The sequence below is a fragment of the Microbacterium sp. SCN 69-37 genome (genome assembly GCF_001724435.1).
Lineage (GTDB): Bacteria > Actinomycetota > Actinomycetes > Actinomycetales > Microbacteriaceae > Microbacterium > Microbacterium laevaniformans.
Map to the genome: position 1 here is coordinate 1 of NZ_MEEL01000001.1, position 57671 is coordinate 57671.

The 57671-nt window shown below is 66.2% G+C and carries 54 protein-coding genes (1 of these 54 running past the window's edge); 16 read left to right on the plus strand and 38 right to left on the minus strand.

All coding sequences use genetic code 11. From position 1 onward, the window contains the following. Positions 1-80 precede the first annotated feature (80 nt). From ABS64_RS00005 to ABS64_RS00015, 3 genes are all read right to left on the minus strand, one after another. Positions 81-1118 carry a site-specific DNA-methyltransferase gene (locus ABS64_RS00005; RefSeq protein WP_292679878.1) on the minus strand — a complete coding sequence of 346 codons (1038 nt, stop codon included), beginning with the start codon at positions 1116-1118 and terminating at the stop codon, positions 81-83. Next, positions 1118-4234, minus strand: a complete 3117-nt coding sequence (locus ABS64_RS00010; protein ID WP_292679880.1) for a BPTD_3080 family restriction endonuclease — start codon at positions 4232-4234, stop codon at positions 1118-1120. Before ABS64_RS00010 ends, ABS64_RS00005 begins: the two co-directional genes overlap by 1 nt. 368 nt (positions 4235-4602) lie before the next feature. After that, positions 4603-4947, minus strand: coding sequence for a hypothetical protein (locus tag ABS64_RS00015; protein WP_292679882.1), 345 nt, complete (start codon positions 4945-4947; stop codon positions 4603-4605). Positions 4948-5137: 190 nt separating this feature from the next. Here ABS64_RS00015 and ABS64_RS00020 point away from each other — a divergent pair, with 190 nt between their 5' ends. Continuing rightward, on the plus strand, positions 5138-8185 hold the full coding sequence (locus tag ABS64_RS00020; RefSeq protein WP_292679883.1) for an AAA family ATPase: 3048 nt from the start codon (positions 5138-5140) through the stop codon (positions 8183-8185). Positions 8186-8394: 209 nt separating this feature from the next. After that, the gene (locus ABS64_RS00025; protein WP_292679885.1) at positions 8395-9441 is read left to right on the plus strand and encodes a DUF2510 domain-containing protein; all 1047 of its coding nucleotides are present in this window, start codon (positions 8395-8397) and stop codon (positions 9439-9441) included. 16 nt (positions 9442-9457) lie between these two features. Here ABS64_RS00025 and ABS64_RS00030 read toward each other — a convergent pair whose 3' ends face one another. Beyond that, positions 9458-10447 (minus strand): TM2 domain-containing protein, encoded by a 990-nt coding sequence (locus ABS64_RS00030; RefSeq protein ID WP_292679887.1) that lies wholly within the window; start codon positions 10445-10447, stop codon positions 9458-9460. Positions 10448-10730: 283 nt separating this feature from the next. Then, positions 10731-10991, minus strand: coding sequence for a hypothetical protein (locus ABS64_RS00035; RefSeq protein WP_292679889.1), 261 nt, complete (start codon positions 10989-10991; stop codon positions 10731-10733). A 76-nt stretch (positions 10992-11067) separates the two neighbouring features. Between ABS64_RS00035 and ABS64_RS00040 the strand changes: the two genes are divergently transcribed. After that, positions 11068-11391: a hypothetical protein gene (locus ABS64_RS00040; RefSeq protein ID WP_292679891.1), complete on the plus strand. Its 324-nt coding sequence runs from the start codon at positions 11068-11070 to the stop codon at positions 11389-11391. Between the two features lie 46 nt (positions 11392-11437). Beyond that, a protein-coding gene (locus tag ABS64_RS00045; protein WP_156145919.1) for an IS5 family transposase occupies positions 11438-12332 on the plus strand; the annotation gives its coding sequence in 2 pieces (ribosomal slippage) (positions 11438-11788 and positions 11790-12332; 894 coding nt in all). A 213-nt stretch (positions 12333-12545) separates the two neighbouring features. On the opposite strand, the gene ABS64_RS00050 is transcribed toward ABS64_RS00045, so the two are convergent. The 6 genes from ABS64_RS00050 to ABS64_RS00075 all read right to left on the minus strand — a co-directional run bounded on the left by ABS64_RS00050 (position 12546) and on the right by ABS64_RS00075 (position 17364). Further along, a complete protein-coding gene (locus tag ABS64_RS00050; RefSeq protein ID WP_042540859.1) occupies positions 12546-12965 on the minus strand; it encodes a heme-binding protein in 420 nt (139 codons plus the stop codon). A 133-nt stretch (positions 12966-13098) separates the two neighbouring features. Beyond that, positions 13099-13818, minus strand: coding sequence for an MIP/aquaporin family protein (locus tag ABS64_RS00055; RefSeq protein WP_042540857.1), 720 nt, complete (start codon positions 13816-13818; stop codon positions 13099-13101). 191 nt (positions 13819-14009) lie between these two features. Beyond that, positions 14010-15005 (minus strand): dihydroxyacetone kinase subunit DhaK, encoded by a 996-nt coding sequence (gene dhaK, locus ABS64_RS00060; protein ID WP_068751136.1) that lies wholly within the window; start codon positions 15003-15005, stop codon positions 14010-14012. A gap of 50 nt (positions 15006-15055) precedes the next feature. Continuing rightward, complete coding sequence (gene dhaL / locus ABS64_RS00065) at positions 15056-15697, minus strand: dihydroxyacetone kinase subunit DhaL (protein ID WP_042540853.1); 642 nt, start codon at positions 15695-15697, stop codon at positions 15056-15058. An 18-nt stretch (positions 15698-15715) separates the two neighbouring features. Continuing rightward, a complete protein-coding gene (locus ABS64_RS00070; RefSeq protein ID WP_292679902.1) occupies positions 15716-16489 on the minus strand; it encodes an HAD-IA family hydrolase in 774 nt (257 codons plus the stop codon). Then, positions 16486-17364, minus strand: coding sequence for a class II fructose-bisphosphate aldolase (locus ABS64_RS00075; protein ID WP_042540849.1), 879 nt, complete (start codon positions 17362-17364; stop codon positions 16486-16488). Before ABS64_RS00075 ends, ABS64_RS00070 begins: the two co-directional genes overlap by 4 nt. A 163-nt stretch (positions 17365-17527) precedes the next feature. Here ABS64_RS00075 and ABS64_RS00080 point away from each other — a divergent pair, with 163 nt between their 5' ends. Together ABS64_RS00080 and ABS64_RS00085 are read left to right on the plus strand one after the other, a co-directional pair. Continuing rightward, positions 17528-18256 (plus strand): GntR family transcriptional regulator, encoded by a 729-nt coding sequence (locus ABS64_RS00080; protein ID WP_292679905.1) that lies wholly within the window; start codon positions 17528-17530, stop codon positions 18254-18256. Positions 18257-18408: 152 nt separating this feature from the next. Then, positions 18409-19410, plus strand: coding sequence for an IS481 family transposase (locus ABS64_RS00085; protein WP_292679906.1), 1002 nt, complete (start codon positions 18409-18411; stop codon positions 19408-19410). Here ABS64_RS00085 and ABS64_RS00090 read toward each other — a convergent pair. From ABS64_RS00090 to ABS64_RS00100, 3 genes are read right to left on the minus strand one after another with little or no spacing between them, the layout of a single operon-like run. Then, positions 19407-20345 (minus strand): transketolase C-terminal domain-containing protein, encoded by a 939-nt coding sequence (locus ABS64_RS00090; RefSeq protein ID WP_042540843.1) that lies wholly within the window; start codon positions 20343-20345, stop codon positions 19407-19409. The two genes, ABS64_RS00085 and ABS64_RS00090, sit on opposite strands and share 4 nt — an antisense overlap. Further along, on the minus strand, positions 20335-21186 hold the full coding sequence (locus ABS64_RS00095; RefSeq protein ID WP_042540841.1) for a transketolase: 852 nt from the start codon (positions 21184-21186) through the stop codon (positions 20335-20337). Before ABS64_RS00095 ends, ABS64_RS00090 begins: the two co-directional genes overlap by 11 nt. Next, on the minus strand, positions 21183-21629 hold the full coding sequence (locus ABS64_RS00100) for an RpiB/LacA/LacB family sugar-phosphate isomerase (protein WP_042540839.1): 447 nt from the start codon (positions 21627-21629) through the stop codon (positions 21183-21185). The genes ABS64_RS00095 and ABS64_RS00100 overlap by 4 nt, the downstream gene beginning before the upstream one ends. On the opposite strand from ABS64_RS00100, the gene ABS64_RS00105 reads away from it, so the two are divergent. Next, positions 21628-22764 (plus strand): HAD-IIA family hydrolase, encoded by a 1137-nt coding sequence (locus ABS64_RS00105; protein WP_231567546.1) that lies wholly within the window; start codon positions 21628-21630, stop codon positions 22762-22764. The two genes, ABS64_RS00100 and ABS64_RS00105, sit on opposite strands and share 2 nt — an antisense overlap. 339 nt (positions 22765-23103) lie before the next feature. Here the strand turns inward: ABS64_RS00105 and ABS64_RS00110 are convergent. From ABS64_RS00110 to ABS64_RS00165, 12 genes are all read right to left on the minus strand, one after another. Next, positions 23104-23998 (minus strand): IS5 family transposase gene (locus tag ABS64_RS00110; protein ID WP_292679910.1). Its coding sequence is split into 2 segments (ribosomal slippage): positions 23104-23646 and positions 23648-23998, totalling 894 coding nucleotides; the frame shifts between segments, so codons are not numbered across the junction. 46 nt (positions 23999-24044) lie between these two features. Further along, a complete protein-coding gene (locus tag ABS64_RS00115) occupies positions 24045-25883 on the minus strand; it encodes a hypothetical protein (protein WP_292679911.1) in 1839 nt (612 codons plus the stop codon). A 108-nt stretch (positions 25884-25991) separates the two neighbouring features. After that, positions 25992-26444: a single-stranded DNA-binding protein gene (locus tag ABS64_RS00120; RefSeq protein WP_292679913.1), complete on the minus strand. Its 453-nt coding sequence runs from the start codon at positions 26442-26444 to the stop codon at positions 25992-25994. Then, on the minus strand, positions 26441-26947 hold the full coding sequence (locus tag ABS64_RS00125; protein ID WP_292679914.1) for a hypothetical protein: 507 nt from the start codon (positions 26945-26947) through the stop codon (positions 26441-26443). Before ABS64_RS00125 ends, ABS64_RS00120 begins: the two co-directional genes overlap by 4 nt. Continuing rightward, positions 26944-27339, minus strand: coding sequence for a hypothetical protein (locus tag ABS64_RS00130; RefSeq protein ID WP_292679916.1), 396 nt, complete (start codon positions 27337-27339; stop codon positions 26944-26946). The genes ABS64_RS00125 and ABS64_RS00130 overlap by 4 nt, the downstream gene beginning before the upstream one ends. Beyond that, positions 27336-29141 carry a type IV secretory system conjugative DNA transfer family protein gene (locus ABS64_RS00135; RefSeq protein ID WP_292679918.1) on the minus strand — a complete coding sequence of 602 codons (1806 nt, stop codon included), beginning with the start codon at positions 29139-29141 and terminating at the stop codon, positions 27336-27338. The genes ABS64_RS00130 and ABS64_RS00135 overlap by 4 nt, the downstream gene beginning before the upstream one ends. After that, positions 29138-30412, minus strand: a complete 1275-nt coding sequence (locus ABS64_RS00140; RefSeq protein WP_292679920.1) for an AAA family ATPase — start codon at positions 30410-30412, stop codon at positions 29138-29140. Before ABS64_RS00140 ends, ABS64_RS00135 begins: the two co-directional genes overlap by 4 nt. Next, complete coding sequence (locus tag ABS64_RS00145; RefSeq protein ID WP_292679922.1) at positions 30409-32034, minus strand: hypothetical protein; 1626 nt, start codon at positions 32032-32034, stop codon at positions 30409-30411. The genes ABS64_RS00140 and ABS64_RS00145 overlap by 4 nt, the downstream gene beginning before the upstream one ends. Further along, positions 32034-33524, minus strand: coding sequence for an SCO6880 family protein (locus ABS64_RS00150; protein ID WP_292679923.1), 1491 nt, complete (start codon positions 33522-33524; stop codon positions 32034-32036). Before ABS64_RS00150 ends, ABS64_RS00145 begins: the two co-directional genes overlap by 1 nt. Further along, entirely contained in the window at positions 33521-35038 is a 1518-nt protein-coding gene (locus ABS64_RS00155) for a hypothetical protein (protein WP_292679924.1), read from the minus strand. The genes ABS64_RS00150 and ABS64_RS00155 overlap by 4 nt, the downstream gene beginning before the upstream one ends. A gap of 299 nt (positions 35039-35337) precedes the next feature. Further along, the gene (locus ABS64_RS00160) at positions 35338-35961 is read right to left on the minus strand and encodes a M23 family metallopeptidase (protein ID WP_292679926.1); all 624 of its coding nucleotides are present in this window, start codon (positions 35959-35961) and stop codon (positions 35338-35340) included. A 1-nt stretch (position 35962) separates the two neighbouring features. Then, positions 35963-36709 (minus strand): hypothetical protein, encoded by a 747-nt coding sequence (locus ABS64_RS00165; RefSeq protein WP_292679927.1) that lies wholly within the window; start codon positions 36707-36709, stop codon positions 35963-35965. Positions 36710-37081: 372 nt separating this feature from the next. Between ABS64_RS00165 and ABS64_RS00170 the strand changes: the two genes are divergently transcribed. Continuing rightward, complete coding sequence (locus ABS64_RS00170) at positions 37082-37351, plus strand: hypothetical protein (protein WP_292679929.1); 270 nt, start codon at positions 37082-37084, stop codon at positions 37349-37351. 295 nt (positions 37352-37646) lie between these two features. Continuing rightward, entirely contained in the window at positions 37647-38714 is a 1068-nt protein-coding gene (locus ABS64_RS00175; protein WP_292679931.1) for an IS110 family transposase, read from the plus strand. A gap of 644 nt (positions 38715-39358) precedes the next feature. On the opposite strand, the gene ABS64_RS00180 is transcribed toward ABS64_RS00175, so the two are convergent. Beyond that, positions 39359-40253 (minus strand): IS5 family transposase gene (locus ABS64_RS00180; RefSeq protein WP_292679932.1). Its coding sequence is split into 2 segments (ribosomal slippage): positions 39359-39895 and positions 39897-40253, totalling 894 coding nucleotides; the frame shifts between segments, so codons are not numbered across the junction. Positions 40254-40460: 207 nt separating this feature from the next. Here ABS64_RS00180 and ABS64_RS00185 point away from each other — a divergent pair. Then, positions 40461-40649, plus strand: a complete 189-nt coding sequence (locus ABS64_RS00185) for a hypothetical protein (protein WP_292679933.1) — start codon at positions 40461-40463, stop codon at positions 40647-40649. Between the two features lie 120 nt (positions 40650-40769). Here ABS64_RS00185 and ABS64_RS00190 read toward each other — a convergent pair whose 3' ends face one another. Next, positions 40770-41246 carry a hypothetical protein gene (locus tag ABS64_RS00190; protein ID WP_292679935.1) on the minus strand — a complete coding sequence of 159 codons (477 nt, stop codon included), beginning with the start codon at positions 41244-41246 and terminating at the stop codon, positions 40770-40772. A 34-nt stretch (positions 41247-41280) separates the two neighbouring features. Next, a complete protein-coding gene (locus ABS64_RS00195) occupies positions 41281-42978 on the minus strand; it encodes a hypothetical protein (protein WP_292679937.1) in 1698 nt (565 codons plus the stop codon). A 1380-nt stretch (positions 42979-44358) separates the two neighbouring features. Between ABS64_RS00195 and ABS64_RS00200 the strand changes: the two genes are divergently transcribed. Both ABS64_RS00200 and ABS64_RS00205 read left to right on the plus strand, forming a co-directional pair. Continuing rightward, positions 44359-44613, plus strand: a complete 255-nt coding sequence (locus ABS64_RS00200) for a hypothetical protein (RefSeq protein ID WP_292679938.1) — start codon at positions 44359-44361, stop codon at positions 44611-44613. Positions 44614-44634: 21 nt separating this feature from the next. Next, positions 44635-45090: a hypothetical protein gene (locus tag ABS64_RS00205; protein WP_292679939.1), complete on the plus strand. Its 456-nt coding sequence runs from the start codon at positions 44635-44637 to the stop codon at positions 45088-45090. 544 nt (positions 45091-45634) lie between these two features. Here ABS64_RS00205 and ABS64_RS00210 read toward each other — a convergent pair. From ABS64_RS00210 to ABS64_RS00230, 5 genes are read right to left on the minus strand one after another with little or no spacing between them, the layout of a single operon-like run. Further along, positions 45635-45832 carry a hypothetical protein gene (locus ABS64_RS00210; RefSeq protein WP_292679941.1) on the minus strand — a complete coding sequence of 66 codons (198 nt, stop codon included), beginning with the start codon at positions 45830-45832 and terminating at the stop codon, positions 45635-45637. 12 nt (positions 45833-45844) lie between these two features. Then, entirely contained in the window at positions 45845-46498 is a 654-nt protein-coding gene (locus ABS64_RS00215; RefSeq protein ID WP_292679942.1) for an HAD family hydrolase, read from the minus strand. Between the two features lies 1 nt (position 46499). After that, a complete protein-coding gene (locus ABS64_RS00220; protein WP_292679944.1) occupies positions 46500-47360 on the minus strand; it encodes a carbohydrate ABC transporter permease in 861 nt (286 codons plus the stop codon). Further along, a complete protein-coding gene (locus tag ABS64_RS00225; RefSeq protein WP_292679945.1) occupies positions 47354-48325 on the minus strand; it encodes a sugar ABC transporter permease in 972 nt (323 codons plus the stop codon). The genes ABS64_RS00220 and ABS64_RS00225 overlap by 7 nt, the downstream gene beginning before the upstream one ends. A gap of 13 nt (positions 48326-48338) precedes the next feature. Continuing rightward, positions 48339-49658, minus strand: coding sequence for an extracellular solute-binding protein (locus ABS64_RS00230; RefSeq protein ID WP_292679946.1), 1320 nt, complete (start codon positions 49656-49658; stop codon positions 48339-48341). A 289-nt stretch (positions 49659-49947) separates the two neighbouring features. On the opposite strand from ABS64_RS00230, the gene ABS64_RS00235 reads away from it, so the two are divergent. From ABS64_RS00235 to ABS64_RS00245, 3 genes are all read left to right on the plus strand, one after another. Beyond that, positions 49948-50961 (plus strand): SIS domain-containing protein, encoded by a 1014-nt coding sequence (locus tag ABS64_RS00235; protein WP_292679948.1) that lies wholly within the window; start codon positions 49948-49950, stop codon positions 50959-50961. A 2-nt stretch (positions 50962-50963) separates the two neighbouring features. After that, positions 50964-51761, plus strand: coding sequence for a PfkB family carbohydrate kinase (locus ABS64_RS00240; protein ID WP_292679950.1), 798 nt, complete (start codon positions 50964-50966; stop codon positions 51759-51761). 95 nt (positions 51762-51856) lie between these two features. Further along, on the plus strand, positions 51857-52600 hold the full coding sequence (locus tag ABS64_RS00245; RefSeq protein ID WP_292679952.1) for a GntR family transcriptional regulator: 744 nt from the start codon (positions 51857-51859) through the stop codon (positions 52598-52600). Here ABS64_RS00245 and ABS64_RS00250 read toward each other — a convergent pair. The 4 genes from ABS64_RS00250 to ABS64_RS00265 form a co-directional block, all read right to left on the minus strand. After that, a complete protein-coding gene (locus ABS64_RS00250; protein ID WP_292679953.1) occupies positions 52578-53723 on the minus strand; it encodes a LacI family DNA-binding transcriptional regulator in 1146 nt (381 codons plus the stop codon). The genes ABS64_RS00245 and ABS64_RS00250 overlap by 23 nt on opposite strands. Before the next feature lie 9 nt (positions 53724-53732). Next, positions 53733-54650: a PfkB family carbohydrate kinase gene (locus ABS64_RS00255; RefSeq protein WP_292679954.1), complete on the minus strand. Its 918-nt coding sequence runs from the start codon at positions 54648-54650 to the stop codon at positions 53733-53735. A gap of 11 nt (positions 54651-54661) precedes the next feature. Then, positions 54662-55654: an SIS domain-containing protein gene (locus ABS64_RS00260; protein ID WP_292679955.1), complete on the minus strand. Its 993-nt coding sequence runs from the start codon at positions 55652-55654 to the stop codon at positions 54662-54664. Positions 55655-55733: 79 nt separating this feature from the next. Beyond that, positions 55734-56807: a LacI family DNA-binding transcriptional regulator gene (locus ABS64_RS00265; RefSeq protein WP_292679957.1), complete on the minus strand. Its 1074-nt coding sequence runs from the start codon at positions 56805-56807 to the stop codon at positions 55734-55736. A 173-nt stretch (positions 56808-56980) separates the two neighbouring features. Here ABS64_RS00265 and ABS64_RS00270 point away from each other — a divergent pair, with 173 nt between their 5' ends. Continuing rightward, positions 56981-57671: the 5' portion of a Gfo/Idh/MocA family oxidoreductase gene (locus ABS64_RS00270; protein ID WP_292679958.1), read on the plus strand. Its footprint extends 347 nt past the window's final position; the window shows 691 of its 1038 coding nt (coding positions 1-691); its start codon is at positions 56981-56983; its stop codon lies off the right edge, out of view.

Sequence of the window (57671 nt, forward strand, 5' to 3'; positions counted from 1 at the left end):
GGACGGTGAGCGTAGGAACTTCCATCCTGGAAGACCTCGACCCCTATCCCGACAGCGACGCGGCCCGGACGTCTACACCGTCAACTGCGAAGAGCCCGATATGCCCGAGCATCGGGAGGAAGGGGCGCGCGGCCACTCGATTCGTCTTTCGACATTGATCGCCGCAGGCCATCCGCCTGCTCAAGAAATCGGATATTCGGATCATCGATGTAGTCGCGGGGCACATACACCTGTCGGTACTTAACTTGAGTCTTGTCCTTCGAGAACCACAGGATCACGTCGTAGGTGTTGTCGAGGAGTTCCCCGCCCTTGCCTGTGGTCTTCCGGAAGATCACCTGGCTGACAAAGTTCTCTGCGCCAAACACCTCGTCCAGCAGGCTCCGCACGAGATGCACATTCTCATCCCCAATTTGGACGAACACGCTCCCTGACTCGGTAAGCAAGTCTCGTGCCACGATGAGCCGGTCGCGGAGGTAACTGAGGTAGGAGTGGATCCCAAGTTCCCATGTGTCGCGGAAGGCGCGGATCTGCTCAGCCTCACGGGCTGCGTCGTCGAGCCTGCCGTCCCTGACGTCCCGCTTTGACGCGCGCACCTGCCAATTGGACCCGAACTTGATTCCATACGGCGGGTCGATGTAGATCATCTGCACCTTGCCCCGGAGCGCTTCGCGCTCGGCCAGCGAGGCCATGACCTGCAGCGAGTCGCCGAGGATCATGCGGTTCTTCCAGGACTCCTCGTGCTGGTAAAACTCGACCTGACTGAGGTCGTCGAGAGTGTCGAAATCCTCGAAGTCAAAGAGGGTGGCTTCGGCAGGCTCAGCCGCCGATTGCGAACGCTTGCGGAGGTTCTGGATGAGGGCCTGCGGTGCGATCTTCTCTTGGATGTAGATCGGCGGCGCGTCAACGACGAGGTCTTCGCCGTCCTGTGCGTCTTTGCCCTTCCAGACGAGCTGCGGGTCGAGGTCGGGATTGCGCGGGTAGCGCAACGGCGGGAGCGAGTCCTTGTTCTCGTCGTAGAAGGTTGCCGCGGCATCCGCGGTCGGGATGTTCGACCGGGTCTCGTCGTGGTCGTAGGCCGTGACCTGGGTCGGACCCTTGGGCTGGCGGGGGCGGGCCATCAGACTCCCTCGAAGATGAGACGGGACAGTAGATCGGGGTCGCCGACGATCGGGTGGTCGGTGATGTGCTCGGCGATCGCCCGGCGGAGCACGTGCTCGGCATCGTCAACGCCGGCTTTGCCGAGTTCGAGGTAGCCCCAGCGGCCGAAGGCGCCATGGTTGTTCACGGCGGTGCACCACATGTTGCGGGCGGTATTCGCCTTCGCCTTCGTGGGCCCGGGGCTCTTCTGGCTGCCGGATACCTCGACAATGAGCGTGCGCGAGAAGTCCTCACCATCCACAGGCGCGAGGCGCAGGAGGAAGTCGGGGAGGTACACGTGGCTGCGGCCCTGGTGCACGTAGGGAACTTCGAAGCCGAGGTGGTCGTTCTTCACATAGCTCGTCAGCAGTCCCTCGCCTACGAGCGTCTCGCACACCTGCGCGATGCGCCTTTCCCACGTGTTGCCGTCCTTGCCGTCGAGCGTGACGTGCGACACGTGCGAGTGGGTCGTCTCGAACACCTTCTTGCGGGTGTCGAACCACACGGCATCCGTGCTGTGGACGTGCTCTCCGAACGCGAAGATGGGGCGCATGAGCCCACGGCGGGCTTCATCTTCGAGGCGTGCGATCGCGTGGCCGATGGCCTCCGCGGCGAGCTGCTGCGGCTCGGCGAGAGTGAGGAACCCGACGGTGTATCCGGACTCGACGTGCACCTTCTCGCGCATCCAATCTCGGGCGAACGCAACGAGCTGCGGGAACAGCCATGGGCGCCGGTCGTCAGCGTCGGGGAACAGGAATCGGAGGGTGCGCTTCGCGATGCCGAAGGCGACCTCCTGCACACGTGCCTCCTTGATTCCTTCGATGCGCTCGGCTTGCCCAACGATGCCGGCAGCTTCGACCCAGCTGGGGACAGTGCTGCCACTGATCGTGAGATGGTCGGCGGCATCGAGGTCGAAGACGAGAGGCGCATCGGGCAGTTCGACTCGGTAGCCCGAGAGCACGGGAAAGTCGATCCGCAAGTGCGCGCGCTCGTCGAGCGCTTTCACGCGGATCGACGGCTCGGGCGGTTTCGGTGGGTCGACCGGCTTGTCCGACGGGATGAACGAGAACGGGATGCCGTAGACGTTCGCGTATTCGGCGGGGAACAGTTCCGTCTCGGGGTCGGGGGCGTAGGAGCGGCGGCGCAGCCCGCGACCAACGACCTGCTCGCACAGCAGTTGGCTGCCGAAAGCGCGCACGCCGAGGATGTGGGTGACGGTGTTGGTATCCCACCCCTCAGTGAGCATCGCGACCGACACGACGCAGCGCACGTGCTCGCCGAGCTTGCCCTTTTTGCCAACGGTGTTCATCACCTCGCGCAGCAAATCGGAGTCGTCGAGCTTGTCGGCATCCGCGCCCGGGTTGGAGGTGCGGTAAGCCTTCTTGAACGCCTCGATCTCGTCGGCTGCGGCCTTCTTGAAGTCGTCGCGCATCGACTCACCCGACTCGAGCTGCTTCGAGTCGACCACGATCGTGCGCGGGATCGCGATGTGCTGGTCGTTGTCGATGTTCGTGAACAGCGGCAGGCTGCCCTTGACCAGGCGCACGTCGTCGCCGTCGGTGACCTCGTAGCCGGAGATCCAGTCGTAGACGAGCTTGGAGACGAGCGTGTTCGGGGTCACCACGATCATCACCGGCGGCGGCTCATCGAGCGACTTGAGCCGCTGCTCCCAGTCGGCGTAGGCGGCCTCGTAGCTCTTGTAGAGCGAGAGGAGCGCGCCCTCGAGTGCTGCGGGCATGTTCCACGTGCCCGGTGCGGGCAATGCGGACAGCGACACCTTCTTCGGCCAGCCCGGGTCGTCCTTCACCTGCTCGTAGAGGTGGAGGTACGTGACCAGGTCGCCTTGTGCGTTGTCATCAACGGGCAGGCGGGGCACCTTCACGATGCCCGACTCGATGGCATCCATGAGACCGAAGTCACTGACCACCCACGGGAAGATCGACCCTTCCCCGTAGCCGGATCCCTTCAGGTAGAACGGTGTCGCAGAGAGGTCGTAGATCGTCTTGATGCCCTCCTTGCCGCGGTTGCCATACTTGCGGATGTCGACCAGGCCGCGGAACCACACGCGGGCGTCTTCGTTGGCCTCCTTCGTATCGGCATCCACCTTCTCGTCGAGGTCCTTGGGCTGGTAGCAGTGATGCGCTTCGTCGTTGAAGACGACGATCTCGCCTTTGTCGCGGCCGAGCTTGTCGAGCACGCGGGTGACGACCATCTGCGGCGTCTCGGTGAACGCGCCCTGGTCGGACTTACCAGCCAGCAGCAGCTTGCGGGTGTTCGCGCTGATGCCTTTGCCCGCCGAGGTCGTGCGTGCCATGAACTGGTGGTAGTTTACGATGTGCACGTCGGCTTGGTTGAGCTGGGCGCGGAGGTCTTGGGGGACGATGCCACGCAGATCGAAGTAGTTCACGTCGAGCGGCTCGGTCGGCTGGAGAACCTTGAGGCGGTCCTTGATCGTGATGCCAGGCGTGACGATGAGGAACCGCTTGACGAACCTCGAATCCTGCGGCTGGTTGACCTTGTTGAGGGTGTGCCAGGCGATGAGCATCGCCATCACGATGGTCTTTCCGGCGCCGGTCGCCATCTTCAGCGCCACGCGTGGGAGGCCTGCGTTGTGTTCGGCATTGGCGGCGGCGAGCGTATCGCGCCAGTCGATACCGGCGAGGCTCGATCGGTCGTACTTGCCACGCCCGACAACCTCGGCGAGGTAGATCGCGGTCTCAGCTGCCTCACGCTGGGCGAAGAGGATCCGGTCTTCGCGGCTCGGGTCAGACCAGTGCAGCAGCAGCTTGCGGCTGATAGCGGTCACGCCGGGGTAATTCTGGCGGCGCCAATCGCGCAGCGCGTCGCGGAGCTGATCGATCTTGTCGTTCTTCTCGACCCGCTCGTCGGTGAGGCTGCCGAAGTCCAGTGTCGGTGCGGGTGCGTTGCGTCCGCGACCCTTCTTCGGCTTCGGGATCGGGATGAAGAACTCACTGGGGCGTCGTGACTCGACGATGTTCCCGGTCGGGCCCTGGTCGCCCATCTCAAAGTGGCGGGTCGGTTCGTCGTACGCGGAGTTCAGCACCGGGTTTGACAGCGATGCGCTGACGTCGGACACTCAACCTCCCCTGGGCGGCACCCGGTGGACACGACGGCGCCAACCCCATCCTGGCAGAGCGCATTGCCAAGTCGCTGACCGGATGGGCGGTTCGGAAACGTCCGGATGCCGTTGATGGTGGGTGGAGTGGCGTTTCGCTGGCAGAGTGCATCAACGAAGGGGCCAACCTGGCGGCGTAGTGCGAATCGGGGCTGATTGACTCCGGATCCGGGGCTGTGCTGGCGGAGCATGCCTGAGTCGAAACTAAGGGAGTGACCAGAAGTTCTCGCGAAGATGGAGTAAGCGCACGCTGGCTCCGGCGACCATCGAGGGCCCGCGCGGGGTGCGACAGCGAAGGGGAGAGGGACTGTGGGGATCGATCCTTGCGACTACCTCCAGGCGAAGAGTATCGCCGCACAAGTCGCAGACAGCAGGACTGACCAGATCAGATGCACCCACTGCCCGGTCCAGGACATTACTTTCTGAAGGCCCTTTGAGTCGATTACTTTGCGCATCCCAACGAGTGCCGTTAGCCCGCGGAACGGGCGACTGATGTCAGCGCCGAGCGCGCCGCCGCCAGCGTTGAACACGTTCTGTCGCAGGTGGCGCGCGCCACGGCGACTCGTCAGGCTCACGAACACCGAATGCGCAACTAGCAACACGGCATAGACCAAGCCGAGGGCCGTGGCAATGTCGCCGCCAAGAGTGCCGAGGGCAACGCCCACGATTGCCATCAGAGCTGCGTAGAGGACGCTGGATCGCACTAGGCCTGCAATGACGTACATCCGCTCAAGTCCCCGGTCCGATGCATCTATTGGCTGCGCTCACAGACTGTAGCGCGAGGAGTCAGCGAATGAAGAATGCACGCAGGCACTTTCTGTGTAAGCACTCGCTACTTAGACCTAATCGGCGTACTCTGAAGCCATGCGCGGTGGCCTCGAGCGGTGGAAGCGGGGTGCCGGGTCGCAAGGGGTCCGGCAGGCGATGGCCTACGCGCTCAAGGGCAGCTGCGACTCACACCTGCGCGCGGTGACCGGTGTCGACGCGCTCGCCGGGTACAGCGGGGTGGGCGGGGGAGGCGTGCAACGGTTCACCGTCGCGGACGGTGGTGTCACCGTCGACATGCTCGACGCGGAGGAACTGCGGCGCTGGGTAGACGGTCACGACCCGATCACCGACGAACAGCGCGGCCGCGAACTCACCTTGCCGACGGCCGACCTGATCCTCGACGGGACGATCAACGCGCCCAAGTCCTACAGCATCGCCGCACTCCTGCATCCCGACCTCGCCGCGGAGTTCGAGGCGCTTCAAGACCGCCTGCGACACACCATCATCACCACCTGGCAGCGCGAGCTCAACGCGCGGCGCGGCGCCGGCGGCCGCATCCGCGAATCACTTCACCGCATCGAAGTCGTCGAGCTCCAGCACCGCCGCTCACGGGCACTCGACCCGCACATCCACCGTCACCTGTGGCTCAACGTCAAGGTCCAAGGACGCGACGGCAAGTGGTCGAACGTCGACTCCCGCGTCGCGATGAAGCTCCACACACTCATCAACGCAGAAGGCGAACTTGCCGCACGCACCGACCCGCAGTGGCTGCGCGCGCTCGCCGCGCACGGATACCGCCTCGACGACAAGGGTGAGATCGCCGAACTCGCCTCCCTCGTGCGCCCCCTGTCGCGCCGCTCAACCCAGATCGAAACGCACCGCGCCCGCCTGCTCGCCGAATGGCGCGAGACGCACCCGGGACAAGAGCCCGACCACGCGGTGCTGCAGCAGATCGACAGGCGCGCGTGGGCGACCGGGCGACCACAGAAACCGTCAGATCTCGAAGAGGGCGAGTGGGAGAAGCGGATCCGAGTCGAGATCGCCGAGGTCGCAGGCGATGTGCTCGGCGACCGAGCGCCGGCTGAGATGGCCCCGGTCCCGATCGGTGCGCTCGATCGTGACCTGTTGGCGGCGAGGGCGATCGTGGATGCCGACGCGCGATCGACCGGATGCGGCGGACGCTTCTCCGCATACGACGTGCGAGCCGGAGCCACCCGAGCCATCGCCGCGTCGGGGATCGTGAGCGACAGAGCCCACCTGCAGGAGCTCATCGAAGACGTCACCGCGCGCGCCCGGCAGCTCACCGTCGACCTACTCACCGACGACGGTGAGCGGCCGCAGCACGTCAAGGCCTACATGGCGGCATCCACCGCGGCCATCAAAGTCGACCTCGCCCAGCGCCTCGAAACGCTCACGCACGAAGGTATCCGCTTCGACAGCGACGACATCGCGAACATCGGCAACCTGCTCCTCGCGCGCGACGAGCGGCTCGACGACGGGCAGATCGAAGCCGCCGCAGCCATTGCGGGGAGTGACCGGCTGGTGTCGGTGACCGGGCCGGCCGGTACGGGAAAGACGACCCTGCTGCGCGTGGTTCGCATCGCGCTGAAGCAGCAGGGTCGCGGCATGATCGTCGTCGCGCCGACGAAGAAGGCGGCCACGGTCGCCGGCCGCGAGATCGGCGCGACCGCGATCAGCCTGCACGCACTCCTCGCCGACCACGGCTGGCGCTGGGGGCGCGACGCGGCCGGTGCCGAGACCTGGTCGCGATTGGCAGCGGGGGAGACGGATGCCAGCACCGGACGCGTCTATGCGGGTCCGCGCCTCTACCCACTGCGGCCGGGGGATCGCATCGTTGTCGACGAGGCGGGGATGGTCGATCTGCACACGGCGAACGCACTCGCTGCCCTCGCGCAGGAGTCCGGTGCCGGCATCGCCATGGTGGGGGACCACCTGCAGGCCATGCCCGTCGGCCATGCCGGAGCGATGGCCTGCCTCACGAGGCGCGCCACCGCCGTTGTCGAACTCACCGCTGTCCACCGCTTCCATGACCCCACATACGCGGAGCTCACGCTGCGTATGCGCGAACCGGCATCCGTCGACGATGCAGCCCGCGTCGCCGGCGAGTTGGAGGGCCGTGGACTCATCCAGCGCGTCGTGGATGCCGACGCGGCTCGGGCCGCGATGGTGTCGGCCTACTTCCGGTGGGCAGGCGACGGCAAACGGGTCGCGCTGGTCACGAGCACGAACGACGAGGCGACCGCTATCAACGAGCAGATCCAAGAGCGGCGCGTCCAGCGAGGACAACTCGACCCCCGGCGCGTCGCGGCCGGGCAGGGGGAGCAGCGGCTCCTCGAAGGCGACGTCGTGCAGACCCGTCTGAACGACCGCGGATTGGGAGTCGAGAACCGGGCACTCTGGACGGTGCGCCGCATCCGGCCGGACGAGGTTGAACTGGTCAGCCTCACCGACAGCGGCGACGTCCGACACGTGAGCCGTGACTACGTCGCCGAGCACGTCCACCTCGCATATGCGTCGACCGTGCACGGCATCCAAGGTGAAACGACGGATGCCGCCGTCGTCGGGCCGGGCGTGGATGCGGCCGGCCTCTACGTCGGCATGACGCGTGGCCGGCTGCGCAATGAGGCGATCGCTATCGCCCGCGACGCGGCCAGCGCCAGGGAGCAGATCGCCGACAACATGATGCGAAACCGCATGGAGGTCTCGCTCGACGATTCTCGCGGGGCCGCCCGGATCGAGCTGGGGCGAGCGGCTCGGCCCGCTCTATCGGTGGCCGCGGCCGCGTGGAGCGACCGGTCGCGTCGCCCGTTCGGCGCGCAGCCGAACATCGACATCATCGCCGCGCGGGCGGAGCGCCAGGCAACCAAGGCTGCTGAGGAGATCCGCCGACTTCGCGCCGACGGTGCGCCGTCGACGCGTGACGTGCAGGTCCGACTGCGGGAGCTGTCGGCCGACTACGCGCACCGGATCGAAGTCCGCGACGCGGCGATCGCCGAGCAGCATCTGCGCGCGGCGCTGCCTCCGGAGATCCGGGTGGGGGAGGATCGGGCCCGCGCGGCGCTGGCCGAGGTAGACCGCCCGTTCAGGGGCGCGGCGACAACGAGTGCCATCTCGCGGTTCTAGACCGTCACGCGTAGGTGTGGTGGACGTGCCAGCCGGTTTCGGACGGGCACACGTCGAAGATGAGACTCTCGCCGTCGGTATCCGCCGCTTGAAACCGCCAATTATTCAGTTCGCGTCCGGCTGTCATCGATCGTCGAGCATAGACTTCCCTCAGGGCGACTGGGGGCTGGGCTCACTCCGCGGGTTGAGGCTGGTCAAAGGAGGAGAGCATGGCGAGGAAGAGGCTGGAGGCTGAGGTTCCCGACGGCGCGCACCTCGACTTTTCCAGAGACACCGACGGGGCCTATCGCGGCACGCTTCGTGACGATAACAACAAGCTCATCGGGCACGCGGAGCTTTTCGAGGTTTCCGACGACGAAGACGAGTCCGGCGTTGGGGACGGCTCAGGCCTCGGTCTTGGTGGTGCGCTTGCGGGGCTCGCGCTCGTCGGCCTGACGGTTGCGGCGGTCTCTGCGGCAGGCGCTATCAGTGGTCGCAAGGAGCGTCGCCGCGAGGAGGAATGGCAACGCGCTGAAGCGCGTCGAAACGCTGCGGCAGCCCCGCCGCCCCGCGCTTCTGCGCCGGCGGGTTGGTATGACATCGGCGCGGGTCGACAGCAGTGGTGGGATGGGCAGGGATGGACGGAGCACGTCCAGGATGACCTGCGTCGGGCATCGGCGCCGGCTGGCTGGTATGACGACGGCTCGGGTCGTCATCGCTGGTTCGATGGCCAGGAGTGGACTGATCACTTCGCCGACAGCCGCGGGCGTGCCGCGCAGGGTGAGGCCGCGGTGTACGCAGGTGCGTCGGAGAGCGCTCCAGCGAGCTCCGTCGTGGCGGCTCATCAGCAGCCCGTTGTCAGCATGAGTAGCGCGGAGTGGCAGGAGCGTGTCCGTGCGATGCTGCTGGCCCGAGCGTTCAGCGAAGAGCAGTGGCGGCTGATTTCACGCGCACGCATCGAGGACGGCGACGATGCGCTGCTCCGGTGGCAAAGCGAGTTGGCTGCGCTCACGCCGCAGGAGTTCGCTGATCGGATCAACGCTGTCGTCGACGCGAAGGCGGCCCAGAGGACGAAAGCGATCGAGCCGGCAACAGCCGGTTGGTACGACAATGGCTCAGGACAGCATCGCTGGTGGGACGGGCACGCCTGGACTGACCGCCTCGCAGAGGAGCGGGTTCCGGTGGCCAAGGCTGCGACGCCCGCCGGGTGGTACGACGACGGATCAGGCCGCCTGCGCTGGTGGGACGGTCAGGGCTGGACGGGGCACCGCGCCTGAGCGTGTCGCGGCGGGCCTAGTCTTGTGAGTCCTCGCGCCGGATTCCGTGTGTGCCCGCTGCCTTATCGAAGTCGCGCTGCCAGCTGTCCATCTCGCCCTTCGGGCCCATCAGGCCATCGAGGGCGACTTCGAAGACGAGTCCGCGATGCGCATTCACGTCACGGATGTTTCGCAGGAGCTGTCCGTCAACCGCCGCCATTGCGTCCTCGACAGCATGGATGCGCTGGGCTGGTTCGTCCCACAGGTGGGGATTGGCGATGATGTCCAGCAAATACTCGCGGTCGAGCGCGGCGGCGAGCTTGTTGAGCTTGTCTTCGTACTCGATGCTCGCGAGGTTGCGTTGCGACTTGTCAGATTTCACGCTGAGGCGCTGGAACAACTCGTAGACGTTGGTGCTCATCGAGTCGATCTGCGCGATGATCGCGACGGCTGACTGGTTGCCGCTCGCCGCGTGGATGACATAGAGCTGACGCAGTCCGGCAAGTCGATCCACTTGGGCCTGCACGCGTGACGGAACGGGGTCGGCCTGACGCTTGCGCTTGGCAGGCTTCTTACCCTTCCGGCGTTGGCGGAGCCAGAGGATCAGGCCGGTGACGGCGGCGCCGCCGGCCAAGATGGATATTGCGAGCCACCCGAACTGCGTGGGACCGTTTCGGTCGAAAGAGGCCATCACGGCTGCAGATACCAGGCCGATCGCGAAGGCTGCGCCGTAGACCCACCCGATGACGATCCAGACCTTCTTCTTGTTCCTGTCGTAGCCCTCAAGCCGCAGCCCCCACTGGTCTCGGGCGCCGCCGCACAAGGTGATGATTAGGTCGATAAGCCACCAGTACCCGAATCCGCCCATTGTGCAGAGCTTGACGAGGGCGGAGCGTGTCTTTCCGAGATAGAAGCGATCGGCACCGAACATCCCCAGCGTCCACGAGAGGAGAAGTGCGACCACGTAGCTCTTTGTGCCCTCTGGAACCGGATGCTGACGCGGCGCGGCGGGCTGCGTGACGGCCACGCGGTACGGCGCCCCGGCGGGAGGGGGCGGTTGTATGCGCGGCGGTGGGGGCGGTGGCAGGGGCGCCTGCGGTGGCGGCGGTGGAGGCGTTCGGCGCGGCGGAGGGGGTGGCGGCATGTTGGACAAGCTGCACCCCCGAGCTTCTTGAGCCTGACGGCCGGGCATCCATCAACTCGGCCTAGAAATCAGTCTAGGCCGAGGGTCCGACGGCACCCTCGCAGCGGTCGGCGGGCTGAATGCTCGGAACACACGTGCGCAGCTCTTCCTGCTGGCGATCGGGCTCTCATGCGTAGGTGTGGTGGACGTGCCAGCCGGTTTCGGACGGGTGCACGTCGAAGATGAGGCTCTCACCGTCGGCATCCGTCGCTTGAAACCGCCAGCCGTACAGCCCGTGCGCGGGGGCAGCCGTATGGCCCCAGATGGAGTCGCGAAGCCGCGTGGGAGTGTCTGACACCCGCCACCGGCGTCCCGCGAAGTACATGCGCGAGGGCACCTCATCGACCAGCCAGATCGTGGCTTCCTGTTCGATGAGTGACGTCTTCATGAGTGAAAAGTCTAGAACATAAGTTCTAGAATCGATAGGCCAAGATCGGTGCGCAGCGGGAGCGGAGGCGACGCGGATGGGCACGAATCGCCGCTATGCGGACTCTATCGACGCGCGCATGAATGAGCGCATCCTCGACCGGATCACCCGCGACGGCCCGCTCCAAACGCTGACAGCGATTGAACTCCAGCTCGACAAGCTTGCCGTCACAACCGACCCCAACCCGGAGCGTGTTCGCGCCTGGGTGCGTTTCGGGCCAACGCCCGTTGTCGTCGACGCTGAGGCGTGCATGTGGACGGGCAATGCCGTCGCCATTCGCTTCCGTGCCGACAACAAGGAGTTCCGCTGCTGGGTCTGGCGCGGCGCCGTCGAACAAGCGCCGACGCGTAAGTCCAGTTAGGGCGTGTCTGACAAAGGTTGACGGCTCAGGCTGAGAGTCTCGACGCGTGTCTAGGTTTCGGTTGCTCTCGGATGCTCAGTGGTCGTTGATCGAGGACATGTTGCCGCGTCCGACCGGGCGGCCGGGGCGGAAGTTCTCTGACGCGAGGCTGATGGTCGAGGCGATCATCTACCGGTACCGGTGCGGGATCGCGTGGCGGGACTTACCCGAGGTGTTCGGGCCGTGGCAGACGGTGTGGACGTGGCATCACCGGATGGCCGCCGCCGGTACCTGGGACAAGGTGCAGGCGAAGCTGACCGCCGCGGCCGACGCGGCGGGGTTGATCGATTGGTCGCTGTCGGTGGACTCGACCGTCGCCCGCGCGCATCAGCACGCGACGAACACGACTCGCACCACAGGGGGCTGGGTCGAACTACACGAATCTGCTGATCGAGCCGCCTGATCATGGCATCGGCCGCTCCCGCGGCGGGCTGTCGACGAAGATCCATCAACTCGTCGACGGCAACGGGCTGCCACTGGTCACGCTGATCACGCCGGGGCAGGCCGGCGACTCCCCGATGTTCCTGCCGCTCATGGCGCAGCTGCGCGTTGACCGGGACGTTGGCCGGCCGCGAACTCGTCCGGACGCGGTCCGCGGTGACAAGGCGTACTCATCACGCGCGATCCGCGGGCACCTCCGCTCTCGCGGGATCAAGGCGGTGATCCCCGAACCCGACGATCAGAAGGGGCATCGCAAGCGTCGCGGGTCACGCGGCGGCAGGCCGGTCGGGCTTGACGCCGCCGACTACAAGAACCGCAATGTGATCGAGCGCCGCTATTGCCACACCAAGCAATGGCGCGGCCTCGCCACCCGCTTCGACAAACACGCCGTCATCTACCGCGCTGCCGTGGTCCTCAACGCCGTCATCGCCTGGACAAAGGCAATGTCAGACACGCCCTAGTCGGTGTCGATGCAGGCGCGGGGTTCGTGGGCGTGCGGGCGGCACCGTTGGAAGACGCCGTACTCCCGGCTGGCGAGCTGTGGGAGGCGACCGTCGCTACCCCGATTGACTAGCGTTGCTGGCCGTCTTGTGCTGACGGCTGGGTGGAGTTGAGGTTCTCGTGAGATCGGACACCGCTCATCAGGGATCGGCGCCAGCTCGTGCGGTCCGAAGTCAGAGTGCGGCGGCTCCGGCCTCAGCCACAGTCTGGTCTTCCTCGATGCTACCGGTGGACACTCCGATGGCTCCGACGATGACGCCGTCGCGGACCAGCGGAATGCCCCCGGGGAACACGACGATACGGCCACCGTGAGCGTCGTTGAGTCCGTACAGGTCGCCCGTCGGGCGCGTTGCCTCGGTGAGGTCCTTGGTCTGGGTCTGGAAAGCGATGGACGTGTACGCCTTGTTGATGGCGATGTGGATGCTGCCGATGTTCGCAGTATCCATCCGCACGTGTGCCTTGAGGTTGCCTCCGGCGTCCACGACGGCGATGTCCTGGGGCTGTCCGATCTCCTCAGCGCGCGCGATGGCGGCATCGATGACGCGGCGAGCGTCCTCAAGGGTGATGGTGTCCTGGATCTTGGGGTTCGACATGGTGTCTCCTCTTCATTGAAGGTCAGGTGTTGCGGGTGTTAGGCGTCGCGTGAGCGACGACTGGGGTGGAGCCTCGGCCGGCCCCGATGAAGGCCTGACAGACATGGGCCGGCCGAGGGGTTGAAAGTTCCCGTCAGGCGACGGGAAGCAGTGCGATGGAGAGCGCGGCGGCGAGCGCGCCTCCGATGAGCGGGCCGGCCACGGGCACCCAGGAGTACGCCCAGTCGGAGGTGCCCTTGCCCTTGATGGGGAGGATGGCGTGAATGATGCGAGGCCCGAGGTCGCGCGCGGGGTTGATGGCGTAACCGGTGGGGCCGCCGAGGCTGATACCGATAGCGATGACCAGGAAGGCGACGGGCAGGGCGCCGAGTTCCGCGGGGGTGCCTCCATTGGTGAAGGCGAGGATGCCGAACACGAGGACGAACGTTCCGATGACCTCCGTGACGAGGTTGGAGCCGTAGGCACGGATGGCAGGACCGGTCGAGAAGACGCCGAGCTTCGTGGCGGGGTCGGGCTCTTCGTCGAAGTGGCGCCGGTATGTGATCCAGACCAGGAGCGCTCCGAGCATGGCACCGACGAGCTGAGCGGCAATGTAGACGAGGAACTGCACGAATGTGATGTTTCCGAGGATCAGCAGGGCGATGCTGACGGCCGGGTTGAGGTGCGAGCCCGAGGAGTACGATGCCGTGACTCCAGCGAAGACGGCGAGACCCCAACCGATGCTGACCGCGAGGAATCCTGATCCGAGACCCTTGCTCTTGATGAGGGAGACGTTGGCGACGACTCCGCAACCCAGCAGAAGTAGCAGGGCCGTTCCGACCGTTTCGGAGAGGAAGATCAATCCGAGGTCCATGGTGTTTCCTTTCCGCGGACGTCTGCGTCCGCGCAGGTCAAACCACGCGCTCGGGTGCGCGTGGTCACAGATGGTGGTGCGAGGGGGCGGCGCCCGGGTAGAAGGTGGAAGGTCAATCGCGGTCTACCCGGGCGCGCTCGGTACGGGACTGTGCGGCGCAGCGCGACCTACGCCGAACAGCGGGGGGCTCCTCAGAAGGTGCGGATCGGGATCTCCGCGGGAGCCTCGAGAAGTTCGCGAATCTCGTCGTCAAGCTTGACAAGCGTGATGGACGCGCCCGCCATGTCCAGCGAGGTGCAGTACTCGCCGACATAGCTACGGGTTGGGGTGATTCCCTGGGCCGCGAGCTTCTCGTGTGCGATGCCGTACAGAAGGTACAGCTCGCTGATGGGGGTGCCACCGAGACCGTTCACCATCAGCGCGACGTCATCGCCGCTGCTGTAGGGGATGTCGCTCACGATGGGCTCCAGAAGCAGGTCGACGATCTCGTTCGCCGGGACCCACTTCTGACGTGCACGGCCGGGCTCACCGTGGATACCGATGCCGACTTCGATCTCGTCGTCGCCGATCTCGAACAGCGGCTCGCCCTTGGCGGGCGGGGTGCAGGCGGTGAGCGCCACGCCCATGGTGCGGGTGACGGCGTTGACCTTCTCGCCGATCCGGACGATCTCGTCGAGGTCCTTGCCGGCCTCAGCGGCAGCGCCGACGGCCTTAATGACGAAGAAGTTGCCGGCGACGCCGCGGCGACCGATGGTGTACAGCGAGTCCTTCACCGCGACGTCGTCGTCGATGAAGAGGGTGCGCACCTTGATGCCCTCTGCGGCAGCGAGCTCTTCTGCCATTTCGAATGCCATCTTGTCGCCGGTGTAGTTGTTCACCAGCAGCAGCACACCCTTGTCGCTCTTGACGCGGCGTGCGGCCTCGACGACGAAATCGGTGGGCGGGGCGGCGAACACGTCACCGGGGCAGGCGGCGTCCAGCATGCCCTTGCCGACAATCATCACGTGTGCGGGCTCGTGGCCGGAGCCGGAGCCCTGGATGATAGAGACCTTGTCGTTGTTGGGCGCATCGGCGCGGACGATGAGGTTGTACTTCGGGTCGTACGTGAGCGTGTCGGGGTTCGCCAGGGCCAGGCCCTTCAGCATCTCCGGGACGAACGCCTTCGGGTCGTTGATGAACTTCTTCATTGTGTTCTCACTTCTTTGTGTCGGATGGGTAATGGAGGGAGGGTAAGTCGTTACCAGGCCTCGGCGACGCGCTCGCTGAGCACCGCTATCGCGATGGCGCCGGGGTCAGGGGAGCCAATGCTGCGCTCACCTGCGTAGGACGCTCGGCCGCGGTGTGCCTCGAGCTTCGCGGTCTCTTCGGCGGCGGCGCGCGCGGCCTCAGCGGCGTGCTGAGCCACGGCCTTGCCGTCCAGACCCTTACCGAGGTCCGCCTCGATGGCGTCGGTGAGCGGGACCAGAGCGTCGAGCAGCGTCTTGTCTCCCAGGGATGCGCCACCTCGCTTCATGATGCCCTCGATGGCTGAGCGGAGCATCGCGACCACATCGGCCTGGGTGATGTCGTTCTTGTCCTTCACGGAGATCGCAGCGCGCAGGAACGCGGTGCCCCAGATCGGGCCGGACGTACCGCCGATGCGGCCGGACATCGTTGTCGCGACCTTCTGAATGAAGGTGCTGAGAACCGACCGGTCGTACTCATCCCACTCGGCGATGACGTTCTCGAACCCGCGAGCGAGCGAGTATCCGAAGTCACCGTCGCCGGCGACGGCGTCCAGGTCGCTGAAGTACTTCTCGTTGTCGACGCACGTCTGTGCGATGAGCTTGATGACGCTCTCGACGCGGGCGACGCCCGCCTGGCTGAAGGTGCTGCTCATGATGTTCCTCGGCTTCGGTTATCGGATGGTGAGGGCAGTGAGGGTGTCGAGAGTGACCTGGCCGGTCTCCTCGACGCCGCGCGGGTTGGAAAGGAAGTGTGCTGGCGTCTGCGGCTGGTCGCCCAGGCTGTCAACGACCAGTGCCGCCTCGGTGAAGTCCTCATCGGCGGTATAACTGGACACCGTCACGACGGTGGCGATCCCTGCCGCAGCCGCGGCGCGTAGCCCGTTCTGACTGTCCTCGACGACGACGGCGTCCGTTGCGTCGATTCTCAAGTCCCGCAGAGCGAGCAGGTAGATGTCCGGTGCCGGCTTCTTCGCTGGGACGACATCTCCTGCGTAGACACGGAACCAGGAGGCCGCGTCCTCGCCGACCGCATGTTCCAGCACAGCGCGCACCGATTCTTCGGCGGACGTGGATGCGACGGCGAGCAGCCATCCTGCGTCATGGGCGGCATTAACGATTCGGGCGATTCCGGGCCGCCCCGGCATCTCGCCGGCTCGAACCTTCGCCGTGTAGCGGTCAGTCTTGAACCGATGCCACTGCTTGACGAGGTCGATCTGCGCAGCCTCATCGGTGGGCAGGTTCGCCGATGCAACGAAGTCGCTGGTGAGAAGCGAGGCGAGACGCTCCTTACCGCCGCCAATTCGCACCTTCTCGGCATAGTCCTCTTCGGACCAACGCACGGGAAGATCGAAATGCGCGAAGGTGTCGTTGAACGCAGGCAGATGACCGTCGCGCTCGGTGTCTGCGAGCACTCCGTCGCAGTCGAAGATCAAGGCGCGAGTCACGGCTTGGCGGCCTTCGCCTTGGCTGCCGTGCCATCGGAGCCGAACCATTCGATGTGGTCACCGATGACGCTGGTGACAGCATCACCGATGGCAGTCACCAACTTCGGCGGATCCCAATGGTTGTTGGCGCGCGCCCAATCGAGATGCTCCGCCGATGCCTGCATGTACGCGTGCTTGACGGCTGTGGAGATGTTGATCTTGGAGACGCCATTGTCGATGAAGGCGCGGAAGTCGGCCGGCTCAAGGCCGGTTCCCCCGTGAAGAACAATTCCCTTGTCCGTGAGGTGCGCGAGTTCGCGGGCGCGCTCAGGGAGAAGGGTCGGCTTGGACGTGAACAGGCCGTGGCTCGTGCCCAACTGCGGGGCGAGCAGGTCAGCACCGGTGCGCTCCGCGATGGCTGCGAGCTGGTCGACGGTATACGCGTGGTGGGCTTCGTCGCTGCCGACTCCGTCTTCGACCCCGAGGATGTTCTCGATCTCGGATTCGACGTCGACGCCCGCTGCGTGAGCCTCCTTGACGACTTCCGTCGTCTCACGCTCTGCGTCAGCAAGATCACGGTCAGAAGCATCGAAGAGAACCGATGACCACCCGGCGGCAATGACGTCAGAGAGGACAGAACGGTCCGGGCAGTGATCCAAGTGGAGCGCGACCGGCACGGATGTGTGCCGCGTGAGCGCCTGGAAAAGGCTCGTGATGAAAGCGGTCCCCGAGGTGCGAACAGTCTTTGTCGAGATCTGGACAATCAGAGGCGAGTCCTTCTCCTCGGCTGCGGCGATGACCGCGCGCATGCTGATCTCGTCGAAGACGTTCACAGCGGGAACCGCGTATCCGTGCTTCCGCGCTCCCGTCGTGAGACGACGAGTTGATACGGCCATAGTCCGATCTCACTTCCTTGTGTCAGGCTCTGCCTCAGCGAGCTCCGGCCAGAACATCTTTCGTTCCGGTCCTTTTGGTCCAGAGTACATGGCTATACAACTCTATACAAGACGGACTAGGTAAGATCATGTGGAAAGTTTTGGAGGCATAAAGATGACGGCCGTGATTGAGCGCGACTCAGCGACACCGATCTATCAGCAGCTCGAGGACATCTTTCACGCGAAGATCGCCAGTGGTGAGTGGGCACCCGAGCAGCGCATCCCGTCGGAGAACGAGCTGAACCGGGAGTACAGCCTGAGCCGCATGACGATTCGTGGTGTGCTCAACAAACTGGCGGGTGATGGTCTGCTCATCCGCGTTGCCGGCAAGGGCACGTTCGTCGCCCCGCAAAAGATCAACGCGGTCTCTCCTGCATACAAAGGAATCCGTGAGCAGCTCGAAGTGCTCGGGTACGACATCGCGACGACGTTGATTTCTACGGAGCGCGTTCCCGCGCCGACGAGAGTGCGTGAGCACCTGAATCTGCCGGCGGGCGCCGAGGTCATCGCCATCATACGACTGCGGACGGTAGACGGGAAGCCTCTGAGCGTCCACCGCTCCTTCGTGCCAGCGAGCCTCGCGCCGGGACTGGATCAGCTGGATGTCGTCAACGAGCAGCTGTGCGTGGTTCTCGAAGACAAATTCAATCTGTCGATGAAGAGCGTCTCCGAAGATCTGGAAGTCATCGCCGTCGAAGGAACCGACGCCAAGCTGCTGGAGCTGCGCAAGGGCGACCCGGCACTGCTGTTGACGGATGTCATCACGAACCCGGCAGGGACGGCCTTTGAGTACTCGACCATCGTCTTCCGCGGCGATACGGTGCGGCTGAAGTTCGATTACAAGCGTGAGTGAACCCGCCGTGGTGGATGACTCGGGGTCCACCACAGCGGGTCCGCCTAGCTGTACTGCCCAGGGAGGTTGTTTGATCTGGCTTCCCTGATGTGACGAGAACCTCCCGGCAGAGTGGAGCTGCTACCGCATCCGCTCTGAACCAGGAGGTTCTCGTGTCTCACGCTAACGCGGCGCTCACCCCGCGCCAAAGGCTCCGTCTTGCACAGAAGATCGTCGACGAGGAGTGGACGGTCGCCGCGGCGGCGGACTACTTCCGTGTCTCCTGGCCCACCGCCGCGAAATGGGCGCGACGCTACGTAGAGCTCGGTGAAGCGGGGATGGCCGACCGGTCCTCGCGCCCGCATGCGCATCCGAACAAGACCCCGACGCACCGTGTGAAGAAGATCGTGCACCTGCGGATCCGCAAGCGCCTGGGGCCGGTCCAGATCGCCGACCGCGTCGGGATGCCGGCCTCGACCGTCCACGCGGTGCTGAAACGGTGTCGACTGAACCGGCTCTCGCATGTCGATGTGAAGACCGGGGAACCCGCCCGCCGGTACGAGCACGACAAGCCCGGCGCGCTGATCCATGTCGACGTGAAGAAGCTCGGCAACATCCCCGACGGCGGCGGCTGGCGCTACGTCGGACGGTCCCAAGGCGACCGCAACCGAGCAGTCACGGCCAAGCGCACCGGAAAGCGAGGCATCGCCGGCGACATGGTCACCGGCACCGCCTACGTCCACACCGTCATCGACGACCACTCCCGCGTCGCTTACGCCGAGATCCACGACGACGAACGCGCCGAGACCGCGATCGGCGTCCTGCAACGGGCCGTGTCCTGGTTCGCCGACCGCGGCGTCCGCGTCGAACGGGTCCTCTCGGACAACGGCCCCGCCTACCGCTCCCACGCCTGGCGACGCGTCTGCGCCGAGCTCGCCATCACACCCAAGCGCACACGTCCTTACCGTCCGCAGACGAACGGGAAGATCGAGCGATTCCATCGCACTATGGCCGACGGTTGGGCCTACGTGAAGCACTACAACAGCGAATCAGCCCGCCGCGCAGCCCTGCCCGCCTGGCTGCACTTCTACAATCACCACAGGCCCCACACTGCGATCGGGAAGCTCCCGCCCATCAGCCGGATCTCAAACAACCTGCCTGGGCAGTACACCTAGCGGACGAGCAGCCGAATGCGCTCGTCCAGTCCCGCGGCGTCAAGCGCGTATCGAGCAAGCAGTCCTGAGTACGTACCGGTGACGATGTGCTCATGCGGCAACCCGATGGCGTGCACGGGAATTCCCGAGGATGCCAGAGCCTCGCCAACGGCCGCGGAGAGACCGCCGCGGGTGTAGTGCTCCTCGACAGTGATGACTCGTCCGGTGCGATGAGCGGACGCGCGGATAAGCGCCGCGTCAACAGGTTCGACAGTTGGCATCCCGATGAGGTCCACATCGATGCCGTCGTCCGCGAGCCGTTGCACCGCGACCACGACCTCCGGGGTGATGGTCCCCGTCGTGACGACCGTTGCGCGAGACCCTTCCCGAATCATCCGCCCTTCCCCGATGGTGAACGGTGCCTGTGGGAACAGATCGGGGATCGATGGGCCCCCGATGCGCATGTACACGGGCCCGTCGTGCTCAATCATCGCCTTCGCTGCCTCCCGGATCTCTCCGGGGTCCTGGGGTGAGAGGACGACGACACCGGGAAGCATGCGGATGATTGCATAGTCTTCGAGGGAGTAGTGTGTGGGCCCGAGGTCGGAGTAAGTGATCCCTCCGTTGCGACCGACGATCTTGACGTTCTGACCCATGTACGCGATGTCATTGCGGAATGCTTCGTAGTTCCGGTTGGTGACAAACGCTGCGATGGCCGCGAAGACGGGGATCTTGCCGGTCGACGCGAGACCTGCGGCGACGCCCGTCGTTCCGTGCTCCTGAATGCCGAACTCATAGTAGCGGTCGGGGAAGCGCTCGCGGAATGAGCCGAACCCCGACGACAGCCCGCTGTCGGCGGAGAGGACGACGACACGGTCATCGTCCGCAGCGAGGTCGGTCACTGCTTGCCCGAAGGTCTTTCGCGGATCGATAAGAGTAAGCGTCTCAGCAGCCATGGTCGTTCCATTCGCGCAGGTTGTCGATGCGGGCGTGCACTTCACGTTCGGCTCGGTCGAGCTCCTCGACCGTCGGCTTCCAGTAGTGCGAGGCAAGGGTTCCCTCCAGGAAGCTGATGCCCTTCGCCTTCGTCGTGCGAGCAACGACAACGGTCGGCCGGCCCTTTTCGCCATCCGCAACGCTGACAGCGTCGAGGACGGCATCGATATCGTTCCCGTCGATGGTGACGGTATTCCACCCGAACGCCGCGAACTTGTCGGCAATCGGCTCCATGTTCATGACTTCAGCGGTCGGCCCGGAAATCTGCAGATCGTTGACATCGACGAAAGCGACGAGGTTGTCGAGTCGGTGGTGCGCAGCAATCGACGCCCCTTCCCAGTTCGCCCCCTCGGGGAGCTCACCGTCCCCAAGGATGGTGAAAACCCGTCCTCCGTTGCTCGCGGCACGGAGGCCCAGTGCCATCCCTGCAGCAATCGACAGCCCGTGACCCAGGGCACCCGTATTCGCTTCGATGCCCGGAAGCTTGTGAAGGTCGGGGTGACCGCCGAGTTTGCTGCCGACAGAGCCGTACGTGTCGAACAGCGCCTCCTCGAAGTAACCGCGACGCCCGAGAACTGCGTACTGCGCCATTGCTTTGTGGCCCGCGGACAGCAGGAACCGGTCGCGATTCGGGTCCTTCGCGGCTTGCGGGTTGACGCGCATGGTCGCGAAATACAAGGCGGTCACGATGTCGATGCACGAGAGCGCCCCGCCGAGGTGGCCAGAACCGCCTGCCCGCACCATCCGCAGGACGTTGAGGCGTGCGAGCTCCGCCTCGATCTGCAGCGGGATGGCATTCATACGCGAGTGTTCTCGGTTTCGTAGTCGTACAGAGCGACGAGCTTCGGCGCACTCCGCTCGTTCTCCACGTACGACACCGACAGGTACTCGCGAACGAGTCGCTTGACCGACTCGACGCCGGTGACCTGAGCTCCGAAAGCGACCATGTTGGCGTCGTTGCTTAGCTGTGCACGCTCGGCCTGGTACGCATCCGTGAGCAGGGCGCAGTATGCGCCGGGAACCTTATTCGCCGAGATGGAGACGCCGATGCCGGTGCCGCACATCACGACACCACGCTCGACCTCCTTCGCCGCGACGCTTTCCGCCACCGCAATGGCCGTCTTCGGATATAGGGGGTCGTCGGAGCCGAAATCGCGAACCTCGTGGCCGAGCTCACGAAGGTAATCAGCGACGGCATCCTTGAGGGTTGTTGCGTTCGGGTCGCAGCCAATTCCAATCAACATGCATGTCTCCTATCTATACCTGTATAGGCTTGTATATCTGAGGATAGACCGAATCGACGTAAGATGGAAGATCGGACTGGATGGTCCGCCCATCGAACTGGGAGACAGCATGGCCAGAGATGCCCACCCCACACCGCTCGATAGTGCGGACGTTATTCTCTCCGACCTCGACGGAGTCGTGTACCGCGGCGCAGCACCCATACCGCATGCCATCACCGCTCTGAACTCGGCGCGAGAAAGTAAGACGGTGGGGTTCCTGACGAACAACGCCTCCCGGCTGCCGGCGGACGTAGCCGAACAGCTGACGACAATGGGACTGCACGCCGACGCGGATGATGTCGTCACCTCGCCTCAGGCGACGCTGCTGCTCCTATCGAATGTGGTTGAGCCGGGGGCGCCGCTGTTGGCCGTCGGCGGTCCGGGGTTGACGATGGTGCTCGAAGGGGCGGGGTACCGACTTGTTCGCACGGCGGACGAGCACCCCGACGCGGTCGTCCAAGGTTTCTCACAACACGTGAGCTGGACTGACCTGGCCGAAGCTACTTACGCTCTCGCCTCCGGGATCCCGTGGGTCGCCACAAACCTCGACACCGCCCTCCCGCTCGAGCGCGGACTGGCGCCTGGCAACGGAGCACTCGTCGCTGCCATCCGCGCTGTCGTCAACCGCGAACCTCTCGCTGCCGGAAAGCCCGAGACGGCGCTCTTCGACGCCGCCCGCGAGCGATTCCCCGGCTCCCGATGGCTGTTCATCGGCGACAGGATCGACACAGACATCAGAGGCGCAAGACGATCCGAGATGAGTAGCGCTCTCGTCCTCACCGGCATCAGCCGGCCACGCGATGTCTTCGCTGCACCCCCCGATGCACGCCCCGACTTCATCTTGCGCGACCTGCGCGATCTCACCCTGCCGTACCCCTCCACCCGGCTCACGCGCAACGACCAGTTCCTGACATCGACCGTCTCCAACGCGGTGGTCGCGGCTGAAGGACAACGTGTTCGCCTCGTCACGCCAGGAAACGAGCCGATGAATGTCATCCGAGCCACAGCCGCTCTCATCTGGGAATATGCCGCAGCATTCGACAGCCTCAAGCTCGACACCGAGCTCCACGACGTCATCACCGCGGCCCTCGACTGACGGCCGGTACGTCACTCATCAGCACCTGCCGACCTCCTGCTCTGCGAAGATCCGCAACAGCACAACATCCCCCTCGCCGGAGGGCTGACGTCGGTTACAGCGCGGGAGAGTGCTCCGTCGCCCGTCGGATGGGCGGCGTTTGCTGGATGAGTAGACGGAAGGGGAACTCATGGCTAGGACGGCAGTTGCCCCGAGTTCGTGGATTTCGACCCGATGGTCTACGACATCACATGATGGCAGTGGCTTTCGCACCGGAGCGCTCCATCACCACGTGCCCCACACCGCTGACACGTACGTGTCAATCAGCGATCCGGCTCAAAATGCGGACATCGACTCGGGCTAGGGCGTGTCTGACAAAGGTTTGGTCCATGCGATGACGGTGTTGAGGACGACGGCGGCGCGGTCGATAACGGCGAGTTTGTCGTAGCGGGTGGCGAGGCCTCGCCATTGCTTGATGCGGCAGTAGCCGCGCTCGATGACGTTCCGGTTCCGGTAGTCGGCGGCGTCGAGACCGACGGGTCTGCCGCCGCGTGAGCCGCGACGTTTGCGGTGTCCTTTCTGATCGTCGGGCTCGGGAATCACAGCTTTGATGCCTCGGCCTCGAAGGTGAGAACGGATCGCGCGGGATGAGTACGCTTTGTCGCCCCGCACCGCGTCCGGACGGGTGCGGGGCCGGCCCGTTTCGCGCCCGACCCGCAGATGTCCCATCAGCGGCAGGAACATCGGAGAGTCCCCGGCCTGCCCTGGCGTGACCAGAGTGACCAGAGGCAGCCCATTGCCATCGACGAGCTGATGGATCTTCGTCGACAGGCCACCCCTGGAGCGGCCGATGCCGTGATCAGGCGGCTCGACCTGCAGATTCTTGTAACTCGATCCAGCCCCCTGTGAGGCGGGTGATGCTCGTTGCGTGCTGATGCGCACGAGCAATCGTGGAGTCCACCGACAGCGACCAATCAATCAGGCCCGCCGCGTCTGCTGCTGCCGTGATCATCGCCGCTACCCGATCCCACGTCCCGTCGAACGCCATCCGCCGATGCCACGTCCACACCGTCTGCCACGGCCCGAACACCGGCGGCAGATCCCGCCATGCGAGGCCAGTCCGGTACCGGTAGACGATGCCCTCGACCATCGTCCGCGCATCCGAGAACTTCCGACCCGGACGCCCCGTCGGACGTGGCAGCATCGGCTCGATCAGCGACCACTGAGCATCCGAAAGCATCCGAAAACGAGACATGCTTTCAGGCTCGCAGCCAGCCACCCGAACCTTTGTCAGACACGCCCTAGCCGCAGTCGTACGCGCCGAGGCTATCGCTCCCCAGCACCAGACTCGTCACCTGCGGCTCTGCGCCGCCCGATGTGTTTGTCACGTAGGCGGTCAGCACCACACCGTCGACGGAGCTCCACCAGAACTCACTGTCGACGTTCGAGTAGAACCCGGCGGCCTTCAACTCGGAGAGCGTGGTGCCGATGGTGATGCCGCTCGCGGTGCGTGGAGCGGCGACGTCCCCGGTGACCTCACCGACAGCACTGATCTGAATCCATGGTCCGCGTTCACCACCGCCGATGTTGCCGTCCGCGCCCCCGGCAACAGCCCAAGCAACGTCCGCGCCGGAGCAGAGGTATCGACGCTCGCGCACCAGCGCAAAGTCTTCCTCTACGTGCGCGAGACGGATCGGACCGACGCCTTCCGCGGTGATGAGCCAGGGCTCGTCGGGGTCCGGCGCCGTTACCTCGGCAGCCGAGATTGTCAGGGATCTCGCGTTCTGCGGGAGCGTCATCTCGGCGATGTAGTCGATCGTGTTGATCGCAGCGGGCATGAGTGCCAGAGCGACGCTGATCTTTCCCACCAATTGCCCGGCCAGCTTTCCCGCGGCATTCTCCTGCATCCCGTTCGCAAGGAGTGCGAGCCCAATCATCTGTGCGATCTTCTCGTCTGCCGACCGAAGGCACCCGAGGACGGCACCGGCGCCATTACCGATGTCGGTGACACCTGCGAGCGACGATCCACAGTTTGCCACCGCGAGCGCAGCCGCGAGCGTGCCGTTGATCTTCGACGCACCCCACGCCGCGAGTTGCTGCGCGACGGTCGACATGAGTACCTGCGCGACGGAAGGCAACCGCATCTCAAGCAGATACTCGTTCGTGAAATCTGTCAGCGAAGAAGCGGGGATGCCGAAACTGATCTCCTCGCCCGCGCCGACGAAACGCCCCTCGTTCAGGAGCTGGAAGGTGGCGTCCGCAACGGCTTGATCGAGGCTCCCGACCTGTTCGAGGAGCTTGCCAATCGAATTCTCTGAGGTGGAGTTGTACTCCCACACGGGCTGAACATTCAAGACCGCCGGGAACCCGTAGCCACGGTTCGCGCGGGCTTTCACGACGAGCAGCTCAGGATTCGCCTTGTCGTATCCGGCGCAGAATCTGACGGGATCATCGACGCCGACGCCGACCGGGAGGTCGATGACCCAGGCGGGTGTCGGCAGATCGCATTCGGGGAGCTCGACCCGCTTCGTGAAGATGTTGCCGAGCGACCAGTGCAATGCCCCGCTCGCGGTATTGACCGCACCTGTCGTCCACTCTGCGACCGCTTGCCCGGCCTTCGCCGCGCTGTCACGGATGGCGGTCAAGGATTGCTGTGACCCGGAGAGGAAATCGGTCCAGATCGAGAAATGGTCGACGTCAGCGGTGACCGAGCGACGGTCCGTGGAGATGGACGTCGGAACCGCCTGCCAGGTCTCGAATACTTCGTCCCAGTACGCGAACGTCGCGGCGACGTCGTCGGGGAGTGGCTGCGCGTACGTGCGCGTGAGCGTGGCCCCACCCGCGGGGAACTCTCCGGCGAGCTCGATGCTCATGGGAGTGCCCATCACAAACTCTGTCGCCTGCCCCAGCCCCGTGACTTCGGCGGCCGCGGCCTCCGGGAGAGCAGCAACTTCGACGGTGGGCTGGTCCCCACCTGCAACCGTGACGTCCAGTGATCCTGGGTTCGTCGGCTCCACAGCCGGTGGGGTACACGCGACGAGAAGTCCCGTCGCGAGAACGGTCGTGACGATGGCGGCGACGAATCTTCCCCCGGCTGCATTCATGTGATCTCCCCAGAACAATGAGCGTGTGTTCAGCATGGCGCATACACGCGACGCCGCGCGATCATCGGCCAGGTCTCGGGACCGGCGCCACACGACGAAGCGGGCAGGAGTACGCTGACTCCTGCCCGCTCCTGTTGTGATGGGTCAGCGTGCGATCCCTGCGTCGGTGTACGAGACCGGCGCTACTACCGGCCCCGTAACGGAGATTTCCGCATCGGGGCCGTTAGCTTTTGGGGCGCGGCTGACGGCGACGTCGGCGAACTTCAGCGACGCGCCGACGTTGTCCGCGATGACATCACGGGTTTCGTGCGTGCGACCCGATTCCTTGTCGACGTACGTCCCGAAGCGCAGCTCTCCGGCGACCATGATGCTGTCGCCCTTGCGCAGCGAGTTCGCGACGTGCCGCGACTGCTGGTTGAACACCACCACACGGTGGAACACCGTGCCGGCATCCTCCCAGACCTTCGTCGTCTCGTTGAGGCGTCGATCGTTGACGGCGACAGTGAACCGGGCGTACTCATTGCCCGCCTCGCTCGCGCCGTACTCGGGGTCCCCGGTGAGGTTGCCCTCGAGGGTGACCGGGATTCGTGTCGTCATCCTTCTTCCTTTCTTTGGGAGGCGTCCGGTGGGGTGCCTCGGTGAGCGTGGGCCTGGCTGGTCCACGCCTCCCACTCCGCCTCGTCGGTCGCGGTGGACCAGGAGCGGGGTCGGATCTCGTCGTGGCCGCTCGCGCAGCCGGCGCCGGCGCGGCTGAGCCGTGGCGTCGCCAACGACAGCCGCTCGTGCCAGCCGATCGCTCCGAACCCGGCATCGCTCTGGTCGAACGCGGCCAGGTGTGCGACGTGCAGGGCGGAGAGTTCTTCGACGAGTGCGCCGTGGCGCCACCAGCAGTTGGGGACGACGCTGACGGGGACGTTGTATCGCACGGTGAACCATTCGACCCAGGTGCGGAGCTCGTTCCATTCTTTGCGGGCGTCGCCGTCGCTCATGCGCCGCCAGTCGACGACGTGGGCACCGAGCGCGTCGGACGGGGCTTTGTGCACCGCGAGCAGTTCGGCGATGGCGAGTGCATCAAGCTCTTCTTCGCTGTGTTCGTTCATGGCATTCCCTGGTGTGCGGTGAGCTTGTCGCGCACCCGCTGCAGTGCGAACTCGCTGGCGGCGCGACGTGAACGGTGGCGTGAGAGGACGATGTCGCGGTCGATCAGGCGGTGCAGCAGCTCGTGGCAGTACGGATGCAGCGGCAGAAGATCCGCGTGCGGTTCGAACGCCCGCCACGACCCGTCGGCGGCAAGGGAGACGCCGGCATAGTCGAGGTGGTGCAGTTCGAGTTCATGCTTCGAGGCGGGCCGGTCACACGCGGCGCACGCGAGGGGGCCCCCGAGCCTTTCCTGTTTGCGGAACCACCGTTCACGGCGGGCGAACCACGCCGGTGAGCGCAGGAACTGTGCACGGTAGCCGTTGCCTGCGGTGGGTTTGCGGTGGTTGCTCATTCTTCGGTCACCACCTCGGCGGGCTGCGGTGGCGGGGTGCGCACCGCCTCGAAGACGGCTCGTTGCTCGGTCTCGGTCTGCCGTTTGCCGGACTGGATCGTGCGTGCGTCGCGGCGCTCGTCCCAGCCGGCGAGGTCGAGCAGTACGCCGCGCCGGTTGCGGTAGGCGAGCAGTCCGATGCTCTGCGGCATCCGACGGATCTCGTCGACCGACATCAAGGGGAGCCGATCGTGTTGTTCGCTGGTTGTGTGGCCGGCGTCGCGCGTCGACCAGGAGCGTTGCGTGCGCGTGGTCTGCCGCATCCCGAGGAGCGCCTCGACGTCGCGGAGGTGGTCGACATGCGACGCCCCGCCCAGGAGCACTTTCGCGGTGGCGGCCGCCCAGATCGTGTCGGCCTCCGCGCGCGACCACGCCGTCTCGGCCTGGGACAGTGCCTGCAGTACGACGAAGCTGCAGATGCCGCGCCCGCCCCCGTCGGCCATGATGCGCGGGAGGTTGCCCCACCTGAACATGTTGGCGATCTCATCGAGAATCAGCCCCAGGGGCAGCGAAAGGCGCGCCCCAGGCGACGCGAGCGCCTTGGCTCGGGCCACCTCGACGACATCGTCCAGGAGCGCGCCGAGGAATCCGCCCATTGCGGATGCTCCGGATGCGGACCCGATCAGGTACAGCGTGTTCGCGGCATCCAAGAACTCTTCCGGGTCGAACACCGGGTCTCCCGGTGCGGGCATGAGCGCTTCGCGAATCTTGGGCACTGCGAGCGGTGCGACGGCGTTCTGCACGCCGAACCAGATGGAGGAGACGATCTTGTCGTCGCCGGAGAGGGTGGCTTCGAGGTTGTCGCCCCATTCGGGTGCGCCGTCGGTGCGCAGCACGTCGACGGCGGTGCGTGCGACCGCCGGGCTCGTGCCCCAGTTGTAGACGTCCTTGATGGTGCGGCCACTGACCGCTGCGGCATGCAGCAGCCGGCTCAACACGACCCCGGACGCTTGCGCCCATTCGGCGTTGGTGGTGGAGGTGCCGAGGGCGGTGCCGGTGATGATCGCGTTGCCGCGCTGCATCGCGACCAGTGGGTCTTCGCACCCGGCGATCGGGGACACGCGCAGCGGGTGGCGCACGCCGGAGAGCCCTTGCGGGTCGAACACGTGGACAGTGCCGCGCTGTTCGCGCATGTGCAGCGTGGCGGTGAGGTTGTCGTTGGTGGTCGAAGTTGTGATCAGCGGGCCTGACCAGTCGATGATCGCGGAGATCAGCACGCGATACCCCTTGCCCGACCGCGGGGGTCCTTCCAAGGCGACGGAGTCTTCGATCGAGACGTACACGTCGCGCCCGCGCGAGCGCCCGACCCGCCAGCCGACGTCGCTGGGTTGTGGGTGGCTGAGGCCGGGCCGCAGTTGCTTCGCGCGACGCAGAACCGCGCGCGCGGAGAGATGGGTGCGGATCTCGGATGCCTCGGCGAACCCGACCCGGGACCGCAGGTCGGACACGAACGCGGCATCGGACTGCCGGTAGCGGCGGTACAGCGCGAAGCCGACGATGGTCAGCGCCGCGACTAGTACGACGGCGGCGACATCGACGACACGAATCGCCGTCACCGGAAGCGCACAGCCCTCGGGCGGCGTGTATGCCGCGGTGTCGCCTGAGACCGCGAGCCAGAGTCCGGAGAACGGGCTCGCCGCCTTCGGCCTGGCTCCGCACGCGATCTGCGTCACGAGCCCCGCGAGGAATGCGAACACCAGCCCCAGCACCGCGGCGATCGCGATGAGGACGGCGATGGCCTTGCCGAGCATGCTCTCGCTCATGATTCGTCCAGCCCTCGGGCGACCGCCGCAGCGACGCGAATCCACGCGTCACGGGTCGGCTTGCGTAGCTCGTCGAGTCGCAACGGCCCCGACCTCAGCGCCGCGTCGAACGGCACGGACTGGACCGCCCGCACCCCATCGGCGAACGCGTCGACGTAGCTGCGCGCGACCACGCTGCCGACGGGTTCGGGCTGTGTGACGACGACGACCGCGTTCTCGGCCAGGGTGCGGGAGCGTTCGTCGCGCTGCCGCAGCGCATCCAGCAGAAGCGACGCGGACTCGGCAGACTCCGGGGTGGTGATCGTCGGGATCACCAGCTGGGTCGCGCCGTCGATCATCCGCAGCCACCGGTCAGCGGATTCGTCGTTGCCGGAGTCGAACACGATGATGCGGTAGTAGCGCGAGACGGCCTGCACGAGCAGGTCGAAGTCGTCACGCGAGATGCGCTGATCGGTGGCGAGCAGCTCCGGGTTGGAGCGCAGCACGTCGTACCGGTCCACGCTCTGGTGGTGCACGTACTGAGCGATGTCAGAGACCGACGAGCTCGCCTGAAGCAGACCGTGCGCGGCCGGGAGCAGGTCGCGGACGGTCGTGTCGTAGAGGCCGGCCTCGGTGCGCCACCCGAGGGTGCCGCGCGTGTCGTTGTTGTCCCACGCCAGCACCGTGCCCCCACCGAACCGTGCGAACACGGCGGCGATCATGGCGGTGGTCATCGTCTTGCCGACGCCGCCTTTGCCGTTGACGACGGCGATGGTGCGGCATCCGGCCCACTGCTGCGACACGGCGTGCTCATCCCGGGCGCGCTGCTGCTGTGCACGCGAGGGCGGCACGATGAGCCCGATGTGGGCCAGGAACCCGCGCCAACCTGTCCGGGCGTGGCCTACGGAGACCGGTGTTGTGATGAACGAGGCGCGGTGAGGGGAGGGCTCCGGAGTGTCGTCCGGCGGAGCAGTCGGGGGTTCCGGAGCCCATTCACTCACCTCCTCTCCTACGTGTGTGGGTGCGCCCGCGCGGCGCCGGGTCGCGGGGGGTGCGACGACGGACCCGTCGGGGGTGACGAGCAGGTGGTGCTCGCCGCGGTCGCCCGTCGTGACCAGTTCGACTGCCGTCCGGTGTCGTCGAGCTTCGGCGGCGGCACGGTGGAGGATGACCTGGCGGATGTCTTCGTCGGGGGATGCGGCGATCGGTTCGGTGCTGCCGTCCGGTGCGGTGAACGTCGCGCCAGGCCCTGTGACAAGGGCGTACGCGCGCGGCTGCGTGTCGATGCTCATGACGGTGTTCCCTTCGCTGCGGGAGTCAGCCAGCCGTCCAGGCTGGCATCCGGATCGTCTTCGGAGGTGTCCTCGTGGACAGGGGCCGGGGCGGGCCACAGCTCGTCCAGGTCGGGAATCATGAGGATGCCGGGCGGTTCGGGATCGTCCTGGTCGACGACGGCGTCGTCGGTCTTGAAGAGGCCGTATTCCCAGTCGGTGGAGGTGGCGAAGCAGTCCACGACGTACGCGTGCTGACCGACGTAGGCCAGGAACACGCCCATGCGGAGGTTGCGGGCATCGTCGGCGTGCGTCGCCGGCATGTTGAGCCGCTCACGCAGGCTGGCGGCTTCTTGGTGGTTGACCCGGAAGATGAACTTGTTCTCGATGTCGCCGATGATCGAGTACGCGAGGTTGCGTTCCTTCGACCCGGCATCGCCCACAGCATCCAGGTCGCCCATTTTGTGGAGGATGACGATGTTGCTGATGCCGTAGTGGCGCGACAGCTTCAGCCACTGCTGGAACATCTGCAGCGACGCGAGGTTCGTCATGTCCCGCCACCCCTCCTCACGGATCAGGTACCGGGTGCGCCGGGCGGTGCGGTCGGAGACGACGGCCTGGATCCACGACGTCGTGCACACCTGCGTGAGTTGTGCGACCAGCTCGCTCCGGGCGAACAGCTCCGACGTGTCGACGACGACGATCGGCGCATCGCTGTCGAACGCGACGGTGGACTCGTCTTCGAACAGCCCGGACAGGTCGCCTTCGACGAAGCGGCGCAGCACGAAGTGCGGCTGCACCGCACCCTCAGACAGCCGCGGATCGGTGGCGTCGTCGACGATCGCGGCGAGTTCGTGACAGACGGCGCGCAGCGTGGGCTGGTCGTTCGTCGTGAGGATGCTGCGTTCGAGCGCCGCATGCAGCGCGGCGTGCTCGACCGCGGTCAGGCGCGTACCGCCGAGCGTCATCTCGACCAGTGACACGAGGGTGGTGATGCGCCGCTGGCGGACCATCATCTCGTGCTGCTCATCGTCCGTGCCGGACCGCCTGGGGCCACGGTCGAGCGGGTTCAGCCGCGCCGCGCTGCCCCCGCCGATGCGGATGACCACACCACCCGGGATCGCCTCGGCAACCGCCACCCACTCACCCTTGGGATCGGAGGGGACGACCGCCTGGTGCCCGAACGCGAGGGACCGGGTGACGAGGGTCTTGACCGTCCCGCTCTTTCCGGCCCGGTACGCGCCCAGAACGAGGAGGTTGGTGGAGAACGTGCCGCGGTCGGTGCTGTCGGCGTACGTCTCCCACGGCGAGAAATGCCACAAAGCGTCGGAGTTGAGGTCGACGCCGACGATGGGGCCCCGGTGGCCCAGGCCGGCGTCGGCGACGAACGGGTAGATCCCGGCGATCTGCCGCGACGTCGCACTGTGCGGGGCGACGGTCGGGCGAGCCAGGTTCCAATAGTCGTGATCGGCGAGCCCCGGACCGAACGGACCGGCGACCGCCGGTTCCGGCAGTGCGCGCTCGCGGCGCGATGCGGGGCGGGGATCGCCCGCGCGTGTGGCCCGTGAGACGTCGCGCTCGAGCGCGCGTCGCTCCTTCCGAGTCAGCCCGGCGGCCTCGAAGACTGCTGCGTGCCGGGCCATCACTTCATCCCCAGCCCGATGGGCAGCGCGTTCACCATGAGGGCCTCCGCCTGCTGGCAGTACAGGATCTGCGGTTCCATCCCGGCGCGGGCGAGCGCGTTGCGCATGCCGGCGGATGCCTCGTCGAGCGCGGCCTCATCGGGGGCGCTGATCGTAAGGTAGGCGCCGTACCGGAACTCTCCGTGGCCTGCGACGATCTCTTCCTCTTGCCGCTCCAACGCTTCCCAGTCCGCGGCATCCGCCGCCGACCCATCCCGGCCACGCTTCGCGCGGAGGACCTCGTTGCCGCGCCACACCTTCTTGTCGTCTTCGATCCGCTTCATCGCCTTCTTCACCGACACCGGCGTCAACACGATCGAGAAGATGTGGGTGATCGGCTCCCCGGTCCCGGGAGTCCTGGCGAACACGATCGGCTCGACAAACCCGACCGCGGCATCCGACCGCGGCCACTCGTGAATCCACATGGTGGAGTGCACGCCGGAGTCGCTGTACACGACGCCGTTCTTGCCGCGCGGCTCTTCGAGATACATCGGGCCGATCGCAGAGATGTCCACGCCCGCGTCGCGGTCGGGCCGGTTCTGCACGTTCGCGGCGAACTCCGGGTCGAACGTGATGCGGGCAAGGGCGGCGACGTCGCGCGGCGAAAGCCAGCGGCGCACCGAGATGCGTGCGGCCCGCAACGCGTCATCGAGGTTCTTCGCTTCCAGGGATGCCAGCGCCTTGATCGCCTGCTCCCCGCCGCCCAGCGACTTCAGCTGCGGCGACAGTGTAATCAGATCGAGCGTGAACGTGACGTAGTTGCGGTGCGAGACGGCGAACCGCTCCGACCCGTCCATGACCGCCTCGTAGTTGCGGGCCACCGGAGATGCGGCATCCAGATCTCGACGCGTGGCGACCTCTTGGTAGTGGTCACGTGCGGCGCGGATCGTGGTCGGGATCGTCCGCTCCTGCAGCACGGCCCGCTTGATGCCGGGCCGTTGCGTGAACGAGGCGAGCACCGGCGACCACTGCTGGGCGAGGTCGAACCGCTCGGGGACATCCTTCATCAGGAACCCTTCGACGCCGACCTCGGCCGTCACCGACACGGACCGGTCGTGCGGGTTGTACACGCACGCGGTGCCGTCGAGTTCCCACAATTGCACCGACGCGCGGATGCCGGGGAGGTTGAGCGTGCCGGCAACGTGCGACCGCTCGGGGCGGAAGGTGTGCTTGGTTGCGCCGACGGCATGGCGCACCTGCTTCATCACCCACAGCCCGAGCTGGCGGGGACCAGAGTCGTTGTGGATGCTGATGAACGCGAACGCCCCCAGGGGCAGGTAGAGCGGTGCACCGTAGAGCAGGCCGGGAGGGCCGAACCGGTTGACGCTGATGAGGATGACCACGGCGGCGATCGCCACGCAGGTGAGCTGCCATCCGTCCATCCCCATCACCACGCCCTGACGCGAGCGATGCGGCAGGCGGACGGGGTGCGCGATGTCATGAGTTGTCATGGCGAAGTCCTCTCAGTGCGCGAAGAAGGTGGTGACGTGGTCGGGCGGGCGTTCGCCCGCTGAGATGAAGTGGGCGGCGTTGCCTTCGGGGCGCTCCCCGTGCTGCCAGCGGCGGTCGCCGGGCGCGACGCGGTTGCCGTTGCAGCCCGGGATGACGTGGACGGCGTGGGCGCACTCGGCTTCTGCCCGCCCGCCGAACTGAGGCCGACTGGCCCCTTCGCACTCGATCCGCCGCTGACGCTGGCCCGTGAGGCGCCGCTCGCGACTGCACCTGCCTTTGTCGCGCCGCCCGCCGGCAGCGCGGAGATGCGGCTCGGGACACGCGACACAGCACCCGCAGCGCGGGAGACGCCGCGCCCTGCGCCGGCACCGAGGCGCGAACCGACAGAGTCTGCGGCAACGGCACCGACGAAACTGAAAAGGCCGAACACAGCGAAAGGCGCGAACGCGACGAGCAGCAGGCCGACGATCAGGGGCCAGGCTTGGGGGTCCCAGATGGTCGACACGTTGGCCAGCCCGTTGATGACGAGGGTGAGGAACCCGATCGTGAGTGGCCCGGTGAGAAGGAGTACGACCACCGCTGAGACATAGCGGACGACCCATTGCGGTCCGAGGCCGCGCACGGGGAACAGCATCCATGCGATTGGGCCGACGGCGATGAGCGCGGCGAGGACGATGTTGCGGAAGGCGAACACGAGAAGCATGAGCAGCATGCCGATCATGAGGATCGCGTGGAGCACGAACGCGAAGAAGTAGTTGGCTCGACCGCCCGCCCACATCACCGATTGCAGGGTGCTGAACAGCCCGTCGGGGCCGCTGCGGTTCAGCACGTACCAGGTGAGGTCGTCGATGGCGTTGAGCAGGTGCCCCGTGAGCCACAGCGCGATCGCCGAGGCGGGGAAAGCGATGAAGCTGCGCACCAGGGCGCCAACGAGTTCCGCCCTATCGCCGGAGACGATCGCTGCCGCGACCGCCCACACCATCGCACAGAACAGGATGCCGAGGATCGCCCACTGCCAGAAGGACCACTCCCCGGCTGCCGCCGACCACAGCGTCGTGGAGGTATCGAACCTCATCGCCTGCGCGATCGCGAACATTGTCGACGTCGCGGTGATCGCCAGCCCGCGGCCCGCATTCTCGAACGTGACGCACACCACGTCGCCCAGCGAGCACCCGTACTCGACGAGCAGAGGCATCCCTCCGCTCGTCTTGATTGCGGGGATGTGATCTTCGAACGTCGTGCACACCGTTGCTCTCGTACCGCCGGCGTACACGTTGACGAAGCACTGCTGCGGCCGCACGTCGGTGGCATCCATCGGGGTGCAGCTGATCTGCGCGCCGGACTGCAAGCAGTCCACGGGGTATGCGGGAGCTGACCAGGGCTCGTTGCTCACGACGCTCGCGTTGTCTGCGATTGGTCGGGAGGTGTCTGCCGCGCTGGCAGGGGCGAGCGCGCCGAGCGCGAGACCGATACCGATGAGGCATCCGATCAGGCTCGTGCGCACGGCGTTCATCAGAATCCGAAGTCGAAGTTGACGAACCATTGGAAGAGCCCGGATGCGGCGCCCAGGACCGCCGCGGCGATGAAGATCCACAGGATGTTTTCACCCGCCCAGGTGCGCATCCGTCGGATGCCAGACCACGGAACGCGAGGGAGGCGCCCGCGATGATCAGCATGATCAGGACGACGAGCATGGCGCCGGCCAGAATGTATGACGCGATGACCTGGAAGCCGGCAAAGAACGGTGCCGAGAAGTCCGGCTGAATGTCAGGGACATCCACGTCGAGGGGTGCAGTTGCCATGATGATGCTCCTATCTCAGAGGCAGGCCGAGCGCGGCCATGTACGGCTCGGGGTCCATGCGGACCCCGTCCTGGATGACTTCGTAGTGCAGGTGGCAGCCGGTCGAGTCACCGGTTGAACCTTCAGAGCCGATGGGTGTGCCGGCGTGAACCGTGTCGTCGACGTGGACGAGTTGGGAGCCCCACTGCAGGTGCGCGTATCGCGTCTGGATGCCGCCACCGTGGTCGATCGTGATCGCGTTGCCCCACCCTCCGGCGAGCGGGCCGGAGTGCACCACTGTCCCGGGGCCGGCGGCGAAGATGGTTGCTCCGCACGGCTGGTCCATGTCGAAGCCTCGATGATCGGCGTTGCAGTACGAGCAGCCCTCCACCGGGTTGTATCCGTAGCCGCGGCCGACGGAGTACCGTCCGGCGAGCGGGTAGCCCCATTCGCCGGACGCCGCCGGTCCTACGGTCGTCCCGTTCTGCTGCACGGCTGCGGATGCCGACTGGCCCGCGATCATCATCGGGATCGCGAAAAGAGGGGTGAGTGCGGCGAAGACCACCACGATGAGAAGGACGATCGCCCCGGTCACGATCTTGCGGCCGGCCCTCGTGTGTGCGAGGGCTGCTGCGACCGCGACCGGGGCACCCATGTCAGGGCTCCAATGTCCCCGAGAACCAGCGGACGACTTTGCAGTCGCCCGCGCGCTGTGCGCTGTTCGGAGTCGGGATCGATCCCGGGCCGCACAGCACCTGGATGCTGACGCGCACGGTCTCGTCGTACGCCAGTTCGCCACCGGCACCGTCGGTGCTCGTGTATGTGAGCGTCACGTCGGCAGTGCCGATCGTCATGTCGCCGGTTTCGTCGCTGGGCACGGGCTCGAAATCGACGTCGCCGACGACGCGTGCCATGACGCGGCCGCTCTCGTCCGCGAGGGAATCCCACCGAGTCTCCGGCAAGACGACGGCCTGTCGCAGTTCGAGCTTGGCGCCGCGCATGACGTCTTCGCGTTCGGCCTGGGTCGCGTAGCGGGTGTCGGGTGTGAACCAGGTGTCGAGGTAGTCGAGCCACGCATCGCGGTTGCTCTTCGTCGTGTCGAAGGTGGATGCCGCGGCGAGTGCGGCGCGCGCGTATGCCTCCGCGTCGGTGGTGATCGGTTCGGGAGTCCAGCCGCGTGCTGTGACCGACGGGTCGACTACTGCTCCGTCTGCGGTGGGGCGCGATGTGGGCGCTTTGGATGACGTCGGCGATGTGGCGCTCGCAGTCCCGGAGGGTGTGGGGCTGGTCGGATCGGTGCCCGGCCTCGTGGCCAACAGTGCGACGAGGCCGGCGATAAGCACTGCGGCACCGACCGCAGCCCACACGAGACCCCGACGCCCTGCTCCGGCTCTTGCCATCATGAGTCGCCCTCCTGATCATTCAGGACGGCGTCCGCGCGCGGGCCGGTCGGCTCATCAAGAGAACGCCGTGGCCGAATGCTACGCAGGAAATTCCCAGGTCCGGGTGAGAATTCTCCAATGCCTGGATCGCGGCGCACGGCAATCCAGGGACGCGTCTCGGCGACCGATTCCGTGTCTTGATCGCACGCTATGTGAAGACGGGTCGGATTGTCTTTACGACCTTTGGCTGAACTTGGCAGAGCCCTGCTCGCTGGCAGCGACTGCATCGAAGTCCTTGACATGAGGGAAGCGTATAACACTACACTCGCGATGTGAAGTGTTTTTTGATTCGCTTTGCTGGACGAGGAGTCAGACGTCCGCGAGAATGGGCGGGTGCCTCGATATGCCCGCCCCGCGAACGGTGAGTACGCGGAGGATCCGATCAACGCCCTGGGAAACGCGATGCAGGCGACCATCGAGGCGCTCGAGTTGAACAAGATGACCGTCGCGAACGGGCTCGAGAAGCTCGTCGACGCGGGGCTGCTGTTGGCTGATCCGCCGCGCGATGTCGCGATGCGAGGGCAGCGGGTGCGCTACACCGTCGACGATGCGGCGGTCACCGAGATGGTGATGCGGCTGGGGCAGGTGCTGGGGGAGTACTGAACCGGCTGTAAGTCTCTGAGGGGCTGGCCTGGGGTCGGCTGGCAGGGTTGGGGTCAGCGCTCCGCCTGGTCGTGACTCTTGAATCGGTTGGCCCTCGCCCTCGGGTTGGGTGCCTTTGTCAGGATCTGTCCGATCGGGTGGGTGCCGGCGCCGACCCTGCCCACTGCGATGGCTTGATCAGAAGCTTGCCCGACCGTTAACGGCGGTCGTGGCCCATTACAGGCCTGCCTCGAAGTGACCTTCCCGGGCCGACGCCAGCAGTGACGTCAACCCCGTGGAAAGGATCACAGTCACCATGACCATCGTCGCAAACGAGTTCGCGTATGTCATCGGTGCGGATACGCACTCAAGAACACACACCCTCGCCGTCATCGACGCGCGCACCGGCGCGAGGGCCGATACCTCTACGTTCCCGACGACCACTGCAGGACTCTCCCACACGGTCGCTTGGATCGCCCGCCGCACCGGCGGACTGGCGGACGTGCTCGTCGCCATCGAAGGCGTCGGGTCCTATGGCGCCCGGTTCGCGCGGGCATGTCGAGACGCTGGCTACCGGGTCGTGGAGTCGTTCTCGACTCCGGTCCGGCAACGCCGCGGCCTCGGTAAGAGCGATGAGATCGACGCGGAACTCATCGCTCGCTCCGTGCTCAGTGTCGACGCGGACAAGCTCCGTGATCCGCGCCAGGACGCGGGAATCCGCGCCGCCCTGCGAGTACTCGTCGCAGGGCGCGAGCTGCTCAACACCGACCGTACTCGGTCGATCAACGCTCTCACCGCGCTGCTGCGGACCGTTGACCTCGGCATCGACGCGCGGCGCCCGTTGACGAAAGCGCAGCTCGTGATGATCGCGTCGTGGCGGCACCGGCAGGAAGACCTCGCGACCACGACATCTCGTCGCGAAGCGATCCGCCTCGCCCGACGCATCACCGCGTGCGATCAAGACCTCGCGGACAACCGCGACGAGATCACCGCGCTTGTCACGGCAAGCGACGCATCCGGCCTGCTCGATCAACCCGGCGTCGGAGCGATCAACGCCGCGGCGATCATCGTCGCCTGGTCACACCCCGGACGCGTCCGCTCCGAGGCGGCGTTCGCCATGCTCGCCGGAGTCAGCCCGGTCCCGGCCTCGAGCGGGAACACCACCCGACACCGCCTGAGCCGCGGCGGCGACCGACGACTGAACCGGGCGCTCTCCTCAATCGCGCTGACACGGATGTCGCACCATCCCGCGACCCGCACCTACGTCGAACGTCGACGCGCTCAGGGACGCACGACCAAGGAGATCCGCCGATCACTCAAGCGATACATCGCCCGCCAGCTCTACCGGCACCTCACCGCCCAGAACGGACTTGACAGGACATAGAAGCATCCTGACAATGCGAGCCGCTGGTGCGGCCGCAGAAGTCAATCGGGGATCACGTCGAAATGAGCATCGTCTCGGCTCACAGGCCCGGAGGAACGGGGATGGATCCCCAGTTGTGCCCAGCGTGACCCTCGGCAGCAGCTCCGAGCCAATCCACGGATGGCCTACCTCCATCCAGAGGGGTGTCCAGCGCTCTGCTGAGGTCGGCTTCCCTCCAGAGGCCTGCGAAAGAAGTGGTCCAGGTATCGCCACGACTGGGGCGCCTGATGAACCGACCGTCAAGCCATCGAATACCTTGTTCTCAGCGCAGTGGCAAGCCGATCCACGCGTGAGTCGATCAACGAGGGAGTTCACGAATGACGGTAGAGCATGACGAACACTGGTACGTGTGCCTCGACTGCGGCGGAGAGGGCATGCTGGATGTGCAGGTCAGTGACGACCCGAGCGATACTGAGTGGTCGTGGTGCCCGGAGTGCGGGGATGGGATGAGCAGGGGCTTGGGTCAGTACGAAGGGGACGACGATGACTGCGCGGCCGATCCGTGCGGTGTTGCGACCGGCGCCATTGTTCTTTGACTGCCGCGCCGACTGCGACTGAAGGTTCGCGTTGTCAGGGTCCCCAGGCTGTTGTCCGCCAGACAACCACTAGGCCGTGTTGATCAAGTCTGATTTGATCCAGATCAGCGTGGCGGCGAGGCTCACGGCGGCACGGTAGCTGCGGACGAGCTTGTCGGAGCGCATCGCGATGCCACGCCACTGCTTGAGCCGATTGAAGCAGCGTTCGACGACGTTGCGGCCCTTGTAGCGTTCCTGCTGCTGATCGCCGAAGTCGATCGGCCGGCCGGGCTTCTTCCGGCGGTGCGCGATCTGGTCGTCACGCTCCGGGATGGTCGCAGCGATCCCTCGTCCGCGCAGCCAGGCCCGGTTCGCCTTCGACGGGTAGCCCTTATCGGCGAGGACCCGGTCGGGTCGGGTGCGGGGGCGGCCCTTCCCGTCGCGGGGCACGCGGATGTCCTCGAGCACGGCGGTCATCATCGTGGTGTCGTTGATGTTCCCGCCGGTGATCATCATCCCCAACGGCCGCCCGCGCCCGTCGCAGACCAGGTGCAGCTTGGTCGTGAGCCCGCCGCGGGAGCGTCCGATGCCGTGATCAGGCGGCTCGAACCACGGATTCTTGTGATTCGGCAGAGCCCCCTGTGTCCCGCTTCAGGGTCGCGCCGTGCTGATGCACGCGCGCGATCGTGGAGTCGATCGAGACGACCCAGTCGATCTTCCCTGCGGCGTCGGCCTGCTTCTGCACCTCGGCCAGCAGCTTCTCCCAAGTGCCGTCCACAGCCCAACGGTTGAACCGCTTGTAGATCGAGTTCCACTTCCCGAACCGCTCCGGAACGTCCCGCCACGGCGCCCCGGTGCGGTACTTCCACGCCATCCCCTCGACAGCCAGCCGATGATCCGTCCACGGCCGCGACCTCGCGGTCACCGTCGGCATCAACGGCTCCATCACAGCCCACACGTCGTCAGAGATCTCCTGTCGCGTCACCGTTCAAGACTCGCCCATGGGACAACGAAACTCTTGATCAACACGGCCTAGGACGCCAGCATGTTGGTTGCGCTGATCGGTTGGGCACGGGGCCTCTCGGAGGGTTCGAGTCTTGCGGAGGATTGCGGCCGAGCACCCCAACTCAGGCGCAACTGCAGGGTGAATGCGACTCCCTGCTGTCCGCGGTCGACTCGATAGCATTGACGTATGCCGACCGGTGCACGCCACAACAAGTACGCCAGTTACGAGGACCTCTACGCCGAGGACTGCCGATGCATGATTGGCGCGGACCACGTTGTCGGTGACGACGGACCGATGAGCGAGTATCTGAGCCAGTCGGATGCCGAGGACATCTGGCTATCGAGTGGTATGGATGAGGACTACGACTTTCGGTGACTCGTCCACCATCGCGTCAGTGGTGACCTTGGTGAAGTTGTTTGACGTGTTCAGCCCGCTGGTGCCGCATGCTCGACGTGGGAAGGCGGAGACTCTTCTTCACCTGGGATTCAGTTCCTATCAGTCGCCGAGCGCGTAGCGGTCGTGCAGAAGCCCGTGATTCAGCCACATGCTTGCACAGCTCTCTGCCGTGATCGAGGATGAGAAGATTCGCTCTGGAGAAATCGCGTCACGACCGAGCAACTTACCCTCTTCGTCGGTCACGGGAAGTGCCCTCCCGGCGCGACGCGGATCTTCAACGGCAGCCCGGAATCCCGCGGCGCAGAGTTCGACGACGTATCGCCGGTACCCGAGTCGAACGATTCGTGCTGTCCGGTCATCGGATTCGTCGGTCCAGATCCAGAACTCGCGCACACCCGCTGCCTTGTCCATCAATGCCAACCCGATCCCTGCATACCCGCTGGGGTCAGGGGTTCGGAACCAGGCCCATGTGTCGTCGGCTGCGCGACGCGTGACCACTCTGCGTTCGTACCACACCTGGTCGGGTGGCATTGGCGTCCAGCCCTCGGGCGCCTCTTCGTCATCAGGCCAACTCATGACGCCTGCCCCCGAGTGCCCTTACGTGCGCACGTCATGGCGTCATGTCGTCGTGTAGCACGACGCGACTCAGCTCGATTGTGCCGCCAGGCAGCTGCCAGTAGTGGAGCCTTCGGGCTGAGGGTGCGTTGACCTCGATGGATGCCCGCCAACTGATGGCACCGTCGGCGCGCACGACGTACGGATCGCTTCCGCCTTCACCCTCTCGCAGTCGATGGAGCTGCCGCCCCGGAATCTCGGCAACCCGCCCCGTCACGACGTCGACGACCGTGCGCAGCGCCTTCTCGAGTTGCCTCTCATCGAGATCGCTCATGCTCTGAAGGAAATGCGGCCCGATGGTGTACTCGCTGAGCGCGTGCCGCGACTTGTCGGCAGCGATCGTCCGCGTCGCCCAGGTGGCGAGCACTTCGTATCGGAGCCAGTCATCGCCGTTCGGCCACGCGCGCTGCTCCGTCCGTCCGGCTCCCACGCTATCGCTCCGCGTGGTGCGGGCGTCACGGAGCTCCTGTCGAAGTCCGCTAATGATGGCATCGCGCTCGCGACGCAAAGCACGCTCACGGTGTAGCTCAGACGAGAGGCCGGTGGACTCGTCGCGGAGCCGATCCAATGTCTCAAGGTCTGTGCCGGCCCGCAGTTCACGCCCGAGCCTGGCGAACGCGCCGCGAAGCTCGCGTACCTCATCCCGAAGCTCCGCGAGCGCTTCGGCGTCGGCGGCCCGCGGCGTGGGAGTCGCGGTTGCCTGGGCGGGTGAGGGAGGCGTGGGATCTGGCGACGTCACTTCGAGAGGCTGTGCGTCAGCAGTCTCCGTGACAGGCGTTCGCTCGGCGTTGATGCCTTCGCGAAGCCACGGCGTGCCGCCACGGAGCAGCGGTAAGGGCGCGACGAGGGGCACCTCCGCATCGACACCGACGAGTGACAGTCCGAGGCTCGTGCCCGTGCGCAAGACGCGCACCCGCACGGTGTGTCCCACCTGAACGACGTCCGCTATCTGCATGTCTGCGTTCTCGCCGGCATCTGCGCCGGGGATGACGTCTCGGCGGCGGAGCGGGATCTCGGAGCCGGCCGGGTGGAGCACGAGATAGGCGCGCTGCGAGGTGACCTTTACGACGCGCGCCAACGTTGTCATGCCGGCTTCAAAGCACGACAGGTCAGCGTTGGCGGGTTCGGGTGCGAGGTCGCGGCCAGTCAGCCAACCCTCAACTGGTTCTCCCTCCACCAGCGCTTCCGTCAAGGAGAGGTACGGCGGGAAGCTGTCCGCGACGATCATTGCGCGCTCACCGTTTGCCAGCCTCGCGACATTTCCTGAGGCTCCCGACACACGCTCTACCGTCGCCGAGACCCAGGTACGGCGCGGCGCAGCAGTCGCGAGCGAACGGACAACCACCTGCGAAAGCGCATCTTCGATGAGCACGTCCGAGGTGTGCCGGTCTGGAAACCGCAGTATCGATCGCCGCCAGTCAGGGTCAGCACCGAAGTCCGCGGGATAGGACCGCGCGGCTCCGCCGAAGACATGTGACTTTGGGGGCAGCGCGTGCTCCAACGCGTAGGTTGCCTCGCCGGTGGCGATTGTGGCGATTTCAGCCTCCGTGCCGATTTCACGGGCTATCTGATCGGGATCGAATGCGAAAGCCCCGTCACCCGTCGTGCTTATGAGGACGAGGGGCTTGTGCCGGTCGCCGAGAATCGCCTCGGCCAGTTCGGCAATGGCGCCTGCGCTTTCGATATGTCTCATGCGCATAGTCTGCTTCCTGCCGCCGACACGGGGCTTCAGGTCACGCTGCCGCCGGCTCTGTCTCCGCGAATCACCGAGGAGGTGCCCCTGCGCCTCCGCGCAGAGTTCGACGGGCAGTGGGGCAAGGATCCCGCGGTGCGACTTCACGCAACTCGTGGGCAGGATGTCCCGATCCGTGCGACTTGCTCATCGCGCTTCTGGTCATTCCCTTGGCCGTCGAGCCACTCCGACAGCCATGGACGTCAACGCCGGGCCCGGCCGGTTCAGCCTGCTCGACGCGGAGGCGAGGGTACCGAGCTATCCTTCGCCCTGGCTCGTCCGAGCTGCCGGCATCAGTCCATGACGCCAGTGGGCCGCATCGCGAGCTGATCGACCTTGGCGTCCGAGCGGCGTGCCGGTGCGCGCCATCGGAAGCGCCATGACCGCGTCTTGACGGCTGCATCAAGCAGGCTTCAAGAGCATTAGGTATAAAAACCCAGATCAGATAGCCTGTTTTGGATCAATCATTGTTTTGCTACTCTTTCTGCGGGGACCGACTCGTTGGTCGGTACATGACAAGAGGGGGAGTCCGATGGCAAAGGGTCACGAGTGCCCAGTTTGCGGTAAGTACACGCTCCAGCCGTACACAACGAATCAGCTGAAGTGTTCCAACTGCTCTGCGGTGATAAAGAAGGATCAGCTCTCCTGACGTCGCGAGAGATCACTCACCAAGAATTCGTACGAGACCCGTCTCAACAAAGTCATCCCTCGGGGGCTGCATTAGCAAAGAACACAGGCAATGGCAAGCGGATCGGACTTGTCAAGGATCGGTACCAGGAGAAGAACTCGCGGACCGGCCTCTGGGACAAGTACAACAAGCGCGGTGACTACGTCGGCACGAAGAAGACTGGTGGGCCGTTCAAGGCCATCGTGCGTCTCGTGGGACGCAACCCGAAGCGAGGCTGAGCCACGGCGAAGCTGATTTGCGAGGGCTGCGACAAAGTCCTCGAGGATGATCACATCGACTTCAACTGCCAGGACTGACGCGAGGAGTGCTTCGAGGTGAGCGGCCGCGCCGCGCGAGGTCAAGGGCGGTTGGGGCGACATGGGATGCTCGGCAACCCTTGAAGTGAGCTTTGCTCGAAGTGCGTGGGCTGCTGGATCGGATGGGGGTCCGGCTGTCTATGTCGGGCACCCTGACGAACCAGTGAAACCCGCGGCAACCGTGTCCGCCGAGACGCCCGCTATCTACACTCGCCCTGAGACCGATGACTACCGGACCCCCCGGCCAACGTGCTCGGGAAAATGAAAACCCCCCGGCCGATGGCCGAGGGTGTTTCCATGTAGAAGACGAGGGACCTTGTCCTCGTATTGGAATCAAGGATACTCCAGACTGGAGACATGCCCCAAGCGAAAACGACGGAGTTGATCGCCGGGGCGCTTCATGTGTCGAGGTTCGGCACATACGCGACCGCGACCGGTGGCGATATTGAGCGGGCTCTCCGGCTGTACTTGTGGAACGTGCAACTCTCGAGCGCGTTTCACGCCAGCCTCGGACTGCTTGAGGTGTTGCTGCGCAACGCGATCGATCGCGAGCTTCGGGAGTGGAATGCGCAGCAGCTTCGTGCAGACGGAAGTCAGCACGCGGCCGAATGACTGCTCGACCCTGCGCGCCCGTTGAACACATTGACAGCGACGTCGCGAAAGACCGCGGAGGCCAACGCCGTCAGGGCCAGGGCTGCGCGACCCAGCGGGCATCCTCGCAAGCACTCGCCGATCACGCACGACGACGTCCTCGCGCAGCTCACGTTCGGTGTCTTTGTCCGGCTGTTGCCGGTGGGCGACGCTGCGGACAAGACGTACCGTGCGCGTCGCGTGCTGTGGGAGCAAGCCCTCATTCATGCGTTCCCTGGGGAAGATGGCGACAACGCGGATGATGTCGTCGCCGGGCGCGCGCACAGACTGCTTGCGCTGCGGAACAGAGTCGCGCACATGGAGCCGCTCTTGGCGGTGAATGCGAAGGCGCGCCATCGCGACGCCGTCCGCTTGGTCGGCGCCATCAACCCTGCGCTGCAAGGATGGTTCGCCGGTGTCTCTCGTGTCCGCGAGGTAGAACGGGAGCGGCCAGCATGAGCATGGGCGGTCGTCCTTGACGCCGAAGATGTGAGTAAAATTCGCGTAAACCTGAGCCGCTTCGAACGTCTCTGAACGTGCTCGAGTGATTTCATAAATCGCTCCTGATCAGCCTGAAAGCGGTCGAGCGTGGCGGAACGAATTCGACCGTCCCCCCAAAAGTTGAGTTCAAATCCCTCCGTCTCCGCCGAACTTCCTGGCCCGCCATCCCTTGAAAACACTGGGATCGCGGGCCATAGGTTTCTCACAGGAACGCCGGTTTGCGAAGAATCTGCGAACAATCGGCAACATCGCGGGTGTTGTGATGTCTCAGGACATGGGTGACAGTTCTGCATCAGGACATCGGTGACACTTCCCTCTTCTTGGGTCTGCGGGGATGAGGCGAGTCTCGATGCGGCCGCCTCGTGTAGGTTCTCCATCGAGATGGCGGAAGATGCCGCAGTTCCACGGTAGTTGGCAGCGGTTTCGTGCATGGGATTCCACGCGAAATGGCGGATTCCTACACGCCCACTACATGGCGCCTGCCGCGGCCGCCCGACGATCGTCACCGCCGGCCTAAGCCAAGCGTGCGATATTCGTGCGCAGCGTCTACGCACCGGTACGGGGCGCGCGCGGCGACGTCCTTGGTGCGCCCGTACACCTCGACATCGATGGCATCCCCGTCGATCTTTGCCTCCCGCAGCAGCGTTCCCCGCCGCACCACGGACAAGCGCGCGACCCACCGCGTGTTGATCATCTTCATTGTCCGAGCGTCCTACAGCGCAGCGATGAGCCCCGGAAGATCCGTCATGCGGTCGAAGGTCATCGTGCGCTCGCCCGCGAGCCGCTCGGCGGAGGTCAGACCGGCATACGCGAACACGCGCATCCCCGCTGCGCGCGCCGCGCGCACACCGAACACGCTGTCCTCGACGACGACGCAGTCGGCCGGTGCGACGCCCATCCTCTTCGCCGCCCACAGGTAGACGTCCGGCTCGGGCTTGCCGCGCTCGACGTCCTCCGCGCTGAAGATCCTCCCGTCGAAGTGCGACAGCATGCCGGTGGCGTGGAGGGATTCCCGGATGCGGGCGTGGCCGCTGTTGGAGGCCACGCACGTGGGCAGGGATAGCAACGCCAGGCTCTCATGGATGCCGGGAACGGCCCGCAGCTCGGTGCGGAACGCCTCGGCGTACCAGGCGCGGTATGGGAGCTCCCAGCCCGGTTCGAGCGGCCGCCCGAGCATTTCGGCGACGCCTGCCTGGTAGACCTCCGACGAAGCGCCCACGAACCGCTCGAGGATCTCGTCGAGCGACACCTCGCACCCGAGGTCCGCCAGCACCCGCCGGCCGACACGGGCGGCCAGCAGCTCGCTGTCGACGAGCACTCCGTCGCAGTCGAAGATCACGAGCTCGGGCGCTCGGGCGACCGCCACGCTACTTCCCGATCCCCTCGGCGAGGCCGCGGACGAAGAACCGCTGGGCCGCGAAGAAGAAGACGATCATCGGGATCGACGCGAGGGTCATGCCGGCGAAGATCATCGGGTAGTTCGTCGACAGCTTCGAGGCGAGGTTCGCGAGACCGACCGGGAGCGTCATCGTGTCCGTGCTGCTGACGAAGATGAACGCGAACAGGTACTCGTTCCACGCGAACAGGCATTGCAGGATGACGGCGGCCACGACGATCGGCATCGACATCGGAAGGGTCAGCCTCCAGAACTGCTGCGCCCGCGTGCATCCGTCCAGTCGCGCCGCCTCGTCGACCTCGTGGGGCAGGTCCACCATGTACGAGCGGATCAGGAAAGTCGTGAACGGGATCCGGAACGCGGTGTAGAGGATGGTCAGACCGAGCAGCGAGTCGTAGATACCGAGACCCTGCAGGATGCGCAGCAGGGGGATCAGCGCGACCGTCGGTGCGAGCATCATCCCGCCGACGATGAGGAACAGCACCGTGCGCGAGAACGGGATCGTCAGCTTCGTCAGCCCGAACGCCGCCCACGCGCTGATCAGGGTGGTGGCGATGATCGAGGCGACCGTGACGATCACGCTGTTCCACATGTACTGGCCGACGCCGAGATTCCACGCGTCGACGTAGTTCTTCCAGAACAGCGTGGTGGGCAGCCCAAAGGGGTCGGCCAGGAACTGCTGGTTGACCTTGAGGCTACTCAGGAGCATCCAGAACAGGGGGACGATGACGATCAGCGCCATCACGACGAGGATTCCCCAGATGATCAGGCGCAGGAGGATGCCGGCGAAGCCGAGCTTCGACACCGCGCGGTTGTCGGTCGCGGTCACCATTCGACTCTCCTTCGACGCGAGATCCACAGCTGGACGACCGCGAGCACGGTCGTGATGACGAACACGACCGTGGCGATCGCCGCCGCGTAGCCGAACTCGTTGTTGATGAAGCCGGCGTGGTAGAGCCAGGTGCCGAGCACCTGACTGCTGTTGTTCGGCCCGCCCGCGGTCATGACCATCACCTCGTTGAACACCTGGAAGGCGCCGGTCACCGTGACGATGATCAGGAGCGTGCTCATCTCCCGCACGAGCGGCGTGGTGATGTGCCAAATGCGGCTGAGTGGTCCCACACCGTCGAGGTCGGCGGCGTCGTACAGCTCGCGCGGGATGCGCTGGATCGCGACGGAGTACAGGAGCGTCGTGTACCCGAAGCTCTGCCACTGGCTCATCACGATGATCGCCCAGATCGCGGTCGACTCCTGGCCGAGCCACGCCTGCGCGTACTGCCCGAGGCCCACGATGCGGAGGAATTCGTTGAGCAGCCCGGTCTGCGGCTGGTAGATGAAGTAGAAGAGCAGGCCGGCGACGGTGAGCGAGATCGCCGAGGGGATGAAGTAGATCGCACGGAGGATGCCGCCGTGCTTGCGCACGTAGGTCTCGACGAGGGCCGCGAGCACGAGCGCGCCGGCGACCTGGAAGATCAGCGAGACGATGGCATAGGCCGTGTTGTTGAACAGCGATCGCCAGAAGATCGGGTCGTTCGCAGCCTGCACGTAGTTGGCGGCGCCGACGAACTCGGGGACGGGCTTGAAGACCGACCACTGGAAGAAGCTCAGGTAGATGTTCTCCAGCAGCGGGTAGTAGACGAAGACGGCGATCAGCGCGAGCCCCGGGATGACCCAGAGGAACGACCGCCAGCCGCCGATCGCACGCATAGGCGATCGGCGGCCGACGGGGCGCTGTCCCCGCCCGGCGCGAGCACTCTTCGGAGTGATCAGCGCCTCGGTGACGGTGCCGTTGCTCACGGACGGGCTCCGCTCACTTGGATCCGGCAGCCGCCTGCTGCACGGACTTCATGACGCTCTCCGGCGTGCCGGTACCGCCCACGAGAGCCTCGCCGCCGGCGAGGTAGGCCTGCGCCACCTGCGGTGCCGTGACCGTGTCGAGCCAGATCGCGAGGCTCGACGCCTTGCCGAGCTTGTCCATGGCCTCTACGATCTGGGGCTGGGTCGTCGCGGTGTCGAGAGAGTCCTTCACGGGGCTCGGGTAGCCGCTCATGAGGTCAGGCATCTTCGCCGCGCCCTCCTTGGACACGATGAACTTGAGGAACGCGACGGCCAGGGCCGGGTTCTTCGACTTCGGGCTCACCATGAACAGGTCGGGCGCGCCCACGAGGGAGCCGGTGTCGCCCCTGGCGTCACTGGCGGCGGGCAGCTGGAACAGGCCGAAGCCGTCCTTGTCGAGCGGAGTGTCCTTGAGGAGCCCGATCTCGAGCGACTCGAGGTACATCATCGCCGACTTACCGGAGCCGAAGGCGACCTGGGCGTCGGTGTGGTCGATGCCGTTGCCGGTCGTGCCCGTGGTCGTGCACTGGTCGATCAGCTCCTTGAACTGCTCGAGCGCCTTGACGTAGCCGGGGTCGGTGAACGATCCCTTGTCCGACGAGTAGTCCTTCGCGAGGGTGTCGGCGGGCACGCTGTACGCGTTCAGCTGCGTGACGTAGTGGAGGGCCGGCCAGCCGTTCTTGTTCCCGAAGTTGACCGGGGTGATGCCCTTCGCCTTCAGGGTCTTGCACGTGCTGAGGAGCTCCTCGAACGTCGTGGGCACCGTCAGGCCGTTGTCCGCGAAGATCTTCTTGTTGTACATCATGAACTTCGCGTCGAGGTCGATCGGAACCCCGTAGTTCTTGCCGTTGTACTCACCGGCGCCGACGGCCGAAGGGACCAGCGACTCGTTCCACGCCGTGCCCTTGCCGATGGCGGAGGTCAAGTCGAGCGCGAGACCGGCGTCGACGAACTGCTTCGCGTAGGACCCGGGCCACGAGAAGTAGATGTCCGGGATGCTGTTGGAGGACGCCAGCACCTTGATCTTGTCCTTGTAGCCCTGGTCGGATTCCTGCTGCACGTTGACGGTGACGCCGGGGTGCGCCTTCTCGAACTCCTTGGCGAGCTCGGGGAAGTATTTCGACACGCTCGGGTCGGAGAACTTGTTGACCATCGAGATCGTGCCGCTGTAGTCGACTTTGCTCAGGTCCGCGGTACTGCTGCCGTTTCCCGTGGACTGCGCTGCGCAGCCGCTGAGAAGAAGCACCGCCCCGGCGACCCCCGCAAGGACCTTCGTCTGCCGTGATGGCCTCATGTTCGCACTCACCTCTCTGTGTCACGTGCGCCGCGCGCCGCGGTCAGAGGCAGTCTAAACACCGGTTGAGACCGGTGTCAATCACGTCGAGGTAACGATCAGGATTCGAGAAACAGGCCACACGGTGCCCCGTTGTGCCGCATCCGACGGGCCCTCAACGCTCGCCATACACGGAGCGAGCCGCGGAATCATGTCCATTTCGCCGGAGTTGACGATCAGTCCTCTGACCACTCATACTGTTGTCCGACAATATGCACGTAGCGCTGACGCCGACGGAAGGACCCACCGCATGCTCAACTTCGACGCCGAGAGATTCATCCGCATCCAGAGCGGAGCCCTCGACCTCGCCGGCCCGCTCCAGGAGCTCGTCGACGCCCTCCTCGCGCAGGGCGCGAAGAACCTGTTCTTCCTCGGTGCGGGCGGCGCGGGCAAGCTCATGGAACCGGCCGCCCAGCTCCTCACCCGCAGCTGTGAGTTCCCGGTCCACCTCGAGAACGCGGCAGAACTGGTGGCGATGGGCTCGTCGAACCTCGGACCGGGATCGATCGTCGTTATCCCGTCGCTGTCGGGCACGACGCGCGAAGCGGTGGCGGTCCTCGAGTTCGCGCAGCAGCGCGGTGCGAAGGTGATCGGCCTCACGGCCCACGAGGACTCGCCCGTCGCTCGGCAGGCCGACTTCACGTTCACCGCGTTCGCGGAGGACGACACGTCGTCGGAGTCGTTCTATCTCCAGTCGCTCGTCATCGCCCTGTCGATCCTGCACCGGCTCGGCCGCTATGACGGGTTCGAGTCGACGCTGGCGCAGCTACGCACGCTGCCGGAGTCCCTCGTCGCCGTCAAGGAGGCGTTCGAGGAGACCGCCGCGCAGATCGCGCGCGACATCCAGCACGACGAGTACCACATCGTGACCGCCGCCGGCCCCGCATGGACGGAGGCCTGGTACTACGGGACCTGCATCCTGGAGGAGATGCAGTGGATCCGCACGCGCCCCGTGCACTCTTCCGACTTCTTCCACGGCACGCTGGAGCTCGTCGAGGCCGGCGTCAGCGTCCTCGTCTTCAAGGGCGAGGATGCCTCCCGCCCACTCGTCGAGCGCGTCGAGCGCTGGCTCCCCTCGGTGACGGATCGGATGACGGTCATCGACACCGCAGCGTTCGCCCTGCCGGGCATCTCGCCTGAGGTCCGCGCGCTGATCCCGCATGTGCTCATCGCGACCGTGCTGGAGCGGGTGAGCGCCCACCTCGAGGTGCTGCGCGACCATCCGCTGACGACGCGTCGCTACTACCGCCGCATCGACTACTGACGGTGGTGGCGGCGGTGGTCAGCAATGCCCGCGTGGCGGTGGTCGGCGACAATACCGTCGACCGCTACCTCGGAGGCCCCGAGTACGTCGGCGGGAACGCGCTGAACGTCGCGGTGCAGCTGCGCCTCCAGGGCGTCACGGCCACGTACTTCGGCGCGGTCGGCGCCGATGCAGACGGCCGGGAGATCGCGGGCGCGCTCCGCCGCCACGGTGTGGGGACCACAGGGCTCGTGACCGCAGACGGCCCGACCGCGGTCACCGAGATCCGGGTGACACCCGCGGGCGACCGCGTGTTCGTGCGCGAGGACTTCGGCGTCACCGCCGACTACCGGCCGTCGGATGCGGAGCTCGCCCTCATCGCCGGGCACGACTGGGCCCACATCGGGATGCTCCCCCGGGCCGCCGAAGCCGTGACGAGGCTGCGTGCGCTGGCCCCCGGCATCCGGATCAGCCAGGACTGCGCGGTGTCCTCCGGGTACGCCGGGCTCGACGTCGCGTTCTGCTCGACGGGGGAAGACGTCGCAGCCGCCCGGCGCGCGGCTGACGGTGCGCTGTCCGCAGGCGCCGCGCTGGCAGTCGTCACGCGCGGCGCGGCGGGGGCGTTCGCCTCGGACGGCCGCCGCAGCTGGCGATGCGCCGCTCTGCCCGTCGATGTCGTCGACACCACGGGCGCCGGCGACAGCTTCATCGCGGGCTTCATCGCCGCGCGGCTGGCGCGCACTCCTGTGCGCGGCGCGCTCGAGGCCGGCGCCCGCGTGGCTGCGCGCACGTGCGGGCACCTGGGCGGATTCCCCCAGTGACGACAGGACGGGGATGCGCGAAGCGGTGCGCTCGCCTCAGGATGCGAGGATGAGGGGATGAGGAAGCGCCGCGGCCGCACCGTGCGGGAGAGCCGATGACGTCGCCGCGCAGCGCGTCGGCAGGCGGCCGCGCGTCCACCTCCTCGCTGCGCGAGGACATCGCGAAGCTGATCGCTGACGACGGACTCGCGCCCGGCGACCGCCTCCCCACCGAAGCGCGACTCGCGGAGCGCTTCGGCGTGGCGCGCTCCACGGTTCGGGAGGCCTTGAAACGACTCGAGGAAGAAGGTCTGGTCGACGCCGTGCAGGGCAAGGGCCGCTTCGTCTCGGCGATCGCCGCGGCGATCGTGGAGCGCCCGATCACCCGCTATGAGGGTGTGACGGAGATGCTCACGCGACTCGGCTACGCGGTCACGACGTCCGTGTTCTCGGTCGGCGAGGTCGAGGCGGACGCCGCGCAGGCCGAGGCTCTGCAGGTCGCCCCCGGGACACCGCTGATCCGTCTCGCGCGTCTGCGGTACGGCGACGATGAGCCGCTCGTGTTCAGCGTGGACCACGTGCTGCGAGATGCTCTGCCGGGTCCCATCGCTCACCGCGACTGGTCGGGGCCTCTGACCGATGCGCTCGAGGCGTACGGGCAGCAGGTGACCTCATCCGTCGCGCGCATCAGCGCGGTGGAGCTGCCCTTCGAGATCGCACGCAGACACCGCCTCGGCGGCCTCGGCCCATGGCTGCTGGTCACGGAGACCTGTCTCACCCGGACCGGCCGGCGCATCCTGCTTGCCGAGGACTATCACCGCGGCGCGGCCATCGGATTCAACGTGCGTCGGCAGCGCTGACCCGCGTCCTCGGGGCGGCGACCGATTCACGCAGGATGAACGTCGTGGGGATGGACTCCACCACGGCGTCGCCGTCGTCTCCTGCGATCCGCGCGAACGCGTGCTGCGCCGCCGCCCGACCGAGCTCGAGCATCGGCTGCGCGATCATCGTCAGCGGGGGCTCCATGACGCTCGCCCACGAGCTGTCGTCGAAGCCGATCACCGAGACGTCGCGCGGGTGCGCGAGTCCCGCGGCGCGGATCGCGCGAAGCGTGCCAACCATCGCATCGGTCTCCGTGGTGAGTACCGCCGTGGCTGGATCCGGGAGGGCGAGCATCTCGCCCACGGCCCCGACCGTCACCTCCTCGTTGTGTTCGCAGTGCGTCACGAGCTGCGGGTCGAACGGGATGCCGGCCTCCTCGAGCGCGTCGAGGTAGCCGCGGAGGCGCTCGGCCTCGCTCCACAGCCAGCTCTCCGCGAGAGCCAGCAGCCGACGGCGGTCGCCGGCCCGCTCCCGGGCGGCGGGTCCCCAGACGAAGGCGATCCTGCGGTGCCCGAGGCCGACGAAGCGCCGGACGGCGTCGTGCGCCGACTCCCGGTTGTTGATGACGACGGCATCGAGATCCAGCCCGCGCACCTTGCGGTCGATGAGGACGATCGGGATGCGGCGGCTCATCGCCTCGAGGATGTGCGAGGTCTCGTTGGGCTGCAGCGCCGCCGACGCGATGATCATCGCATCCACCTGCTTGTCGATGAGCACACCGACGGCGGAGCGCTCCTTCGCGAGCTTCTCGTCCGTGCTCAGGACGATCGCCGTGTAGTCGGTCGCGTCGCAGGCGTCCGCGATGCCCCGCATCACGCCAGCGAAGAACGGGTTGCCGATGTCGGCGACGACGACGCCGATCGTCTGCGTGATCCCGGTCGTCATGCTGCGCGCGAGGCTGTTGGGCCGGTAGCGCAGCTTCTCCGCGGCCGCTAGCACCCGCGCCCGCGCCTCCGGGCTGACCGCGCCGTAGTTCCCGAGGGTCCGCGCGGCGGTCGCCTTGCCGACGCCCGCCTCCGCGGCCACCTCTGCGACGGTGGGAGACGAGACCGAACGGGACCTCTGCGACGGTTTCGCGTCCCCGTCGTGACGAGCTGCCATCTCGCCAATTTACCCGATGGCGGGAGTGTCGACCCCTGCGTCGACGTGCGTCCGCGCCTCGTGCGGGGTGGGCCGGCCGTGGCCGAACGCGCCGTCGATGAAGCACTGTTCCGCCGCGAACGACGACCCTGCCCACAGCGCCGCGTCGATCGCACCGGCGGAGGGGACGACGCCCTTCCGCCAACCCGAGGCGAGGAGCGAGGAGACGACCGCCGCCAGCAGGGCGTCGCCGCATCCCATCGTGTCCGCGATCGGGCGGCCGCCGGCGAGGGGAACCGCGTCCACACGATGCAGGTCGACGCCGTCGAACAGCAGGGCACCCTCGGCTCCGCGGGTGCCGAGGGCCAGACCCGCGCCCTTCGCCACGACGGCGCGCAGCAGCGCGCCCGTGTCATCCTCGCCGAGGTGCGAGCACGACAGGAGCGCCAGGTCGAGGTGCGGCGCCAGCGCGTCCAGATACTGCGGCGACCGGAACTCGTCCTCGCTGGACAGGTCGTACGTCACCAGGACATCCAAGCCGTCGAGCAGAGGGATCTGCGTCTCCGATGCGGAGTACACGCTGGAGTGGACGAGGTCGAAGCCTGCGATGTAGCGCAGGTCATCGCGGGAGAGCAGGATCGGTTCGCGGACGGTGACGCCACCGTCGTTGCCCCCGCGGAAGACCCTGTCGCCGTCGACGACCTCGACCATCGCGATGCCGGTCTCCCCGTCGCGCACGACGCAGCGCGAGACGTCCAGCCCGATGGCGGCGAGTTCGGATCGGAGGAAGTCGCCTGCCCCGTCCGATCCGAACGCGCCGAGATATGCCGCGTCGATCCCCAGCTCCTGGGCAAACACAGCGAAGTTCACGCAGTTTCCGCCCGGGTAGTCGATCCGTCGGTCGATGAACCGATCGATGACGTTGTCACCGAATCCGAGAACCTTCACGGCAGAGACCATCAGTACTCGACGACGCGGTAGTAGCGGCGGACGTCCAGACGGTGGTTCCGGACCAGCTCGAGGTGTGTGCTCAGGCGGCTCGCCGCGGTGCCGATGACGAGCGGCGAGACCAGCGCGCGGAACGCCGGGTCGAAGCCTTCAAGGGCGTAGTCCGCCGTGTCGAAGACGGTCACGTCGTCGGAGTAGAGCTCGACGAAGCCGCGGACGCGATCCATGAGCGGACGCGTCTCGTCCTCGCCGAAGAACAGGAGGGTCGTGGTGTCCTTCTCGATGAGCTCGAGCGAGCCGTGGAAGAACTCCGCCGCGTGCACCCGCGTCGTGTGCAGCCACTGGCATTCCTCCAGTACGCACATCGAGTACAGGTAGGCATAGCCCCACACGTTGCCCGATCCGACGACGAAGAGGTACTCGACGTCCTTGTGCTTGTTGGCGAAGACGGATGCCTTGGAGTCGGACTTCTTGGCGACGTCGACCAGAAGGGACGGCAACAGCGCGAGCTGGTCGGCGAACCGCTCGTATTCCGCGAACTCGCCGCGGGCGTTCAGGAGACCGGTCACGAGCAGCAGCAGTTGGATGTCGTACGAGTGGGCGCTGGAGAGGAAGACGTGGTCGAGCGCGGCGGCGAAGGGGCTCTCGGCCTCGCCCGTGAAGCCGACGGTGACAGCCCCCTGCGCCTTCGCCCACTCGATGGCCTTGTTGACGTCGGGGGTGGAGCCGGTGGCCGACACGAACACGGCGAGCGAGCCCTCGCCGAAAGCGGTGTCGGGCAAGAGGACGAACTCTTGCGCGATCGCCGCCGTGGCCGGCAGGGTCGACTTCGTCTGCAGGAGCAGCGCGTAGGGCATCATCTCGGCATACGAGCCACCGGCGCCGAGGAAGTAGACGTTCTTCACGCCGTCTCCCAGCTGGGCGACCAGCGCCTCGATCTCGGGCCGGAGCGCCACCGCGCTCGACAGCTGGGACGTGAATTCTTCCTCGTTGAACTTGAGCACGACTGCGATCTCCTTCTGGCTCTGAATCAAGGTGATACCGGTATCACCTCGATTATGCTGGCATACGTCGCTGTCATGGTCAAGACGGCTCGAGACGAGCGGCCGGCGCCGCGACCGACCCTCGCGCGATGAGCTCCTGCTCGAGGACGCGGACCTGCGGACCGTCCGGCGCGCCGCCGATGCGGCGGAGCAGGATGCCGGCGGCCTCGGCGCCGATCGCGTGCATCGGCTGCGCCATCACGGTGATCCCGGGTTCGACGAGCCCCGTCCAATAGGCGTCGTCGAACGCGACGAGCGACACGTCGTCGGGGATCCGCAGCTCGAGGTCCCGGCACGCCCGGTACACCCCCAGGGCAATCAGGCTGTCGGATGCGACGACCGCGGTGACGCCCGCGCCGCCGGTGAGGAGTTCGACGGCCACGGGCTCGATGTCCTCGCGCGGTGCACCCAGTCGCACCACCGCGCCCCGCTCGGCACCGGCGTCGCGCATCGCCTGCTCGAACCCCGCGACCCGATCGGCGACAGACGAGAGCGAGAGCACGTCCCCGCGCCGATACCCGCCGGGATGCTCGAGCGTCGACAGGAACGCGATGCGCCGATGCCCCGCATCCGTCAGCAGACGGGTCAGCACCCTCGCGCCGCGGCGGTTGTCGGCGATCACCGCATCCACGTCGAGCTGGGGCACCGTGCGGTCGAACAGCACGAAAGGGCGGCCGGCGGCGACGACCGCGCTCAGAGCGTCGCCGTTCCGCGATGAGGCCGGCGCGATGAGCAGTCCGTCGACGCGCTTGTCGAGCTGGACGCCGATCGCCTTCGCCTCGAGCGCAGGGGCCTCGTCGGAGTTGGACAGGATGAGCTCGTACCCCGCGGCGTCGGCCGCATCGGATGCGCCGCGGGTCGCCTGCGCGAAGAACGGGTTCTGGATGTCGCCGACCACCATGCCGATCGTGTTCGAGCGCCCGGTGGACATCATCCGCGCGACGGCGTTCGGCCGGTATCCGAGCTTCGCCGCCGCCCGGCACACCCGCTCGCGCACTTCGGCGCGCACCGCGCCGTAGTCGCCCAGTGCACGGGCCGCGGTGGCCTTCGAGACCTGCGCGGCGACCGCGACATCACGGAGGGTGACCTCGCGCCGCCCGACTGCCCTGTCCACGGCATCCCCACTTCTGCTTCTGCGCCTTGCGGTCGCGCTTGACGACGGTTCACCCGAGGGTTACGCTCCCAGTGTACTGAGACCGGTACCACATGCGGTGAGCGATTTCGTGTCCCGCCGCAGCCGACGAGAAGCGATCGCCCCGGGAGATGCTCCGCATGAACGAAACCGCCATGTCCCGCCCGATCCGTACGGCGATCGTGGGATTCGGCGTCTCCGGCCGGGTCTTCCATGCCCCGTTGATCGCCGCATCCCCCGACTACTCACTCGATGCGATCGTGACGTCGGATCCGGGTCGCACCGCGGGGGCCGCGCGCCTGCACCCGCAGGCCGCCGTGCTCACGTCCTTCGACGATCTGCTCCTGCGGGCGGACGACCTCGACCTCGTCATCCTCGGCTCGCCGCCGGCGACGCATGCGGCGCTTGCCATGGCGGCGATCGACGCCGGGCTCGACGTCGTCGTCGACAAGCCCTTCACCGTCTCTTCAGCGGAGGGGCGCGCCCTCGTGGCGCACGCGGCGAGCGTCGGTCGGCTCCTCTCGGTCTTCCAGAATCGACGGTGGGACGGTGACTATCTCACGGTGCGGCGCCTGATCGAAGAAGGCGACCTCGGCGACGTCGCTCGCTTCGAATCACGGTTCGAGACCTTCAAGCCCCGGCCGCGAGACTCCTGGAAGGCGCAGACGGGCATCGCCCACGGCGGCGGCATCCTCTACGACCTCGGTGCCCACCTGATCGACCAGGCGCTGCGTGTGTTCGGCCCCGTCGACGACGTCTCCGCCGAGCTCGCGGTCCGTCGGCCGGGCGCCCCGGCCGAGGACGACGCGTTCGTGGCGCTGCAGCATGCGTCCGGCCCGATCTCGC

Coding starts and splice junctions, on each gene's coding strand:
- ABS64_RS00195 (WP_292679937.1), bottom strand. CDS start 42,978: ATGAGACATATCGAAAGCGCAGGCGCCATTGCCGAACTGGCCGAGGCG.
- ABS64_RS00160 (WP_292679926.1), bottom strand. CDS start 35,961: ATGGGTGCCCCGGTCGCGGTCGCAGCAGCCCTCGCACACACGAGGGCC.
- ABS64_RS00090 (WP_042540843.1), bottom strand. CDS start 20,345: ATGGCTGCTGAGACGCTTACTCTTATCGATCCGCGAAAGACCTTCGGG.
- ABS64_RS00130 (WP_292679916.1), bottom strand. CDS start 27,339: ATGAGCAACCACCGCAAACCCACCGCAGGCAACGGCTACCGTGCACAG.
- ABS64_RS00175 (WP_292679931.1), top strand. CDS start 37,647: ATGACCATCGTCGCAAACGAGTTCGCGTATGTCATCGGTGCGGATACG.
- ABS64_RS00015 (WP_292679882.1), bottom strand. CDS start 4,947: ATGGCAATCGTGGGCGTTGCCCTCGGCACTCTTGGCGGCGACATTGCC.
- ABS64_RS00005 (WP_292679878.1), bottom strand. CDS start 1,118: ATGGCCCGCCCCCGCCAGCCCAAGGGTCCGACCCAGGTCACGGCCTAC.
- ABS64_RS00135 (WP_292679918.1), bottom strand. CDS start 29,141: ATGAGCGAGAGCATGCTCGGCAAGGCCATCGCCGTCCTCATCGCGATC.
- dhaL (WP_042540853.1), bottom strand. CDS start 15,697: ATGAGCAGCACCTTCAGCCAGGCGGGCGTCGCCCGCGTCGAGAGCGTC.
- ABS64_RS00100 (WP_042540839.1), bottom strand. CDS start 21,629: ATGTTGATTGGAATTGGCTGCGACCCGAACGCAACAACCCTCAAGGAT.
- ABS64_RS00125 (WP_292679914.1), bottom strand. CDS start 26,947: ATGAACGAACACAGCGAAGAAGAGCTTGATGCACTCGCCATCGCCGAA.
- ABS64_RS00075 (WP_042540849.1), bottom strand. CDS start 17,364: ATGGCCGTATCAACTCGTCGTCTCACGACGGGAGCGCGGAAGCACGGA.
- ABS64_RS00120 (WP_292679913.1), bottom strand. CDS start 26,444: ATGACGACACGAATCCCGGTCACCCTCGAGGGCAACCTCACCGGGGAC.
- ABS64_RS00230 (WP_292679946.1), bottom strand. CDS start 49,658: ATGAGGCCATCACGGCAGACGAAGGTCCTTGCGGGGGTCGCCGGGGCG.
- ABS64_RS00150 (WP_292679923.1), bottom strand. CDS start 33,524: ATGACAACTCATGACATCGCGCACCCCGTCCGCCTGCCGCATCGCTCG.
- ABS64_RS00105 (WP_231567546.1), top strand. CDS start 21,628: ATGCATGTCTCCTATCTATACCTGTATAGGCTTGTATATCTGAGGATA.
- ABS64_RS00185 (WP_292679933.1), top strand. CDS start 40,461: ATGCCGACCGGTGCACGCCACAACAAGTACGCCAGTTACGAGGACCTC.
- ABS64_RS00035 (WP_292679889.1), bottom strand. CDS start 10,991: ATGAAGACGTCACTCATCGAACAGGAAGCCACGATCTGGCTGGTCGAT.
- ABS64_RS00025 (WP_292679885.1), top strand. CDS start 8,395: ATGGCGAGGAAGAGGCTGGAGGCTGAGGTTCCCGACGGCGCGCACCTC.
- ABS64_RS00145 (WP_292679922.1), bottom strand. CDS start 32,034: ATGGCCCGGCACGCAGCAGTCTTCGAGGCCGCCGGGCTGACTCGGAAG.
- ABS64_RS00235 (WP_292679948.1), top strand. CDS start 49,948: ATGCTCAACTTCGACGCCGAGAGATTCATCCGCATCCAGAGCGGAGCC.
- ABS64_RS00250 (WP_292679953.1), bottom strand. CDS start 53,723: ATGGCAGCTCGTCACGACGGGGACGCGAAACCGTCGCAGAGGTCCCGT.
- ABS64_RS00020 (WP_292679883.1), top strand. CDS start 5,138: ATGCGCGGTGGCCTCGAGCGGTGGAAGCGGGGTGCCGGGTCGCAAGGG.
- ABS64_RS00040 (WP_292679891.1), top strand. CDS start 11,068: ATGGGCACGAATCGCCGCTATGCGGACTCTATCGACGCGCGCATGAAT.
- ABS64_RS00050 (WP_042540859.1), bottom strand. CDS start 12,965: ATGTCGAACCCCAAGATCCAGGACACCATCACCCTTGAGGACGCTCGC.
- ABS64_RS00220 (WP_292679944.1), bottom strand. CDS start 47,360: ATGGTGACCGCGACCGACAACCGCGCGGTGTCGAAGCTCGGCTTCGCC.
- dhaK (WP_068751136.1), bottom strand. CDS start 15,005: ATGAAGAAGTTCATCAACGACCCGAAGGCGTTCGTCCCGGAGATGCTG.
- ABS64_RS00190 (WP_292679935.1), bottom strand. CDS start 41,246: ATGAGTTGGCCTGATGACGAAGAGGCGCCCGAGGGCTGGACGCCAATG.
- ABS64_RS00155 (WP_292679924.1), bottom strand. CDS start 35,038: ATGAACGCCGTGCGCACGAGCCTGATCGGATGCCTCATCGGTATCGGT.
- ABS64_RS00095 (WP_042540841.1), bottom strand. CDS start 21,186: ATGAATGCCATCCCGCTGCAGATCGAGGCGGAGCTCGCACGCCTCAAC.
- ABS64_RS00210 (WP_292679941.1), bottom strand. CDS start 45,832: ATGAAGATGATCAACACGCGGTGGGTCGCGCGCTTGTCCGTGGTGCGG.
- ABS64_RS00165 (WP_292679927.1), bottom strand. CDS start 36,709: ATGATGGCAAGAGCCGGAGCAGGGCGTCGGGGTCTCGTGTGGGCTGCG.
- ABS64_RS00200 (WP_292679938.1), top strand. CDS start 44,359: ATGCCCCAAGCGAAAACGACGGAGTTGATCGCCGGGGCGCTTCATGTG.
- ABS64_RS00245 (WP_292679952.1), top strand. CDS start 51,857: ATGACGTCGCCGCGCAGCGCGTCGGCAGGCGGCCGCGCGTCCACCTCC.
- ABS64_RS00055 (WP_042540857.1), bottom strand. CDS start 13,818: ATGGACCTCGGATTGATCTTCCTCTCCGAAACGGTCGGAACGGCCCTG.
- ABS64_RS00115 (WP_292679911.1), bottom strand. CDS start 25,883: ATGCTGAACACACGCTCATTGTTCTGGGGAGATCACATGAATGCAGCC.
- ABS64_RS00140 (WP_292679920.1), bottom strand. CDS start 30,412: ATGAGCATCGACACGCAGCCGCGCGCGTACGCCCTTGTCACAGGGCCT.